General features: G+C 34.3%; 60 protein-coding genes (2 of these 60 only partly in view). 35 read left to right on the top strand and 25 right to left on the bottom strand.

Annotation, left to right across the window (positions count from 1 at the left end; translation table 11 throughout):
• The 5 genes from ACJJVT_RS04915 to ACJJVT_RS04895 all read right to left on the bottom strand — a co-directional run.
• A protein-coding gene (locus ACJJVT_RS04915; RefSeq protein ID WP_405396962.1) for a DNA repair ATPase crosses the window boundary here: on the bottom strand, positions 1-2,796 show its 5' portion. The gene continues 2,094 nt to the left of window position 1, outside the view; only the first 2,796 of its 4,890 coding nucleotides appear in the window; the start codon lies at positions 2,794-2,796; its stop codon lies beyond the left edge, outside the window.
• A gap of 61 nt (positions 2,797-2,857) precedes the next feature.
• Positions 2,858-4,924: an SPFH domain-containing protein gene (locus ACJJVT_RS04910; RefSeq protein WP_405396961.1), complete on the bottom strand. Its 2,067-nt coding sequence runs from the start codon at positions 4,922-4,924 to the stop codon at positions 2,858-2,860.
• Between the two features lie 14 nt (positions 4,925-4,938).
• Positions 4,939-5,649 (bottom strand): hypothetical protein, encoded by a 711-nt coding sequence (locus ACJJVT_RS04905; RefSeq protein WP_405396960.1) that lies wholly within the window; start codon positions 5,647-5,649, stop codon positions 4,939-4,941.
• Between the two features lie 4 nt (positions 5,650-5,653).
• Positions 5,654-6,367, bottom strand: a complete 714-nt coding sequence (locus ACJJVT_RS04900) for a PspA/IM30 family protein (RefSeq protein WP_405396959.1) — start codon at positions 6,365-6,367, stop codon at positions 5,654-5,656.
• Positions 6,368-6,379: 12 nt separating this feature from the next.
• A complete protein-coding gene (locus ACJJVT_RS04895; RefSeq protein WP_073244307.1) occupies positions 6,380-6,775 on the bottom strand; it encodes a molecular chaperone Tir in 396 nt (131 codons plus the stop codon).
• Positions 6,776-7,017: 242 nt separating this feature from the next.
• Between ACJJVT_RS04895 and ACJJVT_RS04890 the strand changes: the two genes are divergently transcribed.
• Positions 7,018-7,773, top strand: a complete 756-nt coding sequence (locus ACJJVT_RS04890; RefSeq protein ID WP_405396957.1) for a helix-turn-helix domain-containing protein — start codon at positions 7,018-7,020, stop codon at positions 7,771-7,773.
• 57 nt (positions 7,774-7,830) lie between these two features.
• Here the strand turns inward: ACJJVT_RS04890 and ACJJVT_RS04885 are convergent, their stop codons facing one another.
• Entirely contained in the window at positions 7,831-8,022 is a 192-nt protein-coding gene (locus ACJJVT_RS04885) for a cold-shock protein (RefSeq protein ID WP_027067037.1), read from the bottom strand.
• Positions 8,023-8,343: 321 nt separating this feature from the next.
• On the opposite strand from ACJJVT_RS04885, the gene ACJJVT_RS04880 reads away from it, so the two are divergent.
• The gene (locus ACJJVT_RS04880; protein ID WP_405396955.1) at positions 8,344-9,186 is read left to right on the top strand and encodes a hypothetical protein; all 843 of its coding nucleotides are present in this window, start codon (positions 8,344-8,346) and stop codon (positions 9,184-9,186) included.
• A gap of 4 nt (positions 9,187-9,190) precedes the next feature.
• Here ACJJVT_RS04880 and ACJJVT_RS04875 read toward each other — a convergent pair whose 3' ends face one another.
• The 4 genes from ACJJVT_RS04875 to ACJJVT_RS04860 form a co-directional block, all read right to left on the bottom strand.
• Entirely contained in the window at positions 9,191-10,030 is an 840-nt protein-coding gene (locus ACJJVT_RS04875; protein ID WP_405396954.1) for an aminotransferase class IV, read from the bottom strand.
• A gap of 5 nt (positions 10,031-10,035) precedes the next feature.
• Positions 10,036-10,935 carry a sugar phosphate isomerase/epimerase family protein gene (locus ACJJVT_RS04870; RefSeq protein WP_405396953.1) on the bottom strand — a complete coding sequence of 300 codons (900 nt, stop codon included), beginning with the start codon at positions 10,933-10,935 and terminating at the stop codon, positions 10,036-10,038.
• 127 nt (positions 10,936-11,062) lie between these two features.
• On the bottom strand, positions 11,063-12,250 hold the full coding sequence (locus ACJJVT_RS04865) for a PQQ-dependent sugar dehydrogenase (RefSeq protein ID WP_405396951.1): 1,188 nt from the start codon (positions 12,248-12,250) through the stop codon (positions 11,063-11,065).
• 150 nt (positions 12,251-12,400) lie between these two features.
• The gene (locus tag ACJJVT_RS04860) at positions 12,401-13,024 is read right to left on the bottom strand and encodes an SDR family oxidoreductase (RefSeq protein WP_405396950.1); all 624 of its coding nucleotides are present in this window, start codon (positions 13,022-13,024) and stop codon (positions 12,401-12,403) included.
• Between the two features lie 205 nt (positions 13,025-13,229).
• Here ACJJVT_RS04860 and ACJJVT_RS04855 point away from each other — a divergent pair, with 205 nt between their 5' ends.
• The gene (locus ACJJVT_RS04855; protein ID WP_405396948.1) at positions 13,230-13,511 is read left to right on the top strand and encodes a hypothetical protein; all 282 of its coding nucleotides are present in this window, start codon (positions 13,230-13,232) and stop codon (positions 13,509-13,511) included.
• Between the two features lie 58 nt (positions 13,512-13,569).
• On the opposite strand, the gene ACJJVT_RS04850 is transcribed toward ACJJVT_RS04855, so the two are convergent.
• Positions 13,570-14,670 (bottom strand): alkene reductase, encoded by a 1,101-nt coding sequence (locus tag ACJJVT_RS04850; protein ID WP_405396946.1) that lies wholly within the window; start codon positions 14,668-14,670, stop codon positions 13,570-13,572.
• A gap of 213 nt (positions 14,671-14,883) precedes the next feature.
• On the opposite strand from ACJJVT_RS04850, the gene ACJJVT_RS04845 reads away from it, so the two are divergent.
• From ACJJVT_RS04845 to ACJJVT_RS04825, 5 genes are all read left to right on the top strand, one after another.
• Positions 14,884-17,136 (top strand): TonB-dependent receptor, encoded by a 2,253-nt coding sequence (locus ACJJVT_RS04845; RefSeq protein WP_405396945.1) that lies wholly within the window; start codon positions 14,884-14,886, stop codon positions 17,134-17,136.
• A 78-nt stretch (positions 17,137-17,214) separates the two neighbouring features.
• Positions 17,215-18,057: a helix-turn-helix domain-containing protein gene (locus ACJJVT_RS04840; RefSeq protein ID WP_405396944.1), complete on the top strand. Its 843-nt coding sequence runs from the start codon at positions 17,215-17,217 to the stop codon at positions 18,055-18,057.
• A gap of 90 nt (positions 18,058-18,147) precedes the next feature.
• Positions 18,148-18,324 (top strand): hypothetical protein, encoded by a 177-nt coding sequence (locus ACJJVT_RS04835; RefSeq protein ID WP_405396943.1) that lies wholly within the window; start codon positions 18,148-18,150, stop codon positions 18,322-18,324.
• Between the two features lie 122 nt (positions 18,325-18,446).
• A complete protein-coding gene (locus ACJJVT_RS04830; protein WP_405396942.1) occupies positions 18,447-18,980 on the top strand; it encodes a carboxymuconolactone decarboxylase family protein in 534 nt (177 codons plus the stop codon).
• A 63-nt stretch (positions 18,981-19,043) separates the two neighbouring features.
• Positions 19,044-19,430, top strand: coding sequence for a hypothetical protein (locus ACJJVT_RS04825; RefSeq protein ID WP_073244282.1), 387 nt, complete (start codon positions 19,044-19,046; stop codon positions 19,428-19,430).
• A 96-nt stretch (positions 19,431-19,526) separates the two neighbouring features.
• On the opposite strand, the gene ACJJVT_RS04820 is transcribed toward ACJJVT_RS04825, so the two are convergent.
• Positions 19,527-21,080, bottom strand: a complete 1,554-nt coding sequence (locus ACJJVT_RS04820) for a DEAD/DEAH box helicase (protein ID WP_073244280.1) — start codon at positions 21,078-21,080, stop codon at positions 19,527-19,529.
• Positions 21,081-21,200: 120 nt separating this feature from the next.
• On the opposite strand from ACJJVT_RS04820, the gene ACJJVT_RS04815 reads away from it, so the two are divergent.
• A complete protein-coding gene (locus tag ACJJVT_RS04815; protein ID WP_405396941.1) occupies positions 21,201-21,785 on the top strand; it encodes a pseudouridine synthase in 585 nt (194 codons plus the stop codon).
• Here ACJJVT_RS04815 and ACJJVT_RS04810 read toward each other — a convergent pair.
• Together ACJJVT_RS04810 and ACJJVT_RS04805 are read right to left on the bottom strand one after the other, a co-directional pair.
• Positions 21,766-22,713: an EamA family transporter gene (locus tag ACJJVT_RS04810; RefSeq protein ID WP_405396940.1), complete on the bottom strand. Its 948-nt coding sequence runs from the start codon at positions 22,711-22,713 to the stop codon at positions 21,766-21,768. The two genes, ACJJVT_RS04815 and ACJJVT_RS04810, sit on opposite strands and share 20 nt — an antisense overlap.
• A gap of 15 nt (positions 22,714-22,728) precedes the next feature.
• The gene (locus tag ACJJVT_RS04805; RefSeq protein WP_027067021.1) at positions 22,729-23,187 is read right to left on the bottom strand and encodes a cold-shock protein; all 459 of its coding nucleotides are present in this window, start codon (positions 23,185-23,187) and stop codon (positions 22,729-22,731) included.
• Positions 23,188-24,806: 1,619 nt separating this feature from the next.
• Between ACJJVT_RS04805 and ACJJVT_RS04800 the strand changes: the two genes are divergently transcribed.
• Positions 24,807-25,436 (top strand): GntR family transcriptional regulator, encoded by a 630-nt coding sequence (locus ACJJVT_RS04800; RefSeq protein ID WP_405396939.1) that lies wholly within the window; start codon positions 24,807-24,809, stop codon positions 25,434-25,436.
• Between the two features lie 5 nt (positions 25,437-25,441).
• Here ACJJVT_RS04800 and ACJJVT_RS04795 read toward each other — a convergent pair whose 3' ends face one another.
• Entirely contained in the window at positions 25,442-26,041 is a 600-nt protein-coding gene (locus ACJJVT_RS04795; protein ID WP_405396938.1) for a hypothetical protein, read from the bottom strand.
• Positions 26,042-26,043: 2 nt separating this feature from the next.
• Positions 26,044-26,532: an RNA polymerase sigma factor gene (locus ACJJVT_RS04790; protein WP_405396936.1), complete on the bottom strand. Its 489-nt coding sequence runs from the start codon at positions 26,530-26,532 to the stop codon at positions 26,044-26,046.
• A 146-nt stretch (positions 26,533-26,678) separates the two neighbouring features.
• Here ACJJVT_RS04790 and ACJJVT_RS04785 point away from each other — a divergent pair, with 146 nt between their 5' ends.
• Positions 26,679-26,825, top strand: a complete 147-nt coding sequence (locus ACJJVT_RS04785) for a hypothetical protein (RefSeq protein WP_166638571.1) — start codon at positions 26,679-26,681, stop codon at positions 26,823-26,825.
• Between the two features lies 1 nt (position 26,826).
• On the opposite strand, the gene ACJJVT_RS04780 is transcribed toward ACJJVT_RS04785, so the two are convergent.
• From ACJJVT_RS04780 to ACJJVT_RS04770, 3 genes are read right to left on the bottom strand one after another with little or no spacing between them, the layout of a single operon-like run.
• A complete protein-coding gene (locus ACJJVT_RS04780) occupies positions 26,827-27,918 on the bottom strand; it encodes an amidohydrolase family protein (protein ID WP_405396935.1) in 1,092 nt (363 codons plus the stop codon).
• Between the two features lies 1 nt (position 27,919).
• Entirely contained in the window at positions 27,920-28,546 is a 627-nt protein-coding gene (locus ACJJVT_RS04775) for an NTP transferase domain-containing protein (protein WP_405396934.1), read from the bottom strand.
• The gene (locus tag ACJJVT_RS04770) at positions 28,543-29,553 is read right to left on the bottom strand and encodes an XdhC family protein (RefSeq protein ID WP_405396933.1); all 1,011 of its coding nucleotides are present in this window, start codon (positions 29,551-29,553) and stop codon (positions 28,543-28,545) included. The genes ACJJVT_RS04775 and ACJJVT_RS04770 overlap by 4 nt, the downstream gene beginning before the upstream one ends.
• A gap of 209 nt (positions 29,554-29,762) precedes the next feature.
• Between ACJJVT_RS04770 and ACJJVT_RS04765 the strand changes: the two genes are divergently transcribed.
• Complete coding sequence (locus ACJJVT_RS04765; protein ID WP_405396932.1) at positions 29,763-30,854, top strand: vWA domain-containing protein; 1,092 nt, start codon at positions 29,763-29,765, stop codon at positions 30,852-30,854.
• Positions 30,855-31,059: 205 nt separating this feature from the next.
• A complete protein-coding gene (locus ACJJVT_RS04760; RefSeq protein WP_405396930.1) occupies positions 31,060-31,890 on the top strand; it encodes an OmpA family protein in 831 nt (276 codons plus the stop codon).
• Positions 31,891-31,961: 71 nt separating this feature from the next.
• On the opposite strand, the gene ACJJVT_RS04755 is transcribed toward ACJJVT_RS04760, so the two are convergent.
• The 4 genes from ACJJVT_RS04755 to ACJJVT_RS04740 are packed head-to-tail and all read right to left on the bottom strand — an operon-like array spanning position 31,962 to position 36,049.
• A complete protein-coding gene (locus ACJJVT_RS04755) occupies positions 31,962-33,425 on the bottom strand; it encodes a M14 metallopeptidase family protein (RefSeq protein ID WP_405396929.1) in 1,464 nt (487 codons plus the stop codon).
• 22 nt (positions 33,426-33,447) lie between these two features.
• Positions 33,448-34,113, bottom strand: coding sequence for an N-acetylmuramoyl-L-alanine amidase (locus tag ACJJVT_RS04750; RefSeq protein ID WP_405396928.1), 666 nt, complete (start codon positions 34,111-34,113; stop codon positions 33,448-33,450).
• Positions 34,110-34,532 carry a 3D domain-containing protein gene (locus ACJJVT_RS04745; RefSeq protein WP_405396927.1) on the bottom strand — a complete coding sequence of 141 codons (423 nt, stop codon included), beginning with the start codon at positions 34,530-34,532 and terminating at the stop codon, positions 34,110-34,112. The genes ACJJVT_RS04750 and ACJJVT_RS04745 overlap by 4 nt, the downstream gene beginning before the upstream one ends.
• A 5-nt stretch (positions 34,533-34,537) precedes the next feature.
• Positions 34,538-36,049: an FG-GAP-like repeat-containing protein gene (locus ACJJVT_RS04740; protein WP_405396926.1), complete on the bottom strand. Its 1,512-nt coding sequence runs from the start codon at positions 36,047-36,049 to the stop codon at positions 34,538-34,540.
• A 107-nt stretch (positions 36,050-36,156) separates the two neighbouring features.
• Between ACJJVT_RS04740 and ACJJVT_RS04735 the strand changes: the two genes are divergently transcribed.
• Both ACJJVT_RS04735 and ACJJVT_RS04730 read left to right on the top strand, forming a co-directional pair.
• Complete coding sequence (locus ACJJVT_RS04735; RefSeq protein ID WP_405396925.1) at positions 36,157-36,561, top strand: DUF2452 domain-containing protein; 405 nt, start codon at positions 36,157-36,159, stop codon at positions 36,559-36,561.
• A 36-nt stretch (positions 36,562-36,597) separates the two neighbouring features.
• Positions 36,598-37,932 (top strand): serine hydrolase domain-containing protein, encoded by a 1,335-nt coding sequence (locus tag ACJJVT_RS04730; protein WP_405396924.1) that lies wholly within the window; start codon positions 36,598-36,600, stop codon positions 37,930-37,932.
• Positions 37,933-38,444: 512 nt separating this feature from the next.
• Here the strand turns inward: ACJJVT_RS04730 and ACJJVT_RS04725 are convergent.
• Positions 38,445-39,287: a 1,4-dihydroxy-2-naphthoyl-CoA synthase gene (locus ACJJVT_RS04725; RefSeq protein WP_405396923.1), complete on the bottom strand. Its 843-nt coding sequence runs from the start codon at positions 39,285-39,287 to the stop codon at positions 38,445-38,447.
• Positions 39,288-39,470: 183 nt separating this feature from the next.
• Here ACJJVT_RS04725 and ACJJVT_RS04720 point away from each other — a divergent pair, with 183 nt between their 5' ends.
• The 19 genes from ACJJVT_RS04720 (at position 39,471) to ACJJVT_RS04630 (ending at position 55,653) form a co-directional block, all read left to right on the top strand.
• Positions 39,471-40,199 carry a phosphatase PAP2 family protein gene (locus ACJJVT_RS04720; RefSeq protein WP_405396922.1) on the top strand — a complete coding sequence of 243 codons (729 nt, stop codon included), beginning with the start codon at positions 39,471-39,473 and terminating at the stop codon, positions 40,197-40,199.
• An 81-nt stretch (positions 40,200-40,280) separates the two neighbouring features.
• Positions 40,281-41,270 (top strand): 2-hydroxyacid dehydrogenase, encoded by a 990-nt coding sequence (locus tag ACJJVT_RS04715; RefSeq protein ID WP_405396921.1) that lies wholly within the window; start codon positions 40,281-40,283, stop codon positions 41,268-41,270.
• An 80-nt stretch (positions 41,271-41,350) separates the two neighbouring features.
• On the top strand, positions 41,351-41,923 hold the full coding sequence (locus tag ACJJVT_RS04710; protein ID WP_405396920.1) for a DUF2911 domain-containing protein: 573 nt from the start codon (positions 41,351-41,353) through the stop codon (positions 41,921-41,923).
• Positions 41,924-41,941: 18 nt separating this feature from the next.
• Positions 41,942-42,799: a helix-turn-helix domain-containing protein gene (locus ACJJVT_RS04705; RefSeq protein WP_405396919.1), complete on the top strand. Its 858-nt coding sequence runs from the start codon at positions 41,942-41,944 to the stop codon at positions 42,797-42,799.
• Between the two features lie 113 nt (positions 42,800-42,912).
• Positions 42,913-44,367, top strand: coding sequence for a nuclear transport factor 2 family protein (locus ACJJVT_RS04700; protein WP_405396918.1), 1,455 nt, complete (start codon positions 42,913-42,915; stop codon positions 44,365-44,367).
• 79 nt (positions 44,368-44,446) lie between these two features.
• Positions 44,447-45,073, top strand: coding sequence for an O-methyltransferase (locus tag ACJJVT_RS04695; RefSeq protein ID WP_405396917.1), 627 nt, complete (start codon positions 44,447-44,449; stop codon positions 45,071-45,073).
• Between the two features lies 1 nt (position 45,074).
• Positions 45,075-45,272 carry a hypothetical protein gene (locus ACJJVT_RS04690; protein ID WP_276492992.1) on the top strand — a complete coding sequence of 66 codons (198 nt, stop codon included), beginning with the start codon at positions 45,075-45,077 and terminating at the stop codon, positions 45,270-45,272.
• A 1-nt stretch (position 45,273) separates the two neighbouring features.
• Complete coding sequence (locus tag ACJJVT_RS04685; RefSeq protein WP_405396916.1) at positions 45,274-45,900, top strand: ferric reductase-like transmembrane domain-containing protein; 627 nt, start codon at positions 45,274-45,276, stop codon at positions 45,898-45,900.
• Positions 45,901-45,925: 25 nt separating this feature from the next.
• The gene (locus ACJJVT_RS04680; RefSeq protein ID WP_405396914.1) at positions 45,926-46,777 is read left to right on the top strand and encodes an SDR family oxidoreductase; all 852 of its coding nucleotides are present in this window, start codon (positions 45,926-45,928) and stop codon (positions 46,775-46,777) included.
• A gap of 71 nt (positions 46,778-46,848) precedes the next feature.
• Complete coding sequence (locus ACJJVT_RS04675; protein WP_405396913.1) at positions 46,849-47,574, top strand: siderophore-interacting protein; 726 nt, start codon at positions 46,849-46,851, stop codon at positions 47,572-47,574.
• A 34-nt stretch (positions 47,575-47,608) separates the two neighbouring features.
• Complete coding sequence (locus tag ACJJVT_RS04670; protein ID WP_405396912.1) at positions 47,609-48,541, top strand: carbon-nitrogen hydrolase family protein; 933 nt, start codon at positions 47,609-47,611, stop codon at positions 48,539-48,541.
• 20 nt (positions 48,542-48,561) lie between these two features.
• The gene (locus ACJJVT_RS04665; protein WP_405396911.1) at positions 48,562-49,518 is read left to right on the top strand and encodes an NAD(P)-dependent alcohol dehydrogenase; all 957 of its coding nucleotides are present in this window, start codon (positions 48,562-48,564) and stop codon (positions 49,516-49,518) included.
• A gap of 97 nt (positions 49,519-49,615) precedes the next feature.
• Positions 49,616-50,722 carry a polysaccharide lyase family 7 protein gene (locus tag ACJJVT_RS04660; protein WP_405396910.1) on the top strand — a complete coding sequence of 369 codons (1,107 nt, stop codon included), beginning with the start codon at positions 49,616-49,618 and terminating at the stop codon, positions 50,720-50,722.
• A gap of 151 nt (positions 50,723-50,873) precedes the next feature.
• Positions 50,874-51,665: a hydroxyethylthiazole kinase gene (gene thiM / locus ACJJVT_RS04655; protein ID WP_405396909.1), complete on the top strand. Its 792-nt coding sequence runs from the start codon at positions 50,874-50,876 to the stop codon at positions 51,663-51,665.
• Positions 51,658-52,299: a thiamine phosphate synthase gene (thiE, locus tag ACJJVT_RS04650; RefSeq protein ID WP_405396908.1), complete on the top strand. Its 642-nt coding sequence runs from the start codon at positions 51,658-51,660 to the stop codon at positions 52,297-52,299. Before thiM ends, thiE begins: the two co-directional genes overlap by 8 nt.
• A complete protein-coding gene (gene tenA, locus ACJJVT_RS04645; protein ID WP_405396907.1) occupies positions 52,278-52,931 on the top strand; it encodes a thiaminase II in 654 nt (217 codons plus the stop codon). Before thiE ends, tenA begins: the two co-directional genes overlap by 22 nt.
• Positions 52,919-53,728 carry a bifunctional hydroxymethylpyrimidine kinase/phosphomethylpyrimidine kinase gene (thiD, locus tag ACJJVT_RS04640; protein WP_405396906.1) on the top strand — a complete coding sequence of 270 codons (810 nt, stop codon included), beginning with the start codon at positions 52,919-52,921 and terminating at the stop codon, positions 53,726-53,728. Before tenA ends, thiD begins: the two co-directional genes overlap by 13 nt.
• A 102-nt stretch (positions 53,729-53,830) precedes the next feature.
• Positions 53,831-54,466, top strand: a complete 636-nt coding sequence (locus ACJJVT_RS04635; RefSeq protein ID WP_405396905.1) for a hypothetical protein — start codon at positions 53,831-53,833, stop codon at positions 54,464-54,466.
• Between the two features lie 206 nt (positions 54,467-54,672).
• The gene (locus tag ACJJVT_RS04630; RefSeq protein ID WP_282050855.1) at positions 54,673-55,653 is read left to right on the top strand and encodes a PLP-dependent cysteine synthase family protein; all 981 of its coding nucleotides are present in this window, start codon (positions 54,673-54,675) and stop codon (positions 55,651-55,653) included.
• A 17-nt stretch (positions 55,654-55,670) separates the two neighbouring features.
• Here ACJJVT_RS04630 and ACJJVT_RS04625 read toward each other — a convergent pair whose 3' ends face one another.
• Positions 55,671-57,515 carry a cystathionine beta-synthase gene (locus ACJJVT_RS04625; RefSeq protein WP_405396904.1) on the bottom strand — a complete coding sequence of 615 codons (1,845 nt, stop codon included), beginning with the start codon at positions 57,513-57,515 and terminating at the stop codon, positions 55,671-55,673.
• A 133-nt stretch (positions 57,516-57,648) separates the two neighbouring features.
• Here ACJJVT_RS04625 and ACJJVT_RS04620 point away from each other — a divergent pair, with 133 nt between their 5' ends.
• Positions 57,649-57,671, top strand: partial view of a hypothetical protein gene (locus ACJJVT_RS04620; protein ID WP_405396903.1) — the beginning only. Its footprint extends 265 nt past the window's final position; only the first 23 of its 288 coding nucleotides appear in the window; the start codon lies at positions 57,649-57,651; its stop codon lies beyond the right edge, outside the window.

The raw sequence follows: 57,671 nt of genomic DNA, 5'->3' as shown, positions 1-57,671 counted from the left end.
AAGTAAATCGTCTTCGGTGAACTTTGAAAATATTTTGTAAGCTAAATATGCAGCACGATAAATATCATCGGTTTCAGAAACATATTCTTGATTCCATAAGTGCCTATTCTTAACAAATTCTTCATTGTTCAGTAATTTGTAAAAATCGGTTCCTGTTAAATGATAATTGAGTTCGTTATCATGAAAAACAATGGTAAGGTCTAACTGCTGCTTGTTAACGCCGAATTTGTGTTTACCTAATCTAATAACACTATCGCCATCTTCATAAAGATCAAGCTTATCCTTTAACTTTCTAAGAGCATCTTCCCTAGCCGTTTTCAATTGGGTTTCAATCTCTTCAGCTTTACCACTATCATCAAGCTCTTGCAATTGAGAAATAATATCACGCAGCTTATTGATCATTAAATCTGACGCAAAGTATCCGTTGATTTCTACTGCAGAATTAAAACTCTGTGCCTTTTTCTGTACCCCTTTTAATATCCTGGCTGATGCATTGGCTAATGCGCTAGATTTTTTATTCCGTTTTTCAATTAAAGAGTTCTTTCTTGCATCAAAAGCAGCATAAACCTCTTCTCTCTTTTCAATAATAGTTTCGATAAATTCTTCGAAATCGGTGAATTTGCCCTCTAGTTCCTCTAATTGAATAGATGTTTTAGTTTGATATTCATCACACTTTTCTGGTGTAGATGCCATATCTAGGTAATTGATGATACTCTGATCGATCAATTTCAATTGTGCAGCAAACTCTGCCTTGGCTTCAGATATACCCAGAGAATTTCTTTTGTTTTTTAAAGCCGCCTTAAGTTCATTTATAGTTGAGAAAATCAATGAAATATCATCGATTATTTTAGTGGAATGGGCTGTATCTTCAATTTCTAGATTAGAAACAATATCGATCAGCATTTCAAGCTGAGAACTGATCTCATTAATTTCTTCTTCCTTCTCTTTAGCTACAATAACCTTTTCAACAGTAGCTATAAATTCTTTTTTATCTTTTAAAGCGTCATGGTATGGTTGTAATGCATTCGGGTTTAAAAGAAACTGAACACAACGTTCTGATATCTTTTTGGTCTGCTCCCCTATTTGTTCTTCCAGGACCTCAATATATTCTAAATCAATATATCGTACTTCTTTAAGTGAAATAGCTTCACCTCTTAAAGATCGCAATCTGGTAAGTAAGGCAACAAACTCATCAATGCTTTTAAATGAGGTGCTTTTGATTTTATTAAATAACTCCTCAGAATTCTGTTGAATTAATTTTGATTGATTTTGAGCATTTTTACGGAGTTGAACCACTTTTTCAAACTCATCAATAGCAGCGTTAGATGCTTTGTTGATTTCTTCAATAGGCTCGTTTAATTGATGTGTTTCTGGTTCTGGTAACCAATAATACGCATCTAATATATCTTTCGAGAACTTTGCAATATCACTATATAGTCCGGCGTAGTTGTCGTTTTTATTCAATAATGTAATTAAGCCATTGACTTCTGCCATAGCCTTTACAATATCTTTGTTTCCTATTTTATAAAGTAAGGTGTCTTCATGCTGAGAAGGCACGTAATCACCTTTTAAATAAGGTGTTTGCCAAATTTGAACTACATGGTGTTTTGTCTGCTCTTGCTCTGTTTTGAAATAACAAAGCTCACCGTTTTCTAAAATTGTAAATCCATTACAGATTATCGGTGTCTTAATAACCTGACTGATGATATTATAAGACATGAGGTTATATAACCCCTCGGCAGCAGAATAGAAAACATACAGGAAATCTTCTCCATTTGGAGAAATAATACGTTCTTGAAATTTTACATTAGGGATAGCATTATCAAAAATGTGATACTCTCCCGTTTGCAAGTAATAACCTGTTGGAAAGATGATACCTTGATCATCTGGCAGTAAAATACAGGCATCTTTAACAGAATCAATTTTTTGAACCTCTCGCATTTTGTCATTAAAAACAAAATAACGGGCAGCTTCTTGAAATGGTTTTATCTCTAAAATTAAAAGGTTGCCTAAATCTCCAAAACGATATTGACCGTCATCTAAAGTTTGGTCAACATATTCTACAGGTTCATCTAAAATACCCTTACCTTCAGCAGTATTGTCCTCAATTTTAATGGTAAGATCACCGCCAATGGTTTCTACAAATACCCGGTCTTTAATTGAAACATGAGAATGAACACCATAACGATGCATATCTCTAGTAGCTTCTTGCCATTTAAACTCTTGTTGAACAGGAAATTTGTATTCATGTTCACTACGGTTATCAATATATTTTAACGAATTGTCTACCACTAACCATTTAAAGGTTTTGATATCCGTAGGACTTTCACTTAGCTGAAAAACCATATGTAGATAATTTCCAATTACGGCGAAGTTGGAAAATATCGTATTTCTATAGTATTTATATAAATTGGTAAAATCTGTTTTAAAGGTCGCATCTTCTAACAGATCAAGATCAGCAGCTTTAAAACTGTAATCTGTAAAAGTGTAACTGCTAAAAACATCTTTAATATTTATTTCAGTTCTAAGACCAAAATGAACATTATAACCGAACAGACACGTATCGCCAAAAGAAACAATATCGCGTGCAATACAATTGTTTTCTGTATTGATTCTGGCATTCGCAATAAGCTTTGTTTCTAATGAGCCAAATACGGTTTTTCTATCGTCATTTAGTTCGATGAGCTTGCTCTGTAATGATTCCTTCTGCTTTTGCAGTCGGTTTTTAATTACATCGTAAGTACCACCATCTAAAATATGTTCTTCCGTTTTGTCTGTTCGGGATTCTTCTGCCATAAAAGTAACTAGGCTTTAGTATTACATTAATAATTCACTTAAAAACTCTTAGCGCACGTGGTTATTTCAGCTTTTTATCGCCCATACCTAATCCCTTTGCAAGGTTAAATAGGTTGCTAAATAACGTTTGCTCGTCGCTATCGTTAGACTTTGACTTTAAGTCCATCAGTAAATTAGCAATAGTTACGTTTTTAAGGTCTTCAGATGAAATTCCGTATTTATCAGCGAATTCTTTTACTTTCTCTAATAAGTTACCCTTAACATCATCACTACCTAAAATAGCATCTTTTACATCTTGTATGTTGGTACTGTTTTCAACCAATCTGTCATACCCTTTGGCTCTAGTAATTTGTCCAATAATTTGATCAAAGAACATTGTTTCACCACCAACGATATCAATTTTAGCAGCTTTTAAAGCATCGCCAATAACCTGTGCCTGAGCATCTGCTATATCTTTCTGAATATTGATGTGAGCAAGATCAACTTGTAATTCTTTGTCTAAACGTAATTTGAATTCTTCATGCTCTTTACCAACACCATCTAGTTTCTTCATTGCATTAGCTTTCTCTTCAATACCAGCGGCATCTGCCAACGCTTTTTCTTTGATAACATCAGCTTCTGCCAATCCATCTTTACGTTTTGCTTCTGCCTTAGCTTCAATACCAGTTGCTTCAGCTTTCGCTTTCTTCTCAATGATAATAGCTTGAACAATTCCTTCACGCTCGTAAGCATCGGCTTTAGCATGCATCACTTGCGCTTCAGACATACCAACAGTAGCTTCTTCTTTTGCTGTTGCTTCAGCTAAAATTTTACGCGCTTCAGCTTCTTTCTCACTAGCTTCTTTATGAGCTAAAGCTTCGATATTAATCTCTTCAGCTTTTTGCTTAGCAGCTTCTTTTTGAGCTTCTGCAGCCTTAATTGTTTTAATTAAGTCTTCTTGTGCATTTGCTTCAGCAATAGTAATTTTTACTTGCTTATCTCTATCGGCAGTTTTAAAAGCTTGAATATCTTTCATATTTTCCTGCTCTTCCACTACTCCCTTTTCCAACGTAACACGATCGCGAATAACATCTTGAATATTCTTCTTCTCAACTTCAACAACTTTCTCTTTCTCAATCTGTGCAAGCGTAACTACTCGCTCTCTTTCTGTAGCCTCTAAAAGTCTGTCTTTTTCAACTCTTTCAGTTTCTACAGCATCTGTACGTTGCTTATTCTTTAAAGCAACAATAATTTGACGCTCCATGTTTTCTTCGGCAACCTTCACTTTTTCACGAGTAGCGATACGAGCGGTTTCAGACTTTAAAAGTTCTTCTTCAGCTACTTTTAAAGTTTCAGCCTCTTCGCGAGATTTTATATTCGCAATTTCTCTTTTTTGCTGTTCTTCTTTTTCAGCTAATTGTTTGTCAAGTTCAAGTATAGCTTCCCTTGCTTCAACATCTTGCTTACGTATAGTTTTCTCCTCATCACGCTTAATAAGATTAGACTTCACATTTTGAGCAGCAGTTAAATCGTTAATTTTCTTAATACCTTCCGCATCAAGAATATTATCAGCTTTTAGGTGCGCAACAGCTGTTTGTTCAAGGTAATCAATAGCACAATCCTCTAATGTATACCCGTTAAGGTCTGTGCCAATGATATCTACAATTTCATCTCTAAACTCTCTACGAGCTTCGTATAATTGAATGAAATCGAACTTTTTACCAACTGTTTTTAAGGCTTCCGAGAATTTAGCTTCAAATAGTTCTTCTAAAGTTTCTTGGCGCGATGCTCTTTGAACACCAATGGTTTGTGCCACCTTTTTAATAAAATCGACCTCATTGTTAACCCTAACAAAGAATGCCACTTTAATATCGGCACGCATGTTATCCTTACAAATTAAACCTTCGGTAGCGAGTCTTTCAATTTGAATTTTCTTTACTGAAATGTCCATTACTTCAACCCTGTGAAATACTGGCACAACGTACAGACCTTTGTCCGTTGCTACTTTAGTTCCTCCAAATCCGGTTCTAACAAGGGCTTGACCTTGATGAACTTTTTTGTAGAACATTGCAATGATTGCAAAATAAACAATGATAAGAAAGAGGATGACCCCCAGACCTATACCGATAATTGAAAAGATGGATTCCATAAATGATTTAAGTTTTATTGGTTATAAGATTGTACTAGAAAATATGTGTGATCCGCAGATCTTTTGATGATTAATACCGAGCTACCATAAGTTAATGGCTTACGGTTTAAAGATTTGACATAAATAGAATGGCTATTACCATCTGCCTTTACTTCTGCGTTACCCATTTTGTCTTCAGTAATGTTTGATAGTAATGTCGCTTGCCTGCCTAAAAAATCTACAGGTGCATCGCCATCTTTATTCAATTGCTTGAAGAAGCCTTTGAACGGAGTGGTAAATAACTTATTGACAAACAACGCAGGAAAAAGTGCAGCGATCATAATAATGAAACCTACAAAGTTATCATAGGTAAACGTCAATGTGGTCATTAGAGTTGTAATCAACCACCAAACAAATATCCAGCAGGTAAACGTGAACATGAAAGGTAGACCAACGAAGTTGAAATAGATAAGGAAAATTTGCCACCATTTAAGTGGTCTACGCCTTTTGCCTAATACATCATCTTGATTGACTTCGGTATTCGAGATATCTTCAAAATCAAGATTACCACCTTCTAAACCAGAGTCAAGGTTTATATCTGCATCTACATCTATATCGACATCAACATCTAGGTCAAAATCAAGACCACCTATCATGGTAATGATCCAATACACCAGAAGGAGTATCAATAACAAGGTTAATGTGATATTTACCTCAGAAAATAATATGTCTATTAATTGATTCAAATTTTTATTTTTTGGATTTGTTAAACCCTAGTTGTTCTTTTAATTTTTGAAGTTCATCATCTGCAGCAGCTTCAGTGGTATCAGCAGCTTTATCTAATTCTTCATCAATAGATTTACTAGAATTTGCTATATCGCCATAAGCTTCAGCCAAGGCTTCTTCTTGTGCAATTTTCTCTTTCATTCTTTCAAGCATTGACACTGTACCAGTACTGTCTAATTCAGCCATTTGCTTGTTTAAATTTTTGGTCGCGTTACTTACCTTAACACGAGCTTTAAGCGTTTTAAGCTCATTTTCCCAATTACCAATGTTGGCTTTTAAAGCTTCGACATTGCCTTGCATCTGACTAACATTAGCTTCGAATTTTTCAGTTTCTATTTGGGTAGCTTCTAATTGCTTTTCGCTATTTTCTTTCTGTACTAAAGCTTCTTTAGCAAGTCTGTCTGCCTCGACAGCATCCATTTCTTTATTATTAGCCTTCTTTAAAATAATAATGGCTTTGTCTTGATACTCTTTTGCTTTGTTCTTGTATACGTCTTGATCATTCTTAGAACGTATAGCAAGTGCTTTTACTTGTGCAAGTGCTTCTAAACTTTTTTCTAAGTCTAATTTCATATCCCTAATGCCCTGTTCTGTCATCTTAATAGGATCTTCCATTTTGTCAATTGCCGAATTGGTTTCAGCCTCTCCTATTTTAAATAGTCTTTTAAATATATTCATGATTTTTTATTTTTAATATTTAGAAAATTCAATTATTTGATCTGAGTATTCACTCATTAGTAAGCTTAAAGAATTGAGACTAGCCTCAAACTCGTTTAGATCCATATTCTCGATTTGTAATGTATCTCTGAATATGACTCGGTTTGCTGTTTCGTCTAGCACAAAAGCACCATGAATGATATCTCTATTTTTCTGAAGTAAATTTTTAAAGATTTTTTCGGATTGATTATGAACAGAAAATATAAATTGTTCCATAATCAAAATTGGTGGTGACACCCCTAAAATCAAATTTTTTATCCCAGAATCTTCTTTCTCAACAACCAAAATTCCGTCTACTCTATTCTCTTTAACGATATTAAAGTTTAATTGAAGAAGGTAATCTCTGGTTATATTAAAATGGTTTTTCATATGTGTTGGTTTATGTAGGTGGTTTCTTTAATTCAATAATACAAAATATTACTGATGTGATTTCTTAAATTGAGATTAGCAACGCTAAAATGTAAACAACGACGATGAACATAATATTGTGTTTTTAAAATCGGTTAATAAAAAATACTAGCTCAAAATAATAGCAATTTGAATAATTATTGCTAATTTTGTTAGACAAATATAATAATATTTTTATCAATTGCAAATTTTATTAGCAAAATATGTCGTACTTCGGAAAGAATATTAGAAAAATAAGAAGTTTAAAAAGTCTTAGTCAACAGGCGTTTGCAGAGCTATTTGAGCTAAAAAGAGGGACTTTAGGTGCCTATGAAGAAGGGCGAAGTGAACCTAAATTAGAAACACTAATTAAAATTGCTAATTATTTTAGCATTCCTATAGATGACCTATTAACGACAGAATTAACTGTAAATAATTTATTAAAATTTAAAGGGAATTTAACTGTCGAGCAAGATTTAGGCGAGCAAGAATTTTTTATAAAAGTACCTTGTATTACGACCTTAAATCAGAACGATTATATTAAGTATTATAATAAGGATTCTTACATTCAAGACTTACCATTTTTATCACTACCGATAAATCCAGATAAGAAATTTCGGGCTTACACTGTACAGAATTTAGAAATGAGTAAGAACGAATTGGGCATGTTTCCAAAAGACATCGCCATAGGCGAATGCATTCCTCCATCGGTTTATTCAAAATTAAATAATGGAACACTTGTTTTTGTAGTTACGGATAAAAGCATCATTTTAAGGCGGTTATTTATTACCAATGATACTTATGTTTTACGTGCCGAGCACAAAAATGTAGATGATGTAGAATTACAGCCTAAAGAAATAAAAGAGATGTGGCGCGTTAGGTATGTGTTCTATCACAGATTACCAGAGACCAACTTTAATTTAGAAGAAAAACTATTTCAATTAGAAAAAGATTTCGATAGACTTAAAAATGAGCGATAAATAAAAAAGCTCTTCATTTCTGAAGAGCTTTTTCTTAAACTTGAAAGTATATATGTCTTAGATAACTTTAACGTTCACTGCGTTTAATCCTTTGTTACCTTCTTTAAGTTCGAATTCAACTTCATCGCCTTCACGAATTTCGTCGATTAAACCTGAAATGTGTACAAAGTGGTCTTTTTCAACTCCTTCTTCAGTGATAAAACCGAATCCTTTTGTGTCATTGAAAAATTTTACTGTTCCTTTACTCATTGTAATGTAATTTAATTTATAATACTTATTAAGCTGCAAAGATGACGCCAATAGTTGACAAACAGGGTTTAAACTTATTTTAAATCAATATTTTGTGAATATTTTAAGAGTTTTTGCTTGTTTTGAGTATGATTAAGGTAATTCTTACTTTTTTTGAGCAGCTAACCACTCCATAATAGTCACATTTTCACCTTGTAATAAGACTGGTTCTTTATTAAAATCAAAATTTGCATGGTTCGCGTAGCTATAAATTCTATGATAATCAAGTTAATATTTGATACTTTAGTAGAAACAACAAATCAATTATCTCAAACTTATAAAATGAAAAAAGTAATCAGTTTACATAAAATAATATCAGGTTTAGCATGTGCCCTACTCTTCAGTATTGGAGTAAATGCCCAAAAAGCAACATTCAATATGGATAAAGATTTATTGCTAGTACAGTTAGACTGCAAAACCGATATAGACGATTTACATACCGCAGCTGGTTTCGCTACATTAATAAATCACCCAGATTATAAGAACCTAAATTATCTTGCCGTTGCAGGTACTTATGGCATTCAAGAAGGTTTATATGTGCCACCAAACGAATTAATGCCAATGGTCTTTGGTGAAAATTGGTTAGATGCAGATAAAGAATGGAAAGCTTCGGTAGATAAAGTGGTCTCTAAGGCATTGAAAATCATTGAAAATGGAGGTTCTATTTGGGTGGCAGAAGCGGGACAGTCAGATTTCACGTCAGAATGGGTTAAGGAGTTGTCAAGAAAGGATATTTCGATTAAAACAAGAGAAAGTGTTCATGTAGTGCAGCATAGCGATTGGAACGAGTCGGTTACTAAACCTGTTAAACTTATGTATACAAAAACGGTTACAGATTACCATAAAATTGCAGATGGTAATGAAGTGGGTAATGGTACACCGGGTTTAAAGTCTGAAGGTAAGGTAGATTGGGAATCAAAATTAAATGATGAACACTTAACCAAAGTTTGGAATACCGCTATTCGTTTAGGAAACAAGTATAACGGAAAAGATGGCAGATATTTAAATGAAAGTGTTGCTGAAGGCGGACTTGATTTTTCTGATTTAAGTGAAGTATGCTATATTTTAAATCTAATGGAAATTAAAGATGCAGATGAATTCTTTACCTATTTTAAGGTAGACTAGAATCTTATTTAAGTTTTAAAAAGGCCTCTTGTAATCTTTGCGTTACGGGGCCTTTTTCATTTCCTGTAAATAGTAAATGATTGTCAATTTTTTGAATCGTAGCAATCTGTGTACTCGTACCTGTCAAGAACGCCTCATCAATTGTATTAATTTCTTCTTTTGCAATAGGTATTTCTTTAATTTCTATACCTAAAGAATGACAAAGCTCAATAACCACAATTCTAGTAATGCCATTAAGAATAAACTCATCTGCCGGATGTGTGTAAACGACTCCATCTTTGACAAAAAACACATTGCAATGTGATGCTTCGGTAAAAACTCCGTTTCTATGTAATATGGTTTCGTAGCACTCATGTTGCATGGCTTCTTCATTCAACATTACATTGCCCAGTAATGAAGTCATCTTAATATCGCAGCGAGACCACCTGAAATCATCTCTAGTAATTACATGGGCATTTACAGTATTTATTTCAGGCAATACTTTTGGTATCGCATACATCATAACCGTTGGTTTTATATCTGCAGGAAATGAATGTTGTCTTGGTGCTACTCCCCTAGTAATTTGAATGTACAACATGCAATCTTTATCGGTTAACGCTGCTGCTTTTAATAAAGTGGTAATTTCATTTTTAAGTGAGCTAGAATCAAACTCAATATTAATTTTTTGGAGTCCCGATTGTAAGCGGTCTAGGTGTTCTTTTTCATAAAAGAATCTACCGTTTATCTGAACCATCACTTCATATAAACCATCACCGAAAATAAATCCGCGATCGAAAACAGATACTTTGGCATCCGCAGAATTTACAATACTTCCGTTTAGATATACTTTATCAGGATAACTCATAAAACTTATAAATAACGTTGAAGGTGTTTTTTGAAATAGGTAGCGCTATCAGAAATACTCTGCATAGCGTTTTCTGCAAAATTACCGCCTTGCTCTATATAGTAATATTGTAAATCATCTTTGTTAATAGATAATAACATGCTTTTGTAATCAATAGATCCATTACCCATTTCAGAATAATCGCGAGTTACTTTGTCCATATCTTTTATATGCCACATAACATAGCGACCAGGATTTTCGGCAATTAATTCAGCCGGACTCTTATTTGCAGAATGCTCAACCCAATACATATCCATCTGTAGTTTTACCAAATTTGCATCTGTGCCAGATAAAATAACATCATAACCTTGCTCACCATTATGGTCTGTAAATTCGAAATCGTGATTGTGATAAGCGAACTGTAGCCCAGCACTAGCTACCTGCTCCCCTATTACATTTAATTTGTCCTTTAGAATCTTGAAATTTTCAATTGTACGATATTCTGGTGCCAACCAAGGCCATGTAATGTATGTACTATCTAAGGTAATAGAACCTTCTATACATTGGTCTACATAACGTTTGAGCTTTTCATTAGGTTCATTAAAACGACTAGAAAAATCATAGTGCCCACTAGAAATGGTAAAATCTAAATCATCAATCTGTTTTTTAAATTCCTTAGATTTTATACCGTAATAGGTGTCGTTCTCACCATCATAACCATAAATCTCCCCATCAACATATCCTAGTTCACGTGCATATTTAATACTCCCGATTGGGTCCTTCGCCATGGCATCGCGAATGGTGAACAATTGTAAACCCATTTTATATTTATAATCCAACGGCAATACAGACAAGGGTAGCATAGAACTTACCGAAAGCACACCGGTCTGTTTTAAAAATGTTCTACGAGAATTTGAATCATTCATGATGAGAAGTTCTAATAAAATAAATAAGTACTATAAATATAAGGGTTGCGAAAAGAACTTAAACATTTATTAACGAAAAAAGCAGCCCAAAAAGGCTGCTTTTTCAAAATCTTAGAAGTTATTCTTGTTAGTTACTCGCTACTGCTGTATTGCTGTATGATAGTCTATAAATTGCATCTCCGAAATCATCAGAAATAAGCATAGAGCCATCTTCTAAAACCAATAGATCTACAGGTCTTCCGGTAGCTTTTTGGGCTACTTCATCTAACCAGCCATCAATAAAAGTTTCACTATTTACAACTTCACCATCTTCAATATCAACCATCATAATTCGATACCCTACTTTTTTGCTTCTGTTCCAAGAGCCATGTTCTGCAATGAAAGCTTTGCCTTTATATTCCGCAGGGAACATATTACCGGTATAAAACTTAATACCAAGTGGAGCAACGTGAGCATCTAACTGTAAAGCAGGGTCAACAAAATCTGAACAAGGGCGTAAATCTCCAAATTCAGGATCCTTAACAATGCCACCATGGCAAAAAGGGTATCCGAAATGCTGACCAGCTTCGGTAACTGTGTTTAGTTCGCAAGGCGGAATATCATCACCTAACATATCGCGACCGTTATCTGTAAACCACATCTGCTTCGTATCGGGATGCCAAGTGAATCCGACAGAGTTTCTAACTCCTCTAGCATAAATTTCTCGATTGCTACCGTCAGGATCCATTCTTGAAATGGTTGCAAATCGCTCATCTTCATCCGTCTTATTACAAATATTACAAGGAGCTCCAACAGGAACATACAGTTTGTCATCTGGTCCGAATGCAATGTATTTCCATCCGTGATGAAATTCCGTCGGAAAATCATCATAAATTAATTCTTTTTCTAGGTCACCACCAATCTGATCTTCAATATTTGGGTATTTCCAAAGACTACCTACTTGCGCAACATATAAATCACCATTTCTCATGGCTATACCGTTAGGTACCTCCATAGTGTCAATCACTATAATGTTATCAGCTTTAAAATCCCCATTCGTATCTTGAATCGCATATACGTTGTTTTCTGTACGAGTACCAACAAACAAAGTTCCGTTGTCACCCATAGCCATAGAACGCGCACCATCTACTCCCCTAGCGTACACCTCAATTTCAAAACCTTCAGGTAGGTTTAAATCTAATAAGGCCAAATCGGTACTGTCAAGCTCCACTTCTTTAATGGCGCTATCTTTATTCTCTTTCTTGCTCTCTTTACAAGAATTTAGAGATATTACAACGGCGAGCGCCATAGTAATCTTCAAAAATGAACTTTTCATATTTAGGTTGTTTAGTTTAGTACGAAGATACACAACATGATTTAGTATAATAATTTTAAAAAAATAAGCCGAAATACTATTGAACTTAAAAAAGTCAATACTAACAACGTTAGAATTGACTTTTTTTAATGCTTTATTTATTGTCGCCCATTAAGCATCCATTGCTTTACCAATTAGCGTATCGCCTTGTATAATTTCAAAAGTTGAATTGATGGCAGTATCATCGTGTAAAGACCTTACCAATGTTTGCGCAACATCATCTCTGGTAATAGAGCCTTGTTTATTTAATTTAGATTCAAGTTCAATTTTACCAGTGCCTACCTCATTTGTTAATGAGCCAGGTCTAACAATAGCATATTTTAAATTAGCTGATTTTAAATATTCGTCAGCATTATGTTTTGCTTTTAAATAATCTTTAAGGTCACTAGCCTCTTCTGGGTTATCTGCACCCATTGAACTAAGCATTACAAACTTTTTGATATTTGCTTTTTTGGAAGCGTTAATTAGATTTTTAGCTCCCTCTTGATCTACTTCGACCACTTTTTTACCACCAGATCCAGCAGCAAAAATTACCTTATCTATATTTTCTACAGTATGTGACAAATCCTTCTCTAAATCACCAAGCACTGTTTTTATGTTTTCTTTTTCAAACTGTTCTTTTTGCTCTTCTTTTCGAACCATTGCTATAGGTTGAAAATATTGAGAGTTCTTTAAAAGGTTCACTATTTTTTTTCCGGTGGTACCGTTGGCTCCGGCTACTAATATATTTTCCATGTTCTTTATTTTGATTGCAAGTTGGTAAAATACCGCAGTAAACATTGATGCTTTACCATTTTTTCTTAACACGATTACCTTTATGTAAATAAAGCAACATATACTATTCATATTATTTTAAAAGAGCATGAATATTATTGGAAAGCGATAATGAAAAAGATGTAGTACCTATACCTTGTGCCTATAATACTTTAAAAAAATAATTATGGAAAGTGAAAATAAAAAAGTGGAGTATAATTCTGATGTTACAGAACAAGATTTATCTGCATTAGGAGAAAAAACAAAAAATACAAGAACAGATGGTGGGGATGATGTTCAGTTGATTGATCGAGAAAATGATGTAGATTTTGCAGGCAAAGATTTAGATGTGCCTGGTCGAAATTTGCCAAAAAATCAAATGAACCTAAAGGATGAGGAGAATCAACTATATAGTCAAGGTGGAGCCGAAAATGAAAATTTAGAGCAAGACACCGATACTATTAGATAGTAGAAATATAAAAAGCAGCCAAGTGGCTGCTTTTTATTTATAAATTATTTTTTAAGCCTTAGTTTGCTTCATTGTATTCTGGGTAATCTATATAGCCTTCTTTACCTGGAGTATAAAAAGTTTCTGCATCCCATTCCGCAAGCGGGTAATTATGCTCGAAACGCGTAAACAAATCCGGATTAGAAATAAAAGGCTTTCCAAATGCAACCAAATCTGCATTGCCTTCTTCAATTACTTTATTACCAGACTCTTGGTCAAACCCTGCGTTAATCATTAAGGTTCCATTATAAAGAGGTCTAAAATGCTTTGCAATGTGTTCTTCAGCAAATGGTACATTCGATACATCATTAAACGGCTCAGATAAATGAACGTAAGCCAAGTTATAATCATTCAGTTTCTTTATAATATATTCGAAAGTAGGTATTGTATCTTTATCTAAGGTGATGCCGAACATATCATTCAACGACGGATTAAATCGTACTCCTATTTTTTCTTGTGGAATAACGGTTTTCATAGCATCTAAAACTTCAAAAAAGAAGCGGGTTCTATTTTCTGTATTCCCACCATACTCATCCGTTCTAATGTTAGAAGTGCCATTAAAAAATTGGTGAAATAAATAGCCGTTAGAAGAATGAATTTCTACTCCGTCAAATCCCGCTTCAACAGCATTGACAGTAGCGTTTTTAAAATCTTCAACGGTTTGTTTAATGTCAGAATTAGTCATTGCTTTTGGTGTCACGGTATCTTTAAATCCTTCAGGTGTGAATGATTTCGCATTCGGATTTATTGCTGACGGAGCCAATGGCAATTCGCCATCGTGAAAATCGGGGTGAGACATACGCCCAACATGCCACAATTGAATAAATATTTTTCCGCCTTTATCATGAACAGCTTTAGTTACTTTTTTCCAGCCTTCTACCTGTTCTTTAGAATATATTCCAGCAGTATTTATATAACCTACGGCATCTTTAGAAACTTGTGAACCTTCGGTGATAATTAATCCTGCAGATGCTCTTTGTGCGTAATAGGGAACATGTAAATCTTCGGTAGGTACATTTCCTTCATTTGCCGCTCTACTTCTAGTCATGGGTGCCATAGCAACCCTATTCTTTAAGTCTAAATTTTTATGATACGGATTTAATAATGCTTGATTACTCATATATTTTTAATTTGTAAAGTGTATTGTTTGTCGCACAAAGTTCAAATAATTACATGTAGTTTCTTGACTCTTATCGTTAAAACATTGTTATAAAACGTATAAAAATTAGATTGTTAAACCCATACCCTATGTTTGCCTTTCTATAAATTTTAAAACCTTTCTAGTTTTTTATCGTAAGTACAGATAAAAACAACCTTTCCTAAATATTATTTTATGATTCATAGCCGAAATTGGGCTTTAAAGCTTACAGTATTTGTGTTATTATTGAGCGCGACTACTATTGTAAATGCTCAAACTTTAAAAGGTAACGTTACAAATGCAGAAGGTGTAGCTCTAGAAAATGTAGGTATCTTTAATCAGACCTCTGGTCAACACAGTCATACAAATTTGTCAGGTGTATTTTCGCTGACTTCCACATCCGTAAATGACTCAGTTTATTTTTCTAATTTAGGATTTAAAACTTTTATACTCCTTGTAAATCAAAACCATTTAGATGAAGGAGTACATATAAAGTTAGAAGAATCGAGTATTAATTTAGATCAAGTTGTTGTAGTGTCAAAGGTAGATGCCATGACAAGATTTGTTAATATAGATGTGCAGAATGATCCTGTAAAATCATCTCAAGAAATACTACGTAAAGTACCCGGACTATTAATTGGTCAGCATGCCGGTGGCGGTAAAGCAGAACAGATTTTTTTAAGAGGATTTGATATTGATCACGGTACAGATGTCGCAATTAGTGTAGATGGTATGCCCGTAAACATGGTATCTCATGCCCACGGTCAAGGGTATGCAGATTTGCACTTTGTAATTCCAGAAACGATAGATAATATTAACTTCGGAAAAGGACCCTATTACGCAGATAAAGGCGATTTTAATACAGCAGGATACGTTGATTTAAGTCTTAAGAAAAGCGTTGATAAAAGTATGGTCTCTTACGAGTCTGGTCAGTTTAATACCAATCGATTTGTTGGTCTTTTTAATATTTTAGAAAGTAGCAAGAGTGACGCTTATTTGGCTTCAGAGATTTATTTAACTGACGGACCTTTTGATTCTCCACAGAATTTTAACCGTGTAAATATTCTAGGTCGCTATAATTATAAGGATATAGGAAAAGAGGAATTGACATTAACCGCTTCGCATTTTCAAAGCAAGTGGGATGCCTCTGGTCAGGTGCCACAACGCGCAATAGATCAAAACATCATAGGTCGTTTTGGTGCGATAGATGATACAGAAGGCGGACAAACAAGTAGAACAAACTTGATGTTAAACCATACCAAATTCATAGGTGAAGATCAATTTTTAAAGACACGCGCTTTTGTAAGCAAATACGATTTTGAGCTATTTTCAAACTTCACTTTCTTTTTAGATGACCCTGTTAATGGAGACCAAATACGACAGTATGAAGATAGAACCATTATGGGTGCTGAAACTGTTTTTGAACAGATTGATATGGCGGTAGGTACTGACGACAGGTTCAAATACGCCACAGGAATCGGATTTAGAAATGATAATGTAGATGACGTAACACTTGAGCATACCTTAAATAGGAAAACCTCATTAGAGCAATATGCATTTGGCGATGTTGATGAAACTAATATCTATGGATTTGTAAATGGAGAGTACAAAACGGGAAACTGGACCTTTAATCCGTCTGTGCGAATAGACTATTTTAATTTTGAATATGAGAACAAACTAAGTGCTCTGTATGATAACAAAAGTGAAAGCAAAGCAATTGTGAGTCCGAAATTAAACACTTTATATTCTGTAAATAGAAATTGGCAATTGTTCTTAAAGACAGGGATAGGTTTTCACTCAAACGATGCGCGTGTAGTAACAGCAAATGAAGGTCGAGATGTATTGCCAAAAGCATATGGTGTAGATTTCGGAACAATTATTAAACCAATAGATAAACTGGTGCTTAATGCAACTTTGTGGGGGCTGTTCTTAGATCAGGAATTTGTGTATGTTGGTGATGCTGGTATTGTTGAGCCAAGTGGAAAAACCAGAAGAGTTGGTGTCGAAGTTGGTGGTCGTTACCAAATTCTAGATTGGTTATACCTTTATAGTGACGTAAACTATACGTATGCTAGAAGTACAGAAGAAGCAGATGGTGAAGATTATATTCCGCTAGCACCAGATTTTACAGCAGTAGGTGGATTATCTTTTAGTGATATCGGTAATTTTTCTGGAAACCTTAATTATAGATATTTAGGTGACAGAGCTGCAAATGAAGATAATAGTATTGTTGCAGAAGGTTATTTCGTAACCGATTTAAATCTAAACTACCATATCAAAAACTTGACAGTTGGAGTAATTGTCGAAAATCTATTTGATACCGAATGGAACGAAACGCAATTTGCTACCGAAAGTAGGTTATTCAATGAAATAGCATCAGTTGAAGAAATTCATTTTACTCCTGGTACTCCGTTTTATTTAAGAGGAAAGGTTTCTGTGAGGTTTTAAGAAAACTATTGTTTAAAAAGTATAAAGGTTGATTTATTACGTCTGTAATGAATCAACCTTTTTTTAGACCAAAGCAGCATGCAAGAAGTTTTTAAAGATTTTAGTACTGGTGGATTACTCAAAATTGGTAATGAGTTATTATTAGAATCTTATAGAAAACCAAAGCAAGCAGGAATTTATATTTTTATTAGAACTACTACACAAAAAGCTTCTATAGAGGTAGATGGTGTTCCGTATACCATTTCTGAACATAGTTTATTGGCATTGACTCCTGTCCAGTTTTTTCGATATACAGAAGGCAGCGATTTAATTGTCTATCAATTCAATAGAGAGTTTTATTGCATTAAAGACCATGACCAAGAAGTAAGCTGTGCCGGATTATTATTTTTCGGTAATGCCCACATTCCTGTAATAGATTTAGGCGAAAAAGAACAGCGAAAGTTCGATACATTGCACGAGGTGTTTGTAGATGAGTTAGAAACCGAAGACACTATACAAGCAGAAATGCTGCGTATGCTCATGGCTCGCTTTATGATTATGAGCACAAGATTACTTAAAGCTAAAGAAGGTTTCAGTGAAGCTGCCAACGATGTAAAAGTAGATTTACTAAGAGGATTCAATTTATTGGTTGAAGAGCATTACAAGTTAGAACATTCAGTTTCGTTCTATGCAGACAAATTATTTAAATCTCCTAAAACGCTATCTAATACCTTTTCTAAATTTAATACCACTCCCCTACAAATAATTCATGAGCGTATAATTCTTGAGGCAAAGCGATTACTTATCTATACCGATAAGACAGCAAAAGAAATAGCGTATGAAATTGGTTTCGATGATGCCTCGCATCTAAGTAGGCTATTTAAAAACCAAACACAACAATCTCCATCAGATTTCAAAAAACAACTCAAAAAATCATTTTAGGGAAATATCGACAACACCTTGGGTGATATTGCCCGTTTTAAGATTCATAATAACTAGATCTTTGTAGTGTAGAATTAAAACAACAAAGACATGAATTTAAAACACAAATCAATCTTCAATTTAATAGAAATATTTACGTCTAAAAAGGCGGTGGTTACTAATACTATCAATGTTGAAAAACATTGTCATCATAACCATTTATCAGATTACTACTGTGATTCTGATAGCTCTTCAAGATTAACCAAAGTATTCAATACATTTTTATAAAGGAAAAATTGACATGTAGAAAGGAAGTCTCTACATGACTAGAATATCCTTCTAAATATACCTTTGTACCAGATAATTAATAAAATAAATCAATACATAATAACATTTAAAAAAATAAAACTATGAGCACATTTAATGTACCAACAAGAGAAGAAGTAAGCGAAAATAATCAAGCAATTTTCGATAACCTAAAAAAAGCATTAGGCTTTGTACCGAACTTATATGCAACCTACGCAAATAGTGATACAGCATTAGAAAACTATTTAAATTTTGCCAATGCTAAAACATCATTGTCAGCTAAAGAAAAAGAGGTTGTTAATTTAGCCGTTAGTCAAGTAAACAACTGTATTTACTGTTTGTCTGCACATACAGCAATAGGAAAAATGAACGGATTTAATGATGAGCAAATTCTTGAATTAAGAGCTGGTAAAGCATCATTTGATTCTAAGCTAGACGCTTTGGCACAATTGGCTAAAAATATTACCGAAAACAGAGGTCGTACAGACGAAAAAGTTTTAGAAAACTTTTTTGCTGCCGGTTATACAAAAGCAAATTTAATTGACACCATTTCATTAGTAGGTGACAAAACAATATCGAACTACATACATAGCACTACACAGGTACCAGTAGATTTTCCTGTAGCACCATCATTATAAATAATTTCACAAACAATTAATAGTAATCTATCCATTTGGCAAAAGCCTTTAAATTTTAAACACATGAAAAAAGTATTATCAATTTTAGTTATCGTATTAGCATTCTCATTTAGCGCAAACGCTCAAGATAAAATGATGAAGCAACCAGTTAAGAAAATTGCATTAGAGCAAACAACTGGCGAGTTTACACAGAAATCAATTACTGTTAGCGAAGGAACTTATGTTTTTGATGTTGCAAACAACAATGTAGGTAAAGATGTTGGTTTGGTATTGGTAAAAAAAGGTAAAGATGCCTCTAAACCAGAAAACCATATTCAGACTGCATATGTAACTGCTGCTGTAAAGAATAATACTGTAGGTCATTCTAAAGAAACGAAATTAGAAAAAGGCGAATATGTATATTTTTGTCCTTTAAACCCTACTCCGCAATACAGTCTTATTGTTGAATAAGAAGTGATTAGCTATAAGTAAAAAGGACTGTTCTTAAATGAACAGCCCTTTTTTTTATATTACAAATTCTCTAATGAAAAAGAAAAATCATTCAATTTAATCTTCTGGCGGATGCCCGTGAATATCTTCAAAAACAGTATCAAAATTCTCACGCAAGTAAGCGTTCAGTTTCTTTTGGTAATCATCTTTTAACCAGCTTAAGAAATTGTAGGTACTCTTACTAATACATTTTCCGTATACATGAATACGATTATCAATATCTTCTTTTAATAATTTAGCTAAAGCTAATGCATCATAAACATCTTCGCTGTTTTCGATACACATATATGCATGGTGAGCGATAGAGCGTTCTAAAACAACTTTAGACGATTCCCCTGCAAACGTTGCTGTTTCGTAGGTTTCTTTAATATCAAAATAAGTTTCTTTAGAGTTTTTAAATTCTTCTTTGACTTCATCAGAAAGTTCAAGTTTGAAATCACTCTCAATATCCTCATCGTCTTTAATACGATCCATGTAGAAATTCGGAGACTTGAATATAGCTCCCCAATCTAAATCTGCACCCCATGGTCCAAAACGATAAAGGTTGTTACCTAAATCGATAACCGTAAATTTCGATTTGTTATTCAAAACCCTAGAACCCCTACCGATCATTTGGTAGTAAAGCGTAAGTGATTTTGTTGCTCTGTTTAAAATAATAGTATCAATAGTAGGTTCATCAAAACCAGTAGTTAAAATACTAACCGATGTTAGAATAGCATCAGGTGTTTCTTTAAACCATTTTAATATTTGCTTACGCTGCTTTTTGGTAGCAGTATTATCAAGGTGTCTTATGTTTAAACCTGCAGCCTCGAAAGTATGATATACTTGAATAGATGTTTCAATACCGTTATTGAAAATCAATGTTTTCTTGCCTTTAGAATGTTTAGTGTAGGCTTCTAAAAGCTTGCCAAGCATTGCCGGACTCGTATATAAATCAGCAGATGATTTAACGGTGTAATCACCATTAGAACCAATTTCTAGAGATGTAAGTCCCATGTCGTACTGAAATACCTCTGCCCTAGCCAAGAAATCGTTAGCTATTAAGTTTTCTATGGTTTCGCCAGGTATAAGCTCATCATAGTTTTTGTTCATTGGCAAGTCCTTATTAGAACTTAACGGGGTTGCCGTTACACCAAGAACAAAAGAATTCTCAAAAAACTTAAAAAGTTTGGTGAAAGAATTATAGTGCGCTTCATCAATAATAACAAGACCAACATCAGAAATATCTAATTGATCATCGTTCAACCTATTGTTTAAGGTTTCAACCATGGCCACGTAACAACTGTAACGCTCGTGGTCATCAAGATTTGCTTTACTATTAACTACTTTATTTACAACGCCAAAACTAGTTAGCATTGATGAAGTCTGGTTACAAAGTTCAATACGGTGCGTCATTACCAAAACTTTCTTGTTGTGGTTTTTTAAATACTGACGTACCATTTCGGAAAAAATCACTGTTTTACCACCACCGGTCGGTAATTGGTATAGAAGATGGTAATCATCTTTTTCTGAATCGAACTTGTCAAAAATTTGTTGAATTGCTCCTTGTTGATAGCTATAAAGTTCCTTATCGGTCTTTCTATCTTGTAATTCAAAAACTGTCTCTTGCATAAAATCTTCTCTGGAGTATACAAAGGTAACATTCTCTATAGTAGATTACTAATTCATGCGTTAAAAAGGGTATCTTTTGCGACCATATGTCATCAAAATAAATAGTAAGCGGAGAATTTAATGCAACACAGCCATTTTAAAATCTATAAACCCTTCGCAATGTTGAGTCAGATGACTTCTGGTGAAGACCGACAACTACGTAAAAAACGCTTTTTAAGTGAGCTTTTTGATTTTCACGATGGGATAATGCCAATTGGTAGATTAGATGAAAAATCGGAAGGATTATTATTAATGACTACGGATGGAAAGTTAAGCGATACCATAAATAGTTCAGGAATAGAAAAAGAATATTTAGTCCAACTGGATGGCTTAATTACACCTGATGCAATTCAAAAAATAGCGGAAGGAGTTACTATCGGAATATTTGGAAAGAAATATACGACCAAGCCTTGTGAAATAAAGGTTTTAAATGATTTGCCACCGCTACCCGAAGCAGACCAAGCATTACGAATTGGCAGACATAGACCAACCTCGTGGGTAAGCATAACTATTAAAGAAGGTAAATTTCGTCAAGTTCGTAAAATGACTGCAGCTGTAGGTTTTCCAACAGTTCGATTAATTCGTATACGAATTGGTAACATTCAATTAGAGGATATGAAACCAAGAGAAGTAGTTACTATTAAAATTACTCTACCGGATTTTTAGGAATACGTTTTCCTGAAAATCTTGAGAAGATTGTTAAGCTCTTTTTGCTATTAATAAAATAGACACCTGTCAATAATACAACCGATGCTATTGCTGATTGTGCGGTAATATCTTCGTTTAAAAAATACCAACCCAGAATCATTGCAATTATGGGGTTTACATACGTAGAAGTAGCCACTTTTTCTGGAGATACTAAACGAAGTAGGTAGTTGAAAGCAGTAAAAGTTACGATGCTACCAAAAACAATCAACAAAGACATAGACCAAAGCACGGGCGTACTCCATGTGGTTGGTGACGACCATTGTTCACCTAAAACTATACTTATTATCAAAAGTGACAACCCGCTAGTCAGCATTTGATAGCCAGTATTTACAAAGAAGTTTTTCGGTAAATCGGCTTTGCCAACAAATAAACTACCATAAGACCAGCTTAGCATACAGATGAAAATCAATACCATGCCCAATATTGCTCCATCTTGTGCAATAATCTCTTTTTGTCCGACCAAAAGAAAAATACCCGATACTCCAAGCACTACACCCACAATTGACATTGGTTGTATTTTTTTACCTTGAAATACGCGCATCATTATTAACACGACCAAAGGTTGCGCAGATACTTCGAGAGCGGCAAAGCTGCTATCTACAAATTTAAGCGCCCAGACAACAACCCCATTTCCAAAAGTTAGAAATAGAAAGCCTGCAAGAATAGTGTTCTTGAATTGTTCTTTGGTAATTTTAAGAGAGAAGCCTAATATTTTAGAAATAATAAAAATAAGACTACCAGCTATTACAAAACGAATACCTGCTAACATAAAGGCGGGTAATTCTGTTACTGCAATTTTATTCCATAAATAGGTAGAACCCCAAATGAAATAAATGGCGAAAAATGACAATACTACCAGAACGGTGTTACGTTGCATTTTCGCCATTAAAAATCTTTAAAACTAAATTTTCTTTACACGAACGGCGTTCATACCTTTCATGCCCTTTTCTAACTCGTAAGAAACTTTATCGTTTTCCATAATCTCATCGATAAGACCACTAACGTGAACGAAGTATTTTTCGTTGTTCTCAGCGTCTATAATGAAACCAAATCCTTTTGTAGTATCGAAGAAAGAAACTTTACCGTTTCTTACTGGATCGAATTCTTCAACATCACCTTCTTCTTTTTTAGGAATACCTAAAACGATATCTTCTGCCTCAATTTCGACTTTCATTGCCGGATCTGGCGGAGTATCTACCAAGTTTCCGTTGAAATCTACATAAGCAAGTGGAATACCAGAAGTACCACTTTCTTTTGCAGCTGCTTTACGAGCAAGCATTTTTTTCTTCTTTTCTTCACGTTTTTTTAAACGCTTTTTTTCTTTTTCAGTTTTATTAAATGTTTGTTGCGATTTTGCCATTCGAAATTTTAATGATAATAATAGATTTTGCAGTAAAGGAATTGAAATACGTGGTGACATGTAAAACAAACGGTAAGTTTTTTGAGTAAAACTTATTATTCTATTTGTTGTAAGGTCATTGCAAGAATCATCTGCATCCCTTTAAAGTTCTACAAAGATATGATTTGTATTTCAATTATTTAGCATTAGTAGGCTTCAAACTAGCAAACTTTTAAGAGACTTTATGATAATTTTTAATTCACATCATATTATATATGCTTCTATTTTAGTTTTTAGCCCTTTCTCCTACCCTTAAAATCAAATTATATTACTGGATTTTAGAAATAATGTTAAAATTGAAAAATTCTAAAATTTAATTAACATCCTGTAAATCAGATGGTAAATAACATAATCAAATAGTTTTTAGTTAAAAATAGTACCTTTTTATGCATAGTACTGTAACAAATTTCAAATACCCTCGTCTTGTAAGTATAAGAAAATTATTAATCATCAATTTAAAAACAAACATCATGAGAACTTTTATCAGAAACACACCGACAGAAACAAGAAGAAATTCATTCTTTTCAAGTTTTAAGAACAGTAAAAGAGTACAATGGGCATCATCAAGAAATCACACCCATTAAAATAGTTACAACAAACATTCATCAATCACTCGGCTAATCACCGAATCTAAAAACAAACATCATGAGAACTTTTATCAGAAACACACCGACAGAAACAAGAAGAAATTCATTCTTTTCAAGTTTTAAGAACAGTAAAAGAGTACAATGGGCATCATCAAGAAATCACACCCATTAAAATAGTTACAACAAACATTCATCAATCACTCGGCTAATCACCGAATCTAAAAACAAACATCATGAGAACTTTTATCAGAAACACACCGACAGAAACAAGAAGAAATTCATTCTTTTCAAGTTTTAAGAACAGTAAAAGAGTACAATGGGCATCATCAAGAAATCACACCCATTAAAATAGTTACAACAAACATTCATCAATCACTCGGCTAATCACCGAATCTAAAAACAAACATCATGAGAACTTTTATCAGAAACACACCGACAGAAACAAGAAGAAATTCATTCTTTTCAAGTTTTAAGAATAGTAAAAGAGTACAATGGGCATCATCAAGAAATCATACTCATTAAGATAGTTACAACAAACATTCATCAATCACTCGGCTAATCACCGAACCTAAAAACAAACATCATGAGAACTTTTATCAGAAACACACCGACAGAAACAAGAAGAAATTCATTCTTTTCAAGTTTTAAGAATAGTAAAAGAGTACAATGGGCATCATCAAGAAATCATACCCATTAAAATAGTTACAATAAATATTCATCAATCACTCGGCTAATCACCGAACCTAAAAACGAACATCATGAAAAATTTTCAAAAAGTATTACCTATAACTTCTGCCAAGTATAATTTATTAAATGCTATAAAAGACAAGCAGAGAAAGCTATTGTCTATTGAAAGACATTTAGCATACTAATAGTATAAGAGATATGAATTCATCACTCATATCTTTTTTACGTGCATATTTTGTAGATAATTCAGGCACTAAATTCTCTGTAATACGGTTATAATCGTATACGATATATTATATTTGATGTATGCTGGTTAAAATAAATTTAAGAGATCAAGTGCGCGATTACTTGTTGTCAGAGATGATTACGGGTAATTTGAAAACAGGTAAAACCATCAACTTAGCTGCACTTGCACGTCATTTGAATGTTAGCGTAACTCCAATACGAGAGGCATTAACACAGTTGCAACAAGCACACATTATTAAGGCGATACCTAATAGGGGATTCATAATCGCAGAACTTGATGTTGAAGAAGCAGAAGACTTATATGAGCTAGTAGCGAACTTAGAGGTGATGGCTATTGAAAATACGGAGTTTAGTCAAGAAGATATCGTTAATTTAAAAAATCAACAAGAGGTTTTTGAAAAGGCAACAAATGCTATCGATAGAATTCAGGCTGATTTAGAATTTCATAGATTATTGACCCAAGGTTATAAAAACAAATTGGCACTTAAAATTCTTCATGATTTAAAGACACGCATCTTTTTTTATGAACGTGCATTTACAAATGATGATTCTTTCTACAACAAATCTGATAATCAGCATGATTCTATTATTTCGGCAATTGCCGATGACAATGTACCGACAGCTTCCCTCCTATTAAAAATGAATTGGATGTTAATTTTAAATTACGTTCAAAAGAAACTTACTGAATAGAGAATTTACTCTAATTCTTGTATCAACTCTTGGGCAGATTGTGTTACCTTAAGGTATCCTTTATATGCCCATCTACAGAAAAACACCATTACTATTAATGTTACAGCAAATACTACGTATTGCTCTGTTTTTAAGTTGGTTAAAAATACATTCTTGTTCGAGATTATTTTAGAAGTTACCGGTACTATAAATAATAGTCCAATAAAACCAACTGCTATACCAATTTGTTGCAATCTTAAAAGTCTATTCTTTGTCTTCAAGTAAAACTTTAAATTTTCTTTATAAGACCCGTTCAAAATATCTATATTTTTTATTCTTTTTAAAGTTGTAAGCACCATTGTAGGTAACACAATTAGAAAAGAAAGGGTGAGTACTCCACAAACCTGTAAATACCAGGTATCTAATTTACCAAAGTTTAGCAGCACAAATAATGCTATAGCAAAACAAACTACGGCACCTAAGGTTTCGTATTTGGTAATGGTTGAGAATTTATTTTGATATTTCTGCTTTGTCATATCTAATATTATTTGGTTCGTCAATTTTTTTTGATGATTTAGTTCATCGCTCATTTGTGTCCATGCAGACTGTAGTTCTTCTAGTTTCATGATTAATGCTTTGTCATGTTAGTTTTTAATTTTTTCTTTATTCGAGATATTCTAGTGCCTACATTACTATCGTTTAGTCCTGTAATTTGTGCTATCTCTTTATAGCTTTTACCCTCAAGTAAAAGAAAAATGAGTCCTTTTTCTAAGGTATTTAGATGTTTTAGATGCTGATATAGTAATCGCAATCGCTCTTCGTAAGCATCATTATTAGTATCTGATTGCTTGTTAAAAATATCTGCAATGGGAACGGAATCTGGTCTTCTCTTTTTTTTCTTGATAAATGTGATTGCTGTATTCATTGCCACACGATACATCCAAGTTGTTATTTTTGAATCGTTACGAAACGAGTCAAAATACTTCCATAGTTGGTAGACAATTTCTTGAAACAGATCTTCTTGGTCCTCTTTATTATCGGTGTAAATTGAAGTCACCTTATATAATAGAGCCTGATGCTCTCGTATTAAATCAGTAAAGACTGCTTCTTTTTGCATTTATAAAAACCTATTTACCCATTAGTATGAGATTTATGTAGTTTGTCACACTTCAATGTAAATTCTTTTTTAAATTAGAGTAAAATATTTCTAACTCATACAACATGAGGTGTATATGTACGTTTTATTAAAAAAAATATTCTGATATGCAGTTTTTAAATCCGGAAATTGAGGCTTTGACAAAAAGAAAAAATACCCCAGCACTAGCTAAAAAGCAAGTGTCATGTGGTATTTTTCAAGATGTAAAAGATATTCCTGTTAAGGCAGAAACGGTAGTACTTAAAAAAGTATAATCTACTTTTCAAATAGCGATGTATCTAAACCAGGAATAAGGTTTAGGGTATTTTTATAGTACAATTTTCTCAACACATCGTCAGGTAGGTTCAAGCCATACATTGACCAAAAGGCATGATATTTCTTGTAGTATGGAAAATATTCATCGTTGCTTTCCAATACCCTAAAATATGTAGGGAACTCTTCTGGTTTCCAACTATCCTTACCGAACAATACCCTGTCTTGATATTTAATAAAAAAGGCTCTAGCATTTTGCGGTTGCCTACCAAGTTCTGCGATAACAGCAGATATACCCACATTCATATTTGGCATTTCATCTAATAACTCACCTAGTTTTTCAAGGTTATTCGCATGCCAACCCATGTGAGCATTAATAAATTTGGTATTCGGATGTTTTTTGAACACGTTATGTTGTTCCTGAATAATCTGTTCGAATGGCGCTGGATCGGTAGCTGTACGCTTTCTTCTAGGGTGTGTTTTTAGTTCTAGCCAACGTTCGTTATCTGAATCCATATCATCCCAGAAGGACTTTGGGTCTGCAGCATGAATTAATACTGGTACACCCATTTCAGCACATTTAGCCCAAATAGGATCTAAACGAGGATCATCTATTGCCAAGCGATTACCGGCTGCATCCTTATTTCGTAATCCTAAGCTTTTAAAAATCTTTAACCCTTTAGCTCCGTTCTTTATGTCTTGTTCTAATTGGGCAGCAGCCTGTTTTCCCCATTCCATATCTTTTGCACCTTCAAAATCTACATTGGCAAAAACAACAAATCTATTTGGATAGCTTTTATTAATATTATCAATTTTCTCTTTAAGACTTTCATCAGACCTTCCGCTTAAGTTCACCATTATGGCTTCGTTCATATTATCCATATGAGAAATTAATCCGGTTAAAGCTTCAACTGACATATCTCGTTGATGGCTATGTACGTCTATAAAAGGGAATTTTGCTTTTGTGATTTCACCACCAGGCACCACCAATGTAGATGTCGGATTATATTCTTCAAAACCCATTTCTTGGGCTAGTAATGGAGAGGCTAGTAAAGTAGTTAGAAGGACAATGAATGTATATTTTAATTTGATCATATTACGAATTAAGCGTGTTATTGGTTCTATTTATTAGATTCTGGTATTCTAGGTTTGTGTCTACATCAGCAATTTGATCTGCCGCGTCTAATGAGATAATTACATTGCTTTTATTGTTTAGAATTTCTTTAGCACCGAAATCTCCTTTCAATACAGACAACTCTTCAAACAGCAATTTAGGAAACAATGCAGGTACACCTAACTTTTTACCATAGTTAGTGGCTATAATTTTTGATGGATGTTTTATGTACTCTGCAATTAAGGAATTTAAATATTCAAAACTCAATAAAGGTTGATCAGCAAGGCAAATTAAGACTCCGTCTAAGGCAGGTCTTTGCTGAAGTAACACTTTAACTCCGTGTGCTATGCTATCACCCAATCCGTTTTCCCAATTTGCATTAACGATGATATCTATATTTTTTTCTTTTAAACTACACTGAGTGTTAATAAATTCAGCTTTTGCGCCTAAGACAACATGCAATGATTTTGCATTGGTATTTCGAACAGTTTTAATTGTTTCTAATAAGAAGTTAGAATCTTTCCAAGGCATTAATTGCTTGATGCCATCCATTCTTCTAGAGGCGCCAGCTGCCATAATTAGGACTGCTATATCTAAATTTGTTTTCAATTATGAATTGGTTTCAATCTGTCTTTCAACATTACCGGTTTTGTTTTTCGAATAACGGTTAAAATTTCTGCAAGAATTGATATTGCTATTTCTTGCGGAGTTTCAGCACCAATATTCAATCCTGCCGGTCCGTGAATACCTTCTATAAAATCTAAATCAATATCCATATCATGCTCCAGCAATTCTGACAACAATTTCTCTCTGCGTTTTATTGGTCCTAATACTCCCAAATACGTCGGACTATTACTTTTAAGCATCATTAGATATTTTAAATCTTTAGCGTAGCTATGCGTCATTAAAAGAATGGCTGTATTCTTGTCTATTATTTCAACCGGAAAATCTTCGGGTTCACAGTCCAGTAAAGCATCTATACCAGGAAAATCTGAAATTGATTTATTTTCTTTCGGAGTTACGGCAACATTAACTTCCCAACCCATACTTAATCCGAAATGGGCTAATTGCACAGTATCATGCTCACTACCTATCAATAAAAGTCGTTGACAAGGTTGCATTGTTTGGCTAAATACTAAAGCTTGAGGCTGCGTTGTAGTATGTTCATTAAAAGTGTATGACTTAGAGTTCAGCTTAATGAAGCTACCATATCCATCTAAAATGCCATATTCCTTTTGGTATGAGGTTTGAAGCTCAAAAGATTGACGATTTTCAATGACTGAGCTAAAATCTTCTATAAGTCCTTCGATTGGTGAAAAAGATTCTAATAATATGTAAAGTATACCTTCGCAACCCAATCTAAATCGACCATCATAGGTCATTAGTTTTGCAGTTTTATTCTCAAATACAGATTGTGCCTGAAACAAAACTTCCTTTTCAACACAACCACCACTAACCGCACCTATCATTACATCATCTTCACGAATAAGCATGCGAACACCAGGCTTACGATACGAAGAACCGTCTAAATCAACTACCGTTGCCAAAACGCATTTTATGTTTGCAGATCTAGCGATAATATACTCTTTAATAATTTTCTTGAATTCGTGGGTCATTAATTACTGTTTTACTACTTCTAAGTTAGTAAAATTAAGGCTAATATTTCGAAAGTACATTTGACTTAAACCTAAAGAAATATAGGTCTTTTGAGAACTTTAGACATGTAAAAGCATCCGCTTTAACAATCTTTAACATTTATTTTTTCAATCGCCATAATTTAAATAAACTTTGTCCGTTCTGCTAGTTGAACCTATAATTAATGAATATGAAGAATTTTTTTAAGAGTTTCAGTGTGTTATTTATCTTAACACTACTTGTTTCTTGTGGTAATGCAGATGATGATGTAAGCTTGAACCTAAATACAGGCGACGGATTAGGAAAAGGAACTGAAGTAGATGATTGTTTAGGACTCGAACAAGGAGAACTGGTTTTATCTATACAAGAACAATATACAACCCTACCTGGTAAAGTATCTGTATTTTTTAGAGTATCAGATACAGGCGGTAACCCTGTACCCGGTTTAACGGCAAATCAATTTACTATTTACGAGCAAGGAAGAAACGATGATTGTTTCAAGACAATTTCTACATCAGAGTCTTCTGCACGTATATCACCAAACTCACAGATTTTCTCGAATAACACATTACTAGTTTTAGATTTAAGTAATAGTGTATTGAGCAGTAGCTTAGAAGAATTAAAGCTTGCTTCTACGAGTTTTATAGAAGCAGTTATGCCGGCAACCGCATCAGAGTCCGTAAAAATGGCTATTTATTGGTTCGATGGTGAAGATGAGTTGCATTTACTAAATGAGTTGACATCATCTAGAGTTGAGCTTACTGAAGCAGTTGACGGAATTACAGATAACATCAGTAATGATCCCTCTACAGATTTGTACGGTGCAGTTATAAAATCAACAGATATTGCATCTGATTTGGTTAAGGTATCTACTGCAGATGGTAAAATTGGTGCAGCGTCAGTAGTAATATTTACAGATGGTACAGATCAAGCTTCTCGTTTTACAGAAGAAGCAGCATTGAAAAAAGTAGATGAAGCGAATGCTAATATATCATTCTTTAGTATTGGTCTTGGCGCAGAGATTGACACAGAAGTTTTAACCGCTGTTGGTAAAACCGCTAGTGTATTTGCAACCAATAAAGATGAATTAGAAAGAACATTTAGAGATATCTCTGAGAAGGTATCTGAAAGAGCAAATAGCTTTTACTTATTTGAATACTGTAGTCCTAAAAGAGATGGTAGTGGTGAAAACAACTTAGCTATCGAAATCAACACAGGTTCCAGACAAGGAGCGGTACAAACCAAATTTAGTGCAAACGGATTTACAGGTGGTTGCGAATAGGTAACTATCTATCAAAATATAGAAAGAAGCATGAAAATGCTTCTTTTTTTTTGCGCTAAACTGAAATCAACAACCTGTTGATAATCATTTTGTTGAGCTATATATTATCAATGAGATGAACATAGCTTCTGTATTTAAACATCCGTTTATCGATTTGTGCCGTATATAAGACCGATTAGACTAATATTAATTAAAAGAGAACAAAATGAAAAGATTATCCTTAGTTACTATAGTATCGGTAGCGCTTTTAACTTCATGTGTATCTAAAAAGAAATATGTTGCATTAGAAGATAACCTATCTCAAACACAGAGTACGTTACAAAAGACTCAAGTTGAGAAAGAAGAGCTGCAAGCTCAAATGACAAAAATTGAAGCTCGTGTAGAAGAGTACAATTCAAAAATCAACTCATTGAAAGATATGAACGATAGCCAGTTCACTAGCGTTGATGATGTTGCTGTTATGAGTAACAATACAAAAGCTAAGATGAGAAATACATTGAAAAATGTTGATCCAGCTAAATTAGCAGCTGCACAAACATTACAAGATTCAATGAACTTGGCAATATCTTACAAATTGAAGCAATCAATTTCTGAAGAAGGTGAAGATATCGATGTTAGTATTGATAAGACTGTAGTAATGATCAATATCTCTGATGAGTTATTATTCAACACAGCAAGCTATAATGTAAGTAGCAAGGCTAATAAAATATTAACCAAATTGGCAGATGTAATTAAATCTGAGCCAAGTATGGAAGTTATGGTTGAAGGTCATACAGATTCAAGAACAATCAACACGCCGATGGTTACAGATAACTGGGATTTAAGTGTAAAACGTGCGACTTCAATTGTACGTAAATTACAGAAAGAATACGATGTTGATCCTTCTCAATTAATTGCTTCTGGTAGAAGTAGTTACTTGCCTTTAGTAGAAAATGATTCTAAAGATCACATGGCAATGAATAGAAGAACAAAGATTATCATCTTACCAAACTTAGATAAATTCTTTGCACTTTTAGATGCAGAAGATAATATGTAAGAACTTCGGTTCTATATACATAAAAAGGGAAGCAAATGCTTCCCTTTTTTTATGCTTTAAATTTAAATCTCTTATCTAAAAATCATACCGTTTGGCACGTGTATTTCAGATTCTTTTAGGTTTACTAAAAATCCGTTAATCACAGCATATTCAATGATTCCAGCTTTTTCTAAAAAGAAAGTCGGGTTGATGCCTGGCATAATATTCAACTCTGGTACGATAAATTTTGTCCCTATTAAATGAACAGGGTAAGGAGAATTAATATTTTTTGCAGGGAATGTAGATAAACGCAAATAACCATAACCTTGTTTTAATACATCATTAAAATCCAACCCTTCAACATCGTTAAAACTGTTTAATGTCTTCGGGTAGACTTTTGCCTGTTTTATGGTATAACCAGTAGCATCTAATGTTTCATAACCATAATAGGTAGAAAGGTCACCTTGATCTAAAATTCTACTACTGTACCAAAAAGAATTGTGATCGGGGTAATCTACTTCAATCTTATTCACACCAATATCTATAGTATATGTATTACCCATAAGATTATAGTTAGCATTAACAATTTTCAAATCGAACAGTTTTCTATCGTTCTCCGGAATTTTCTCGTATTCTTCGATTCCGATAGCTTCATATGATTTTTGAGCAATAGTATAAATTGCAGATAAGATAGAAGTATAATTTAGTTTCCTGATTTCTTGCTTTTCAACATCCTCAGGAAATCCACCGGACTCAATTAAAATAGTGCTTGTTCCCCATTTTTGAATATTATCTCCGAAGGCTCTTGGTTCAAAATCATCATTATATCTACCAACTTGTCCTGGTGCATATTTCTGTAAAATATCATTCATAAAAACGATAATTTTCATGGCATTACCACGAGTTTCATTGATATCCTTTTCATAATTATAAGCCGGAGCCAAATAAGATATCGTAGCAGGCTTTTCGGTACGTTCAGCATTATAATACGTGCTTTGATCATGAAGATTGAATCCGAAATCGGCATCTAGACTATCTCTAACTCTTTTTAAAGTTTGAGATTCTGGAGACTGCAAACGCAATGCATCTCTATTGATATCTATACCTAACAGATTTCTACGCTGATAAAGCTCAGCCCCATCAGGATTTAGCATAGGTAAAAAATGAACTGTAAGGTTAGCAAGAATAGCTTCCTTTTCTTTTTTGAAATCTGCGCTATCGAAGAAATTCAAGATATCAAAAATTGCTTGTGTTGCCGTTGGTTCATCACCATGCATTTGAGACCAAAGAAAAACATCGGTTTCCCCAGTACCAATACTTATCAAGCTTAAATCTTTACCTCCAATAGATTTACCAACCGTATGTACTTTAAACTTGCTATTAGCAGAAAGTTTATCAATAAGCGGTTGAATATCGGTTCTTTTAATACGTCGTTTGCCAATCGAACTTTCTTTGTAGTTTTCGTAAGTGTCGTATAATTGGGTAGTAATATTATCTGATTGTCCAATAACCGAGAGCGAGCATAAACTTAATATGGATAGAAATATGTTTTTCATGTACTGTTATTCTTTAGTTTTTCTATTGTTTAATGGGTAGTTCTTTAAAATCTAAATTCTTTACTGCCTTTCTAACGTTAGCCATAAATTCAGGTCCCGGATCTGTTTTTACAGTTCTATAGCCTTCATCTATTTCTAGCCAAAGTGGATGATCCTCAAAAAGGGTGTATTCGTAATGTCCGATCAAGTAGTCAATATCATACTTATCTTTCAAATACTTCACCAACCAAATATTAGATTTAAATTGCGCTTTGGTTAAAGGTAATTCTTCAGTGCCACCAACATTTTCTACTCCAATAGCACAATGGTTCAGCCCTATTACATGTCGTGCCATGGTCGTTTCTGGCAAAAGTTGATAAATAGTACCATCTCTATCGACCATAAATTGAGAAGAGACATTTAAACCACTTACATTTTTAATATCGGGTCTCCAATTGGGCAAAGTTACAGGGTCGAAGGCTTCAAACGATTTTTCGAATGTGGGAATGACCGTCCAATGTAAAACAATCATTTTAGGCTCAATTTTTGGGGAATCTTGCTCTAGTCCGTATCTATTTTGAAGATACTCCAACGTTAATATTTTGCGCTCTTCATTAAAGGTTATGGGGTGTTCTACAATTGTTTTTGTATTAGAACATGATACTAACACCAAACCCAAAACAAAATAAACTATGCTACTTTTCTTCATTCAATAATTTCTAAACTATCTTTTTCAACGGCATACGAAATAGTTATTTTTCTCCTGCCCCATTCTTTTGCTTCATTTACATCTTCGCCCATGTAAATATCTATTCTATTTCGCCAACGCGAATGCATTTTATCTTTTACTATATAGACACCCTCAAAGGTATCTATCTTCACCATGGTGTTGTAGCTTAATCCTTTCTTTAACAAATCTCTAGAAACAGCAATCCATTTTTGACCTGGCTTTATAGAATCTCCCCATGCTGTAATTGCTGGGTGCTCGTATGAAGTTTGGTACGGTAAAGAATTATAGGCAGTTGCGGTAACAGTCATTGGTACCCAATCATACTTATCATTCAATGGTTTATCTGTACAACTAAGCGCTATAACAAGAGATAAAACAATGAATAATTTGTTCTTCATACCTACTAATGTAGTTTATTTTCTAAAATTAAGAGATCGGTATAGCTTTCCTTCCAAGCATCTGCTATATATTCTGGTACAGGCGTAAAAGAATAATTCAATGCGCTTAATACCAAATCATCATCACCATCATTATCAATATCGGCGGTATCCATCAAAAACCACCTACCCAATTTGGTGTCTGTAAAATGCTCTGAGGTAAAATTATAATTGGTACTGTCCTCATTTCTTAAATACACAATGTTATAATCAGGGTGCTTTTCATAATCAGGAAAAGTCGCTAAAAGGGCAAAATCTACATCACCATCTTGATCAAAATCATTGGCAATAACTCTAGTGGCGCCGTTTAAAGGAAAGAAGAAGGTTTCTTTAAAGTTATTGTTACCATCATTTAAATGAATACGCATACCATGATAAGGTTTATGAAATATAGATTTATCTGCATTATCACCGTTAACGGTGATAATATCATCAAATCCGTCTCCATTATAGTCAACCAATTCAAACCAGCTAGAACCATAAACGGGACTAAAACGAATTACTTTGTCAAGCTCAAAAGTCAAATTTTCTCTTTGGTATAATATGTACATCGCTTCATCGCCTTGTGCTGCCATTACTACTAAATCTTGTTTTCCATCGCGATCCATATCCTTTGCAATCACTCGTATCGTTCCGGGTACATTCAGTAATGTTTTGTTCTTGTAGAATCCGTATTCATCTTTTTCAAGTAACGTTAATTTACCTTTTAGGTTACCGAATTCGCTAATAATAATTTCTTCGTTTCCATTATTATTTAAATCGATATATAAGGTATGTACAGGTCTATGTAATGAATCTTGTAGAATAGCAGTAGCACTTCCATTTTTAAGAACAGATTTTCCTCTAGGTATTTCATTGGGGTCCATTATACCCATATTGGTCACAAAAATACTGTCGCCAATAATTCGAGCATCTGTAATAGCTAAATCAAAATTACCGATGTCGTTATTGGTATTAGTTGTAAGGTCATAAGCACTTAGTAACCCTCTCCTATTCCCTGTAAGTATTTGATGATGTAGTGTATCGATGCTTATAAAAGTATATAAGTTGCCCTTAACACTATCTAATGCAACAGGTTTAGCGTTAAATTGAGATAGCTCAGCGTTTTCAATTTTAATAGGATTGTTTACAACGCTATCTGGTGCCATGCTTATTATATAATCGACCAACAACTCCCAATCTTGCTCATTTAAAATAGGTCTACTCGGGTAGATTCCGGTTTTAATTATAGCAATTTGCTCATCGAAAGAGTATTCATAATAGGGGTGGTTTTCTGGGGTAATAATTCCCAATCGAGCACCCATGTCTGGCAGTATATTATCTCGCCATATATCTTTTGGTAGATCATTAATATTCGGTGCTATATGACAGCTGGCACAATAATTTTCATAAAGTACCACTTCTTTAGGACGTTTTTCTGTGTTACACGAAACAATAAAGCATAACAAAATAAGGTATAAGGCAGATTTAAGAGCCATTAGAATTAGTTGGTTTTGTTGAATTCAAATTTAAAGAATGGAAGATACCTATACCCCTATAATCTTGCAAGTGATAAATGCAGGCTTTTCTTTAAATTTGTACTGCTATGAAAAAAGAAAAGAAACCAGATAATGTAGTTTTCAATGAAGATACCCAAGAGTATCACGGAAAACTATCCCCATTTGCAACCGGAGTGTCAGCACCAAAAATTACTCCGCCAGACGTAACTTCTTGGAAGAATACACATATTTTAAGTGCCAATAATCAGTTTAAGGCCGAATATGAAGCACTACAAGCATCATACAAGAAACTGATGGATAATTTTGAATACAACAACCTTGTATACAGTGCTAAATTCAGTTTTGAGCCGATTGTTGGCAAGGAATATCATTTATACAAAGCAAAAGATGAAAGCACCTTTCTATCATTGATTTTACCTCAAGAATGTAACTTTAACCATGTTGGTAGTTTTAAACTTACATCAGATAAAACTTGGGAGAAACTAAATTAATTCAACTCCAATAATTAAATAAAGAACACCTTAAGAATGAAGAAAAGAAAACTGCTTTTAGGTATTGTATTAGTCGGTATCATTGCTGCGGCATATTTCAACTATCCTAAACTAAATTTAATATCAGGCTATGCATCTAAAAACATGGCTTCTAGTGTTTTTATTGCAGATAGAGACCCAGATGATATTACATTGAACGATAATGATATGCCTTTGATCAAATTGGCAGATACAGAGGTGTCAAATGAGAATACATCTGCCACTGCCAAGGTATACGGACTAATGCCAAGAACAGCGGTTTATAAAGAAGGACTTGGTGCTGTACTTACCAATAAAGAGTTTTCTAAACACAATTTCGATATTGTTCCCAATAGATTTAAAGTGCAAGATTCACTGCCTTTCCCTTATGGAAATAACGGAGTTGTCGATACAGTTTTAGAAAATGTAGCTTATGATAAATTAGAAGTGGCTTTCGAAAATGCTTTTCAAGATCCCGAACAAAAAACAAGATCTCTTTTAGTAGTACATAAAAATCAAATTATTGGTGAGCGCTATATTCGAGGATTTTCGAAGGATACAAAAATTCTTGGGTGGTCAATGACCAAAAGTATCTTGTCTACGCTTTATGGTATTTTGGAGTATAAAGGCGAAATAAAGATGGACTACAAACCCCTTTCTCAGGAAATTAGCAAGGTAAATCCGAAAAATGGTATTACTCTTAATCACCTATTACGTATGCAAAGCGGATTGGAATGGGACGAGAACTATTTTAAAATATCTGATGTTACCCGTATGTTGTTCTTAGACTCGGATATGACTTTGGCACAACGCAATAAAAACGTAGTTGCAGCTCCTACTTTGGTATGGAACTATTCTTCTGGTACCACTAACTTACTTTCTGGAATTCTAAGAGAGCAGTTCGCCACACATCAAGAATATTTAGACTTTCCGTATAAAGAATTAATTGATAAAATAGGGATGAACTCTATGCTTCTGGAGACCGATTTAAGTGGGAACTATATATTGTCTTCTTACGGATGGGCAACAACGAGAGATTGGGCTAAATTCGGATTGCTATACTTAAATAAGGGAGATTGGAACGGTAATCGCATCTTTTCAGAGTCATGGTCAGACTATGTAGCAAAACCCACAATCAATTCTAACGGAACTTACGGTGCACACTTTTGGCTGAATGCAGAAGGAAAATATGAGGACATTCCTACAGACCTATATTCAGTAAACGGATTTCAAGGGCAACGCATCTTTATAATACCTTCAAAAGATCTTGTGGTAGTCAGAACCGGACTCAAAGAACAGACCGACGAGCAATTCAACACACTGTTGAAAGAAATAATAGCTTCTATTCGATAAAAAGGGCAAAACTTTAACCTTTTAAATGCAATACCACATTTTTTGAGAAGTTCACAACAAAATTCTCTTGTTTGCCAACAATAGTTTCAAAGAACATTAAATGATATATACATTTACAGTGTTATTAAAAACGAATTAAAAATTTTTCATTTTCATATAGTGTTCTCGTAAAAGAGTCTGATCTTCACTGATCGGACTCTTTTTAGTTACGGGTGTTTCAGTTGGCAGTGTTCAGAAAAAAGAGTATTAAGTACTGTTTAATTGATTCGGAAACGCTTCGGGTTTCAACAATCTGCTATAGCCTTTAGCCTTTAGCCTTTAGCCTTTAGCCTTTAGCCTTTAGCCTTTAGCCTTTAGCCTTTAGCCTTTAGCCTTTAGCCTTTAGCCTTTAGCCTTTAGCCTTTAGCCTTTAGCCTTTAGCCTTTAGCCTAAAAAAGTTCATTTTTCCAAAAGGAAAAATGAACTTTTTTTAATGTAGTCAATAGCCAACATCTAAAAGCTAGCGGCCATTCTTACGGTAGCCAATTATCTTTTCCAAAATTCGGTTTACGCTTTTCTAGAAATGCGTTTCTTCCTTCTTTCGCTTCTTCGGTCATATATGCCAACCTTGTTGCTTCACCTGCGAATACTTGTTGTCCGACCATACCGTCATCGGTTAGGTTCATAGAGAACTTTAGCATTTTTATTGATATAGGCGATTTTTCTAAAACCTCTTGTGCCCATTGAAAAGCAGTATCTTCTAACTCATCATGAGGTATTACGGCATTCACCATACCCATATCTAAAGCATCTTGTGCAGAATAGTTTCTACCTAAAAAGAATATTTCACGTGCTTTTTTCTGCCCCACCATTTTAGCTAAGTAAGCAGAACCGTATCCGCCATCAAAGCTAGTTACATCGGCATCGGTTTGTTTGAATATAGCATGTTCTTTACTAGCTAGAGTCATATCGCAAACCACGTGCAAACTATGTCCGCCTCCAACGGCCCATCCTGGTACAACACATATAACCACTTTTGGCATAAAACGAATCATCCGCTGAACTTCTAATATATTCAAACGATGCTGACCATCTTGACCAACATATCCTTTCTCTCCCCTAGCCTTTTGATCACCACCAGAACAAAAAGACCATATGCCGTCTTTTGTAGAAGGTCCTTCCGCAGAAAGTAAAACCACTCCAATAGACGTGTCTTCTTGAGCATCATAAAAAGCTTTAATTAGCTCACTTGTTGTATGTGGCCTAAAAGCATTTCGAACATTTGGTCGGTTAAACGCTATACGCGCTACGCCATCACATTTTTTATAGGTAATATCATCAAATTCTATAGCTGTTTTCCAGTTGGGTGATTTCATAATTTCTAACAATTCTATTATGGTATAAAGATAAGGGTTCAAAGTATACCTGTCCAAATTTGAAAAATAGGTTGTCTGATTTAAAATATAGGCATTAACTCAATCGAGTTAGTTATCAATTTATTTGAAATAGTAGATGTGGGCGTTAACGACTATGTTTACAAAAAATCAATAGTAGCTTTCATGAAACAATCTCTTTTTACATTTATAAAATCGCTTCGTGAATTCTTAGCGAATAAACTTAACCAATACAATACCACATTACCGTATGTAATTACGGTCATTGTAGCGTTAGTAATTGTTGTTGGCGGTATTAATTTATTTGTAGAATTGACAGAAACTTTAAAGACTGAGATGCTTGCTAGCTACGATACAGCAATTACAGATTATATAATTTATTATCGAACACCTGGGTTAACCTCGTACTTTAAATTCATGACCCTTGTTGGCAACGCATATGGTTATTTAATAGTACTTGCTGTTTTTCTTTTGGTATCTCTTTTGGTATTTAAACGATGGAAATATGTTCTGCAAGCGACCTTGGTTTTAGCATTAGCTACGGGTTCTAATATGATGTTGAAACGTTTTATTGATCGTGCCCGCCCTAGTATTGAACATTTAGTATCGGTAGAAACATTGAGTTACCCAAGCGGCCATGCCATGAGTGCAATGGCTTTCTACGGATTTCTAATATTTCTAGTCACTAAATTTAATATTAATAAAGTGATGAAGTATGTTTTAATTATCGCATTGATAATAATTATTCTAAGCATAGGAATAAGTAGAATATACTTGGGAGTCCATTTTCCTTCGGATGTCGCAGGCGGATTCATCGCCGGATTTATTTGGGTAGTTTTCTGTATACTAATATTTGACTTGATTGAATTGTTTAGAAAAGATCCGAAAACATAAAGTGCAAACCTGATAATTGTCATAAAATTATAAGTTCCATTAATTAATTTTATGGCATAATAAATTACCAATTGAATTTTTATGAAAATAGCTGTTTTTAGTACAAAATCTTATGACCAAGAATACTTCGAAAAGTATAACGATGCACACCAATATACGTTCTCGTTTTATGAGACCGCATTAAATTCAGACACAGCTAAACTTACCACGGATAGCGATGTAGTTTGTGTTTTTGTCAATGATGTTGTCGACAAAGCTACGATTGAGGTATTGGCAACTAACGGAGTAAAATTAATAGCATTACGCTGCGCAGGTTATAATAATGTAGATTTAGAAGCGGCTAAAAGTCATAATATAAAAGTAGTCAGAGTACCTGCATATTCGCCAGAGGCAGTCGCAGAACATGCATTAGCACTAATACTAACCTTAAATAGAAAAACACATAAAGCCTACAATCGAGTTAGAGAAGGTAATTTTTCTCTAAAGAATCTCATCGGATTTAATCTGCATAAAAAAACAGTCGGAGTTATAGGAACCGGACAAATCGGAGCTACTTTCTGCAAAATAATTAAAGGTTTTGGCTGTAATATTATTGCTTATGATATCGCCGAGAATCAAGAGTTATTGGAATTGGGGGTAACATATGTTTCATTAGAAGAAGTATTTAAACAGTCAGACATCTTATCGCTTCATTGTCCGCTAAACAAACACACCAAACATATTGTCAACAAAACTTCTATAGCCGCTATGAAAGAAGGCGTTATGATTATTAATACAAGCCGTGGCGCGTTAATTAATACTGCAGACGCCATTGAAGGTTTAATAACTAAGAAAATTGGCTACTTAGGTATTGATGTGTATGAGCAAGAAGAGAATCTGTTCTTTGAAGATTTATCTGAACATATTATACAAGATGAGCAAATATTGAGGCTGTTGAGCTTCCCGAATGTATTAATTACTTCGCATCAAGCTTATTTCACCAAAGAAGCTATGGATCAAATAACGATAACAACCCTTGATAACATAAAGGCTTTTAAGAATAATACGGCGTTGACAAATGAAGTAAAGTAAATAGATTTACTAGGCATAATCTTAAAATTGGCTGATAATTCTTAAATTCCCATACCAATTGATTCAACATTTAAAGCAGTATGAGAAAATTAATCGCCGTAGTTGCCATTTTTAGTTTATTTACTACCATTGGGTTCGCCCAAGAATTTAGAGGGTTAGATAAAAGTCCGTTAGACAGGGTCTATTTACCAGACCATTTTGCCCATGACATTAAATTTGCTCCAGAAAGAAATCTTCCTGATTCTCCTGCATTAAGAATTGATTATAGTAGACCACAAAAAAACGGGCGACAAGTTTTTGGTGGTATGGTCAAATACAATGAAATATGGCGCTTAGGTGCTAATGAAGCTACAGAAATCAAGGTCTATAAAGATGTAGAAATAGAAGGTAAATTACTTAGAAAAGGTACGTATTCTATGTATGCAATACCTACAGAAGAACAATGGACTATCATTTTCAATACCGCTATAGATCATTGGGGTCATTACAGCTACGATCAAAATAATGATGTATTAAGAATAAGTGCTCATGTTTTAAAAAACCAGCAGCCAGTTGAAGAATTTTCGATTCAATTTGATGATTTAGAAGAAGATATAGGTGTAATGTATATTGCATGGGACATGGACAGAGTAGAATTGACTATTAGTTATTGAAATTCTATTATATAAAGTTTGAAAAACATACCTAACATATCATTTCAAGATGCAGAAAACGAACATAACTTCGAATGTTTAAATCTGACCAAGTTTTTTAAAAGACTGCCCGAAATAGAAGACCACGACCCTACGCTACCTCATAGAATTCATTTTTTCGCATTACTTATAGTAACAAAAGGTACTGGTACGCATCAGGTAGATTTAAAAGACTATTCTCTAAAAAAAGGAACCGTATTAAAATTATCAAAGGGTCAAGTTCATGCTTTTGAAAAGAATGCCAATTACGAAGGATTTTTAATCTTATTTACAGAAGAATTTGTAATGTATCATTTCTCAAAATCTTCTATAAACATCATTTCTCATTTATACAATTACCATATCACCTCTCCTATTTCTGAAAATGAAAATCTCAACAAATTATTTTTAGAACAGCTAAATACTGAGCTCGCTAATACCACCTCTTTTGCTCAGAATAATATTGTCGCATCATTAATAAATCTCTATTTATTAAGATTAGAGCGTGAAAACAACGAGGTTTTAGTCCAAAATAACTCCAAGAACTTTCCCTATTTTATAGCTTTCAAAAATTTAGTAGAACTAAATTACACGCAAACTAGAAACGTAAAAGATTACGCTGAAAAGCTTTCTATTACAACTAAAAACCTGAACGAAGTAGTAAAGGAATTCACCTTAGATACCGCCAAAACTTTTATAGACAACTATGTCATTTTAGAAGCCAAACGTGCCATTGTTAGTACTGACTTAAGTTTTAAGGAAATAGCCTTTGAAATCGGATTTGATGAGCTGACCAATTTTACCAAGTTCTTTAAGAAGAATGTACAATTATCTCCTAAAGCATTCAAAAACAAATAATTAATACAATCACACATTTACCATTCTTAGCATCATTTTGATAAACATAAACAAGTAGTCTCACTTTAATTTTGCAGTGTGAAAAATCACTAACTAAAATTAAATTGAATATTATGAAAATTAAAATAGCAGCATTAAGTCTTTTTGCAATGGCAATAGCTAGTTGTAATAATGAAGACAAAAAAGTAGAAACTGTATTAGAGGTAACAAGCTTCAATATTAAAACTACAGCAAGTGAATTAGAGTTCAACACCCTAGACGTCGAAATAGAAGAAACATTTACTAGTAAACAACCTGGTTACATAAGACGCCAAAGTGGTGTAGATGATCAAGGTAGATATGTTGTATTGGTTTATTGGAAATCTTTAGCAGATGCAAAAGCCTCTATGGATAAGTTTATGGCAGATGAGTCTGTTGCAACCTATGCCAACATGATCGAAGGTTCAACAATGAAGATGTCACGATTTACCATATCCGATGAATTTACGGCAAGCAATAGCACCTTTACAGAGGTAATGACCTTTAAAACAAAAGAAGGAACCAATGCTGAAGTTTTTAATAAGGTTAATGACAGAGTCGGACCAGAATTTAGTGAAAAACAAACTGGCTTTTTACAACGTATTACCGGTAAAAATGACGCTGGTGAACAAGTTGCCCTTGCCTATTGGGATACTAAAGCACATTCAGATGCTGTAATTCAAGATTTTATGAATGCTGCAGTTGCCAAAGAATTTATGGGCATGATGGATCAGTCAAGTATCGATATGATTAGATATCAATCTTTAACGTCTTTAAAGAACGTTACTTTAACGAATAAAGATAAAGTAGTTGCTTTATTGAACAGTTTTAATACAGGGGATCAAACTCCAATTTCATACATCAATCCAGATAAATATATTCAGCATAATTTAGGTGTTGCAGATGGTTTAAAAGGTTTTGGCGAACTAATGCACAATGCTCCAGAAGGCGGATTTAAAGCAAAGGTTATTCGTGCTTTTCAAGATGGAGATTATGTATTTACACATACAGAATATGATTTTTTCGGTCCAAAAGCTGCATTTGATATTTTCAGATTCGAAGACGGATTAATCGTAGAGCACTGGGATAATTTATTACCGGTTCAAAAACCAAACCAAAGCGGACATACTCAGTTCGACGGTACAACTGCGCTATCAGATTTAGATAAAACAGAAGCTAATAAAGCTGTAGTAAGAGGATTTATTGAGAATGTATTGTTAGGTCACCAAATGGATAAAGTGGCTAGTTACATCAATCCTAAAGAATACGTTCAACACAACCCGGCAGTTGCAGATGGTTTAGATGGTTTTGGAGCTGCAATGAAGTACTTCGCAGAAAACGGATTGGTAATGGAATATGACAATCTTCATATGGTATTAGGTCAAGGTAACTTTGTACTAAGTGTAAGCGAAGGTAAATTTGGTAAAGGAGACCATACCGCTTACTACGATCTATTCAGATTAGAAGATGGTTTAATAGTAGAACACTGGGATGTTATTGCACCGATTCCTGCAAAATCTAAGTGGAAAAACGAAAATGGTAAATTCTAACATTTTGGTATAAATACATAAGTAATAAAAAAAGGAATAGTTATTACCACAGCTATTCCTTTTCATAATTTCAAATAATATGATAACTACAGCATATAACAAAATTGAAGTCACATTGGCTGAATTATTTGAAGACGCCAAGTACGACCAATTAAGAATAATGAAAGCCTTGGCAAAAAGTATTATTGGTCCGATGACACCTTCAGATTTTAAAGACGCATATCTGTCCATCACCAAAAAACAAGGCACAGATATCGTTCAGTTAATAAAAGAAAACGAGTTAAAAAATATTGTAGAATTCGGTACTTCTTTTGGTATATCTACATTGTATTTAGCAGAAGGTATATTAGAAACAGAAGGCAGTATTATTACAACTGAACTAATCGCTTCTAAGGCAGAAAAAGCCATTGAGAATTTCAAAAAAGCCGGAGTTGACCATCGAATCGAGGTTAGAATTGGTAATGCGATAGATACGCTAAAAGGGCATTCAGAACCTATAGATTTATTATTTCTAGATGGTTGGAAAGATTTATACTTATCGCTATTTCAAATGCTAGAACCAAATTTTCATAACAGCACCATTATTTATGTTGATAATGCAGATCTGTCTGATACACAGCGGTTTTTAAGTGTTATTAGTCAAAACAAGAAGTACCATTTAGTATCAAAATATGGTGGTAAAGTAGTCCTAATAAAAATTAGATAACATGAGCGATATAGCATTATGCCCAACATGTGGCAGCAAGTCAAAATTTAAAGAGAAAAACGGCGAAACAACTTATGAAGCGGTTCAAGATGAAGAGGCTTTCAAAAAAATAGGTCAATTGAAAAAAGCTATGCAAAAGTTTAAGGCGAAAGCTGAGGCTTTAGAAAAAGAATTGAACGCGTTAAAAGCTACTTTGTAATATGGGATTTTTAAAAAGAAATTACGGGTGGATGATAGTTGCTGTTTTAGCAATTATTCCATTGTTTATTTTAAGCAGCATGTTTAAAATTGATTCAACCAATGGCATTGCTTTAAGTTTGGTTGATAACGGTGGTAAAGAAGGCATGTCCACATTAGAAATGCTTTATCATATTTCGGGCGAGTTTGCTATTCGATGGATGACAGCTGTACTAACCTGTACCCCATTCTTTATACTTTTCGGTGTCAATAATCTATTTGTACGTCAAGCAATGGGTATTGCAACAGCAGTTTGGAGCTTGTTACATTTTGCTATTTTTATTTGGGCAGAGGGCTTTTTAGAAACCTTCACACAAGTAAATTATGTAGCTGGTTTTATCGCTGTTTTAATATTGATTCCACTGCTATTTACTTCAAATAGAAAATGGATGAAGAAACTAAAACGAACATGGAAAAAACTTCAGAGTTGGGCATATGCAGCAATTGTACTTAGTCTTTTACATGTAGCAATTTTAGAAAAAACATGGTTAATTTATGCTATAATCGTTGGTATTGGTTTTATCATTAGAATACCATTTATCAAAGAGAAATTGATAGCATTAAGAACAAAAAAATCAAGCATTGCTTAAGGTAAAGACATTAAAATAATATATCATGAAAATAGCAGTAACATCAGCAAGTGGAAAATTAGGTGCATCTATTGTTAAGCATCTAGTAAGTTTAATTGGTAAAGAAAATGTAATCGGTATTGCCAGAACCGTTGAAAAGGCAACGTATTTAGGCGTAGAGATTAGAAAAGGTGATTACAACAGTCGCGAAGACTTTAACCAAGCATTACAAGGGGTCGATGCAGTTCTTTTAGTTTCTGGTATGGACGAACCTCAAAAACGTATTGAACAACACAGAAATGTAATAGAAGCAGCCAAGCAAAATGGAGTACAAAAAATAGTGTACACCAGTATTGTCGGCGATGAAGATAAAAATGCTTTCAGCCCTATTGTGCAGAGCAACAGACAGACAGAAAAAGACGTACAGGCATCAGGTTTACAATGGGTTATTGGCAGAAACGGAATTTACATAGAACCAGATCTTGAATATATAGATACCTATGTAAAAGAAGGTAGAATCGAGAACTGTGCCGGACAAGGAAAATGTACTTATACCAGTAGAGAAGAATTAGGTTTTGCATATGCTAAAATGCTCACCGAAGACAAGCATAATGGTAATATTTACAATCTCGTTGGTGAGCCTGTAACGCAAAGTGAATTGGCAGAAAACATCAATAAAGTGTATGGTACCAATCTAATCTATAATTCTGTAACAATTGAAAATTATGCTGCAGATAGAAAAGCTGCATTAGGTGATTTTATGGGTACCGTAATTGCAGGCATTTACGAGGGTATAAAAAGCGGAGCGAATAATGTGCCTTCAGATTATGAGAAAGCAGCCGGTAGGGCTCCAAAATCTCTTTTTGAGATGATTTCTGAGTTTAAGAATAATGGCTAATTACATTTAAAGACAAAGTATATGGTGTTCTAAATACCATGTACTTTGTCCTTAATTTTGAATAATAGAATATGGGAATAGTTGAATCCATCATAAAAAAGGTCCTTGAAAAGGGAAGCATTATAGAAAAAACAAAACTGTCAGATTCGGTATATAAAATCCGGATAAAGAGTGATGGCATTGCAAACTATGATTTTGAACCAGGACACTTTTTAAGACTAGGTGTCGGTATTGGTAAAGATGATATTTCTTTAAAAGATAAAGTCAGAAGCTATAGTGTTTGGGATATCGACAAAGAGAAAAACACTTTAGAAATCGCTATCGCAACACATAGTCAAGGCATCGGAGCAAAATGGGTAGAAACCTGTGCACCAAATGATACGGTGTTTTTTAAATGGAAAAAAGGTAAGTTTTTAGTTGATGTTACAGCAGATAGTTATCTAATGATCGGTGATTTATCGGCACTATCACACTTGTATATCATCAATCGAAATCTACCGGATAATAAACAAATTAAGAGTGTTATTTACAGTCAAGACAGTAACGATTTTTTTGCAGATGTTGATGGGTCAAATCCCTTTGATTTTCATGTGATGAGTGAAAATCCATCTACAGAAATCATCCAAAAATTAAATAGTATAATTCCAGAGATGAAAGGCGATACCATGGTGTATATCGCTGGTGATAGTCGCGTTTGTATTGCGTTGACCAATTACTTAAGAAAAGAATTGAATTGGAGTACCAAACAGATAAAAACAAAGCCTTTCTGGAATCCTGATAAAAAGGGATTGGAATAATTGCCATATATTACAGGGTATATATGCAATACCCATGAAATTAAAAGTCTGCCTTATTCAAGATAGTCCCGTTTTTTTTGACATAGAAAAAACCATCGATAAAATAGAAAACCTTGTAAAAACCCATGCCAAGCAAGGTTGCGAATTAATTGTATTTCCAGAATCCTTTATTCCTGGTTATCCAAGAGGGCTTTCCTTTGGAGCAGTAGTTGGCAGTAGAACAAATGAAGGCAGAAAACTCTATTCAGAATATCATAAAAATAGTCTAGACCTAGAAGGTCAAGAGCTGCAAAGACTAGTGAAACTTGCTAAAACAGAGAAGGTATATTTGGTTATTGGTATCACTGAAAAACAGTCCAACAATGGAAGCCTATATTGTTCTATGCTGTACATCTCCCCTACTGACGGATTTTTAGGCGTTCACCGAAAAATAAAACCCACAGGCAGCGAACGTATTATCTGGAGTGAAGATGATGGGAAATCCTTGGTGAGTTTTAATACCAAAATAGGTAAACTGGGCGGACTCATTTGTTGGGAAAATTATATGCCGTTAGCGAGAATGGCAATGTATAAAAAAGGAGTAGAAATCTATATCGCACCTACGGCAGATTCTAGAGATGAGTGGACATCTACCATGAAACATATTGCTTTAGAAGGCAGATGCTTTGTATTGGGCTGTAATCAGTATTATACAAAGACGATGTATCCAGAAAAATACCAACTTTTGGTTGCCAACGAACCTGAGAATTTATGTCGTGGTGGTAGTGTTATCATTTCGCCATTAGGTAAAATTATTGCAGGACCATTATTTGATGAAACAGGAGCTTTAATTGCAGAAATAGATTTAGATGAAATAGTACATGCAAAGTTAGATTTTGATGTCATTGGGCATTATTCTCGTAACGATATTTTCGAATTTAATGCTGTAAATCAGCCAGATATCAAGGTCGAAAAAGGATTAACTTAATCATACAAAATCTTCAAAAGATGAAAGCTTTTATTAAAAGAATATATGGCGGTCCAGAAGTACTACAACTAGAAGAAGTTGCAAAACCTGTAGTTAAGGATAATCACATTTTGGTAAAAGTAATTGCGAATTCCGCTAATCCTGCAGATTCGCATATTCTACGAGGTAAACCATTTTTAGCCAGATTCTCTTTAGGATTGTTCAAACCAAAGCAGCTAGTTTTAGGTACCGATTTTTCAGGAATTGTCAAAGAAGTAGGCACTAATGTAACAGCTTTTAATATAGGAGACAAGGTGTTTGGAGAATCAATAGAAGGTGGTGCTTTTGCAGAATATGTATGCATAAAGAGTCGCGTTTGTGCAAAAATGCCAGAGCATATAGATTTCCCAATAATGGCAAGTATTCCTGTTGCTGCACAAACCGCATACCAAGCACTGATTACTAATGGCAAGTTACAAAATGGAGAATCTGTTTTAATCAATGGTGCATCAGGCGGTGTGGGTCATTTTGCGGTACAAATAGCAAAAGCCTATGGAGCAAAAGTAACAGCAGTTTGTTCCTCAAGAAATGTCGATTTTGTAAAATCTATTGGTGCAGATAGTGTCATTGCTTATGATCAGGTTAATGTTCATGAGCATAATGGTAGTTATGATGTAATTATTGATACCCACGGAAACCTAAAACATTCCGACTACACAAGAATGGGAAAAAGAGGCGTTATGGTCGGTTTTACGACTATGGGTCATATGGTTTCTGTTCTTTTAAGAAAGGCTTTCAGTAAGTTCCCTTTAACCCAATTTACAGCTGAAGCCAATACCCAAGATTTAGAAATATTAGCATCACTAGTAAAAGAAGGCAAAATCAAAGTACAAATAGAAAAGACATTCCCATACACTGAAATTCCAGATGCTATAGCGCATATTGAGAAGATGCGAACACAAGGTAAAGTGGTTATGGTTTGGAATGAAACTTTATAAATAAAAACAAATCTCGTGCAATACGTTATAGTATTTCGTCAAAAACTAATTCTATCAGGTAAACAATTCATATCTTAAACATCCATTAAAAAATGATATGAAAAAAACAACCATCAGCCTCGCGACTACTCTTTTATTAATAGGATTTTCTTTAACTAGTTGCAAGGATACTTCTAAAAAAACATCAGATTCAACCAAAGATACATCTGCAGAAAATCAGTCCGATGAAACCGTTTACGCAAGTGATGTAATTCCGTTTTTCGATAATTGGAAATTAATTTTAGGGGATGGTTCTAACGCCGGCATTGCCAATAATTTCGAAAATAAAGATTTTTTCTATACTACAAATGACGGCAAAGATGACTGGGTAGTATTCAAAGCACCAAACGGTGGCGATACTCATGGTACTTCTAATAATACCAGAACAGAATTGGCGCAGATTAAAAAGTTTTATCCAGAAACGGCAGATGATAAACTGACCGCTACCCTTAAAGTAATGAATGTTTCTGCTACGGGCGATGCTCGTGTTGCAGCTACACATGCCGTTGTAGTAGGTCAAATTCATAGTGCAGACGCATTCGAAAACGAGCCACTTAAAATATTTTACAAGAAATATCCGGGTCAGACAAAAGGTTCTGTATTCTGGCATTATGAAATTAATACTGCGGGTGATGATAATGCAGGCAGATGGGACTATTCATCGGCAGTTTGGGGTAATGACTTTTCTGTAGTTGGTGAAACGGCAGATACGTATCCTGCAGAACCGGAAGATGGTATTGCATTGGGCGAAGAATTCAGTTATGAAGTTGTTGTAAAAGACGGTATTATGAGTTTGAAATTTATGAGTGACGGACATGAAACAAAAACATTTACCAAGAATTTATTAGCATCTGAATACACCACAAAAGCTGATATTCCTGCGCAAACTAAAAAACTATTCTTTCCTATAGGTCAAGATGGCGTTGAGCGTAAAGAAGCCTATGCTGGTGAAGGTTGTTTCTTTAAGTTAGGTACGTATAACCAAACCAATGGAAAATCTCCAGACGTAAACATGAATTGGTGCTCAGGTGCAGAAACGCATGGCGGAGATATTCAAAAGCAATATGCAGATGGTAACTATGCAGAAGTTTGGTTCAAAACTGCCAGTATTAGCGTTAGCGATGCAGCCGTATCAAACGAAGGGTATTTTACTAAAAACGATTAATTACACTTGCTAATTAAAACTTCTTTTTTGAACATCTCTCGTTAATAACTTATCACAATCGTAACATGATTTTGCATGCTATTTTTTTGATTATTGCGATCTTAGTTGATTCCGTTTAAAATGAATCATTCATCAATAATCAGGTATTATAATGAGCAGTATAGCATCAGTATTAGAACAAGTAAAAACCAAAGGTCCCTTAGTACATAACATTACCAATTATGTGGTAATGAACAATACCGCCAATGCATTGTTAGCTGTTGGCGCATCGCCTGTTATGGCACATGCTATTGAAGAAGTTAGAGATATTGTTACTATTTCATCATCGTTAGTTATAAACATGGGCACATTGAGCGAAAAATGGGTAGAAAGTATGCTTATGGCTGCAGAACAAGCAAAAGCAACCAACACTCCGTTTGTATTTGATCCTGTCGGCGTTGGTGCATCTGCATACAGAACAGAAGTTGCGCAGATGATTCTAAGAGCGGCTACACCTAATGTAATTCGTGGTAATGCATCTGAAATTATGGCATTGGCAAAATTGACGAATTCTACAAAAGGGGTCGATAGTACCATGGATACGCAAGATGCTGTTGAAGGTGCTACCCTACTATCAAAGAAATTCAATAACACGGTGGTAATTAGTGGTGAAACCGATTATATCATTACCGGAGATACCGTTAGCAAAATTAAAAACGGGAGTCCTCTTATGGCTAAAATCACCGGTATGGGCTGTACGGCAACTGCAATGGTTGGTGCCTGTTTAGGTGTAGAAGAAAATGCACATTTGGTGGCAACTGCGGCAATGGCAATTATGGGTGTTGCGGGCGATATGGCAAATGAAAAGAGTTCCGGACCAGGGAGTTTTCAAATGAATTTTTATGATAGCTTGTATGAAATCACTCCAGATATTTTAGACGTAAAAGTGAAGACCAATGCCTAAAGCAGAATACGCTTTAATGTATGTTACCGATGACGGCATTAGAGATGACAATTCCTTTTTCGCCATCTTAGAAGCTGCTCTAAAAGGCGGGGCAACTATCATTCAATTACGAGAGAAAACTTCTAATACGTTGGCATTTTATAAACGTGCAATGCGATGTAAAGATTTGTGTAACACCTACGGAATTCCCCTGATTATTAATGACCGCTTGGATATAGCACTTGCAATAGATGCAGACGGGGTACATATTGGTCAGACCGACATGCCTTATGATGTTGCACGTAGATTATTGGGCAATAGTAAGATTATTGGACTATCGGTTAGTAGCAAAGAACAAGCCGAAAAACAGAATGCTCAGGCGGCAGATTATATAGGCATCTCCCCTATTTTTTCTACGAATACAAAGACGACAGATTTAGCACAGCCTTTGGGTATCTCGGGACTTAAAGAAATACGAGAACTATACAAAAAACCAATTGTCTGTATTGGCGGAATTCACAAAGACAACACTCAAGAAATTATAACAAATGGAGCAGACGGAATAGCAGTAGTTTCTGCCATTTCTAAAGCAGCACATCCTGAAGCGGCAACAAAAGAACTTAAAGAAATAGTATGCAAGACTGGTACAAACTAGCACGAGAAAATACAGATTATATTCTGGAAGCCATAAAAGGGCAAGCCTTTATCAAAGAACTGATGAACGGAACGCTACCAACAGACATTTTTCAATTTTATATTAATCAAGATGCCATGTATTTGGCGGAATATAAAAAGGTATTAGCAACTGTTGGCGTAAAATGTGAGCATGTCGATGATACCCAGTTTTTTCTAGATTCGGCCACAGGAATTATCAATGTAGAAAATGCCTTGCATCAAATTTTTCTAAAAGATAATCAGTTGGCTCACGAGCCCTCTCCTACTTGCGAACTATATACAAGTTATCTAAGTGGCATAGTGGCAAATCATTCATTAGAAGAAGCATTGGCAGCTGTTCTGCCTTGTTTTACCATTTACAAAGAAATTGGAGATTACATACAAGCGAATCAGACGAACAAAGCCGATAACCCCTATCAAGATTGGATAGATACGTATGGTGGCGAAGCATTTGCAACCTCGGTAAATAATGCAATAGCCATAACAAACAAATACGCAGCACAAGCTTCTGATGATGTCTTACATAAAATGGAAGCAGCTTTTGAAAAAGCATCGAAATTAGAATGGATGTTTTGGGACAGCGCCTATAATAAAGAAGCATGGAAGATATAAAGACGCCATACAATAGTGTATTGTCCATAGCCGGAAGCGATTCTGGTGGTTGTGCAGGTATTCAAGCAGATATTAAAAGTATTAGTGCCTGCGGAGCATATGCTGCTACAGTAATTACAGCAACCACGGCACAGAATACAACGGGAGTCTCAGATATACACGCCATACCTATTTCTCATATAGAAAAGCAATTAGAGTCCGTACTTAGTGATATTCAATTCAGAGCCATTAAAATTGGAATGTTGCATTCGTGCGAAGTGATTAAAATAGTACAACAAAAACTAGGGGAATATGAACTAAAGAACATTGTTTTAGACCCAGTGATGGTCACTACATCTGGTCATAAATTAATTACTGACGATGCTATTGAATGTCTAAAAAACTTTCTACCCCACGTAAGTTTAATCACTCCCAATATTCCAGAAGCTGAACTATTAATTGACGAAGAAATTAATGGCGATAACATGGAAGCCATGGCAAAGAAAATAGCAGAACACTATAAAACCTCTGTACTTTTAAAAGGCGGACATATAATTGACAACAACGAAATGACCGATGTTTTTTATGAGTACCCTACAGGTAAAACAATAACTATCACTAACCCTAGGATAGCTACCAATAACACCCACGGTACCGGTTGTAGTTTATCATCAAGCATTGCAACATTCTTAAGTTTGGGTGAACCTATGGAGATAGCCATTAAAAAAGGCTGCAGTTATGTTAATAAAGCCATAGCAGCAGGTCAATACAAAACCTTAGGTCAAGGTAGCGGACCAATTAATCATTTTGGGCTTTAAGGTTTCTTTTTCTGAAGATTTAAATTAAACTCAAAACGTATTTTTGATAAAAAATCTTATAAATATTACCCCAGACTTTAATTAAATCACAGGATTGTCAACATGTCGAAAAGTCAAATAAATATTATTTTAAATAATCAAGCTAATTTAATTCTTGAATTAATTACTGCGATAAATTTCCTTCGAAACTTTCCAAAATATTTAGAATTTATAGTACATCAGGAGCCAAAATCTTTATGGTTTATTCATAATACAATAAGAGATAGCTCAATAATAAAACTAACACAACTATTTCATGGTAAAGAGAACTATTCTTTTAATAAGCTAAGATCCGTATTAAAAAAACAAACTGATTTAGATGAAAAATTAATGATAAAGTTTGATTCAGAAATAAAGCCTGGGAATAAATTGTTTTCTCAACTAAAAATTCTCAAAATAAGAAATGAGCATGTTGGTCATCTTCTTCCAAAACGAACATTGTCATCTATAGATTGGGATTTAGCAAATAATCTTGTTCATGTAGCAATTAAATTACATGATCTAGTAAATCAAGAAATTTTTGGAACTATTAGCTATTGGTTTTTTGATGAGGATATCTTGTGTGAAATATATATTAATGATTTACAATCACGTGAAACTTTTAAATTATGGAGACAAATGTTCCATGAAGGACAAAAAGAAATAAAGAGAGAAGAGTTTGAAAAGTTAGTAGATTTAAAATGGCCTATGAACAAATAAAAATCTTATTCATATAAAATTATTGAATTTAGAATTAGTTATTCTGTTTTTCTTATGGGTCTTACTGTTCATTTTTAATAAATTGTCTAAATAAAGCTGCGCTCCGCTCAATATAACGAAAAACTCAATTCAATTATTGATGTATCTGCAACAATATTGCTAGAACCAATCTAGTTTTATACTTTTGAGAGACTTTAAAATCAGCTATGGAATACGCAGAAAATATACTTGGTACAATCGGTAACACACCTCTTGTAAAAATGAATAAACTTACAGCAGAGTTACCTTGTTTAGTATTAGCTAAATACGAGACTTTTAACCCTGGTAACTCGGTTAAAGATCGTATGGCGTTGAAGATGATCGAAGATGCAGAAGCTGATGGAAGACTACAACCTGGCGGAACCATTATTGAAGGAACCTCGGGTAATACTGGTATGGGGCTTGCATTAGCTGCAATTATAAAAGGGTACAAATGTATTTTTGTTCTGGCTGATAAACAGTCCAAAGAAAAGTGCGATATTTTACGTGCTGTGGGTGCTGAAGTTGTGGTTTGTCCAACTGCTGTAGAACCAGAAGACCCAAGATCTTATTATTCTGTATCTAAAAGACTAGCAAAAGAAATTCCAAATAGCTGGTACGTAAATCAGTATGATAACCCGAGTAATGCAAAAGCACATTACGAAAGCACGGGACCAGAAATCTGGAAACAGACCGATGGTAAAATCACGCACTTTGTAGTTGGTGTAGGAACTGGAGGTACAATCTCTGGCGTAGGTAAGTACTTAAAAGAACAAAATCCGGATATTAAAATTTGGGGAATTGATACCTATGGTAGTGTTTTTAAAAAGTACCATGAAACAGGCATTTTTGATGAAAAGGAAATTTACCCTTATGTAACCGAGGGTATCGGTGAAGATATTTTACCAAAAAATGTGGACTTCAGCATCATTGACGGATTCACCAAAGTAACCGATAAGGACGGTGCAGTATACACGCAACGTTTAGCGAAAGAAGAAGGCATGTTTTTGGGTAATTCTGCCGGATCTGCCATAAAAGGAGTGCTGCAATTAAAAGAACATTTTACAAAAGACGATGTGGTCGTAGTATTATTTCATGACCACGGTAGTCGTTATATTGGTAAAATGTTCAATGATGATTGGATGCGTGAAAAAGGCTATATAGAATAGCCTTTTTCAAACAGTTCTTACATACTTTCAACAAACTTCAGGAATACTTTTTTGTGAAGCTCCACATCCATATTCGGAGAAAGAGATACACGGGCTATATAATCCTTATCATCTTCTTTGGTAGTGCCTTGGGTAGAAGTTGCCGGTATTGTCCAGTAACAACCATTTAACTGTCCGTAACTAACACAGTATTTGCTCTCATTTGGTATTTCGGTAATCATTAGGTTGATTAGCCTATGGTTCATTTCTCTTTTATACGTTTCTCTTTCTTCAGGACTATCGCCTTTGGTGGGCAAGTCTAATGAAAAAACAGATGGCGTAAATCCTTCTTTTGCTAATTCTTCAGATACAAAATTGATTTTAGCGGCAGGTAATGTCTTCTTTATAAAGTTTACAAAATCAAGGGTATTTACATAAGCATCGTAAATTCTCTGTATCATTGATGGCATTTGCTTTGCCAATATTTCCATTTGCAAATCGGTAGCTTCGTTATCACAAAGACCTAAATGCAAGCCGATTTTATCCATTAAAGGTTCCGCTATTTTATTAGCGATGCAATAGCCAGCAGTGCATTTACCGCCACTTGGAAATTTTGAGCCACTAGCAAATGAAATTGTTCTTACAGATGAAAGAATATCGTCATCACCTAGAAAGTGAACATTTGGGCAGAACGTTTGATCTAATATAAAAACAGGATCTATAGCCTCACTCCCACTTGCCGTTTTTCGTTTAGCACTTAAAACATCTCTTAATTTATGAACATCCGGAACTTCAACTCTTGGGTTTGTTGGTATTTCTGCAATAATAAAAGGGATGGCATCTTCTTTGGCTAATTGATTAAGAACCTTATCAATACTTTGTACCATATCATTATCCCCATCCACTGGTAAATCGACTATTTCAATAGCACTGCTACAAGCGGCAACACGTCGAGCTTGGTCGTTGGTGCCACCATAACAATTTGGAGGAACAACAATTTTAATCGCCTTCCCCTTGTGGTCTTCCAATGCATGGTGTACCAATCCCATCATAATAGCATATTGAATAGATAGTCCGCTAGAAGCAACTAATGGTGCTGTACTACTTCCAGAAACATCTCTTATAGCATCTAATACCTTTGCCTTATTCTCAGCTACATTTGTTTTATAAATATGCGTAGAAGGTTGATCAACTAAAGATTGTAGCGCATTAAGACAATTAGCCGGAGTCATAGCAACAGTTTCTCTTCTTCTTACATGCTGAATATCTGAAATATAGGTATTGTTCTCTTCTCCGTTAATCAGTAAAACACTACCTAAATTGGCATATATATCTATGTAAAAATCAATATTGGTATTAAGGTCCGAAGCAGAAATCTCATCATCATGCGATACGAAAACTGTACTACCGTCGAACGCCACTATATCTGCAATATTATCAACTTTCTTTAATTCAAAAGTATAACCGTAAATATCACGTAATACATTGGCATCAAAAGAACTGGTTAGTTCTCCCGTGTAAGCAATAAGCGTATTTCTATTCTTTAATAAATTTGTTCTAAGGATGGATAAAATAGGAGTCGTCTTTGATAAAAAACTAATCACCTGATCTGGTGCTATATCGTTTAAATTACCAATTGCCCATTCTAAAATACAAGATAACGGATGCCCAAGTCTAATGTAATCATAAGCTGTAGGTAAATTTTCTAATGCATCTGCGCTTGAATTATGCTCCTTCGCTAAAACTTCAAACTGGTCTAAAAACTGAACTTTTGCTAATTCTTCGTTATAAATATCCAATCGATGGGTTGTTAATTTTAACCAATCAGAAGGCATATTCTCCAATACATTTTTTAAATAATCTAGCATTTTATTTAGCTCCATTTTTATCCTCATTTTCACTATTCAAAATTACGTAATAAAAAAAACTTTATTGAAAATTATACAATTTCTATGTGAATGACGTTTATATAATCTCCCCCCAACAATTTTGTGTTTTAACAAATAGAATAGAAGTATGAAGCTTTTTATTTTAAGTTC

The organism is Maribacter sp. Asnod2-G09 (genome assembly GCF_045063795.1).
Lineage (GTDB): Bacteria > Bacteroidota > Bacteroidia > Flavobacteriales > Flavobacteriaceae > Maribacter.
This window is presented reverse-complemented; position numbering and strand designations above follow the sequence as displayed.

Coding starts and splice junctions, on each gene's coding strand:
- ACJJVT_RS04910 (WP_405396961.1), bottom strand. CDS start 4,924: ATGGAATCCATCTTTTCAATTATCGGTATAGGTCTGGGGGTCATCCTC.
- ACJJVT_RS04900 (WP_405396959.1), bottom strand. CDS start 6,367: ATGAATATATTTAAAAGACTATTTAAAATAGGAGAGGCTGAAACCAAT.
- ACJJVT_RS04895 (WP_073244307.1), bottom strand. CDS start 6,775: ATGAAAAACCATTTTAATATAACCAGAGATTACCTTCTTCAATTAAAC.
- ACJJVT_RS04890 (WP_405396957.1), top strand. CDS start 7,018: ATGTCGTACTTCGGAAAGAATATTAGAAAAATAAGAAGTTTAAAAAGT.
- ACJJVT_RS04885 (WP_027067037.1), bottom strand. CDS start 8,022: ATGAGTAAAGGAACAGTAAAATTTTTCAATGACACAAAAGGATTCGGT.
- ACJJVT_RS04880 (WP_405396955.1), top strand. CDS start 8,344: ATGAAAAAAGTAATCAGTTTACATAAAATAATATCAGGTTTAGCATGT.
- ACJJVT_RS04875 (WP_405396954.1), bottom strand. CDS start 10,030: ATGAGTTATCCTGATAAAGTATATCTAAACGGAAGTATTGTAAATTCT.
- ACJJVT_RS04870 (WP_405396953.1), bottom strand. CDS start 10,935: ATGAATGATTCAAATTCTCGTAGAACATTTTTAAAACAGACCGGTGTG.
- ACJJVT_RS04865 (WP_405396951.1), bottom strand. CDS start 12,250: ATGAAAAGTTCATTTTTGAAGATTACTATGGCGCTCGCCGTTGTAATA.
- ACJJVT_RS04860 (WP_405396950.1), bottom strand. CDS start 13,024: ATGGAAAATATATTAGTAGCCGGAGCCAACGGTACCACCGGAAAAAAA.
- ACJJVT_RS04855 (WP_405396948.1), top strand. CDS start 13,230: ATGGAAAGTGAAAATAAAAAAGTGGAGTATAATTCTGATGTTACAGAA.
- ACJJVT_RS04850 (WP_405396946.1), bottom strand. CDS start 14,670: ATGAGTAATCAAGCATTATTAAATCCGTATCATAAAAATTTAGACTTA.
- ACJJVT_RS04845 (WP_405396945.1), top strand. CDS start 14,884: ATGATTCATAGCCGAAATTGGGCTTTAAAGCTTACAGTATTTGTGTTA.
- ACJJVT_RS04840 (WP_405396944.1), top strand. CDS start 17,215: ATGCAAGAAGTTTTTAAAGATTTTAGTACTGGTGGATTACTCAAAATT.
- ACJJVT_RS04835 (WP_405396943.1), top strand. CDS start 18,148: ATGAATTTAAAACACAAATCAATCTTCAATTTAATAGAAATATTTACG.
- ACJJVT_RS04830 (WP_405396942.1), top strand. CDS start 18,447: ATGAGCACATTTAATGTACCAACAAGAGAAGAAGTAAGCGAAAATAAT.
- ACJJVT_RS04825 (WP_073244282.1), top strand. CDS start 19,044: ATGAAAAAAGTATTATCAATTTTAGTTATCGTATTAGCATTCTCATTT.
- ACJJVT_RS04820 (WP_073244280.1), bottom strand. CDS start 21,080: ATGCAAGAGACAGTTTTTGAATTACAAGATAGAAAGACCGATAAGGAA.
- ACJJVT_RS04815 (WP_405396941.1), top strand. CDS start 21,201: ATGCAACACAGCCATTTTAAAATCTATAAACCCTTCGCAATGTTGAGT.
- ACJJVT_RS04810 (WP_405396940.1), bottom strand. CDS start 22,713: ATGGCGAAAATGCAACGTAACACCGTTCTGGTAGTATTGTCATTTTTC.
- ACJJVT_RS04805 (WP_027067021.1), bottom strand. CDS start 23,187: ATGGCAAAATCGCAACAAACATTTAATAAAACTGAAAAAGAAAAAAAG.
- ACJJVT_RS04800 (WP_405396939.1), top strand. CDS start 24,807: ATGCTGGTTAAAATAAATTTAAGAGATCAAGTGCGCGATTACTTGTTG.
- ACJJVT_RS04795 (WP_405396938.1), bottom strand. CDS start 26,041: ATGAAACTAGAAGAACTACAGTCTGCATGGACACAAATGAGCGATGAA.
- ACJJVT_RS04790 (WP_405396936.1), bottom strand. CDS start 26,532: ATGCAAAAAGAAGCAGTCTTTACTGATTTAATACGAGAGCATCAGGCT.
- ACJJVT_RS04785 (WP_166638571.1), top strand. CDS start 26,679: ATGCAGTTTTTAAATCCGGAAATTGAGGCTTTGACAAAAAGAAAAAAT.
- ACJJVT_RS04780 (WP_405396935.1), bottom strand. CDS start 27,918: ATGATCAAATTAAAATATACATTCATTGTCCTTCTAACTACTTTACTA.
- ACJJVT_RS04770 (WP_405396933.1), bottom strand. CDS start 29,553: ATGACCCACGAATTCAAGAAAATTATTAAAGAGTATATTATCGCTAGA.
- ACJJVT_RS04765 (WP_405396932.1), top strand. CDS start 29,763: ATGAAGAATTTTTTTAAGAGTTTCAGTGTGTTATTTATCTTAACACTA.
- ACJJVT_RS04760 (WP_405396930.1), top strand. CDS start 31,060: ATGAAAAGATTATCCTTAGTTACTATAGTATCGGTAGCGCTTTTAACT.
- ACJJVT_RS04755 (WP_405396929.1), bottom strand. CDS start 33,425: ATGAAAAACATATTTCTATCCATATTAAGTTTATGCTCGCTCTCGGTT.
- ACJJVT_RS04750 (WP_405396928.1), bottom strand. CDS start 34,113: ATGAAGAAAAGTAGCATAGTTTATTTTGTTTTGGGTTTGGTGTTAGTA.
- ACJJVT_RS04745 (WP_405396927.1), bottom strand. CDS start 34,532: ATGAAGAACAAATTATTCATTGTTTTATCTCTTGTTATAGCGCTTAGT.
- ACJJVT_RS04740 (WP_405396926.1), bottom strand. CDS start 36,049: ATGGCTCTTAAATCTGCCTTATACCTTATTTTGTTATGCTTTATTGTT.
- ACJJVT_RS04735 (WP_405396925.1), top strand. CDS start 36,157: ATGAAAAAAGAAAAGAAACCAGATAATGTAGTTTTCAATGAAGATACC.
- ACJJVT_RS04730 (WP_405396924.1), top strand. CDS start 36,598: ATGAAGAAAAGAAAACTGCTTTTAGGTATTGTATTAGTCGGTATCATT.
- ACJJVT_RS04725 (WP_405396923.1), bottom strand. CDS start 39,287: ATGAAATCACCCAACTGGAAAACAGCTATAGAATTTGATGATATTACC.
- ACJJVT_RS04720 (WP_405396922.1), top strand. CDS start 39,471: ATGAAACAATCTCTTTTTACATTTATAAAATCGCTTCGTGAATTCTTA.
- ACJJVT_RS04715 (WP_405396921.1), top strand. CDS start 40,281: ATGAAAATAGCTGTTTTTAGTACAAAATCTTATGACCAAGAATACTTC.
- ACJJVT_RS04710 (WP_405396920.1), top strand. CDS start 41,351: ATGAGAAAATTAATCGCCGTAGTTGCCATTTTTAGTTTATTTACTACC.
- ACJJVT_RS04700 (WP_405396918.1), top strand. CDS start 42,913: ATGAAAATTAAAATAGCAGCATTAAGTCTTTTTGCAATGGCAATAGCT.
- ACJJVT_RS04695 (WP_405396917.1), top strand. CDS start 44,447: ATGATAACTACAGCATATAACAAAATTGAAGTCACATTGGCTGAATTA.
- ACJJVT_RS04690 (WP_276492992.1), top strand. CDS start 45,075: ATGAGCGATATAGCATTATGCCCAACATGTGGCAGCAAGTCAAAATTT.
- ACJJVT_RS04685 (WP_405396916.1), top strand. CDS start 45,274: ATGGGATTTTTAAAAAGAAATTACGGGTGGATGATAGTTGCTGTTTTA.
- ACJJVT_RS04680 (WP_405396914.1), top strand. CDS start 45,926: ATGAAAATAGCAGTAACATCAGCAAGTGGAAAATTAGGTGCATCTATT.
- ACJJVT_RS04675 (WP_405396913.1), top strand. CDS start 46,849: ATGGGAATAGTTGAATCCATCATAAAAAAGGTCCTTGAAAAGGGAAGC.
- ACJJVT_RS04670 (WP_405396912.1), top strand. CDS start 47,609: ATGAAATTAAAAGTCTGCCTTATTCAAGATAGTCCCGTTTTTTTTGAC.
- ACJJVT_RS04665 (WP_405396911.1), top strand. CDS start 48,562: ATGAAAGCTTTTATTAAAAGAATATATGGCGGTCCAGAAGTACTACAA.
- ACJJVT_RS04660 (WP_405396910.1), top strand. CDS start 49,616: ATGAAAAAAACAACCATCAGCCTCGCGACTACTCTTTTATTAATAGGA.
- thiM (WP_405396909.1), top strand. CDS start 50,874: ATGAGCAGTATAGCATCAGTATTAGAACAAGTAAAAACCAAAGGTCCC.
- thiE (WP_405396908.1), top strand. CDS start 51,658: ATGCCTAAAGCAGAATACGCTTTAATGTATGTTACCGATGACGGCATT.
- tenA (WP_405396907.1), top strand. CDS start 52,278: ATGCAAGACTGGTACAAACTAGCACGAGAAAATACAGATTATATTCTG.
- thiD (WP_405396906.1), top strand. CDS start 52,919: ATGGAAGATATAAAGACGCCATACAATAGTGTATTGTCCATAGCCGGA.
- ACJJVT_RS04635 (WP_405396905.1), top strand. CDS start 53,831: ATGTCGAAAAGTCAAATAAATATTATTTTAAATAATCAAGCTAATTTA.
- ACJJVT_RS04630 (WP_282050855.1), top strand. CDS start 54,673: ATGGAATACGCAGAAAATATACTTGGTACAATCGGTAACACACCTCTT.
- ACJJVT_RS04625 (WP_405396904.1), bottom strand. CDS start 57,515: ATGGAGCTAAATAAAATGCTAGATTATTTAAAAAATGTATTGGAGAAT.